This is a genomic window from Marinobacter salinus (genome assembly GCF_001854125.1).
GTDB classification, from domain to species: domain Bacteria; phylum Pseudomonadota; class Gammaproteobacteria; order Pseudomonadales; family Oleiphilaceae; genus Marinobacter; species Marinobacter salinus.
In genome coordinates this window covers 4,017,712-4,074,903 of the sequence record NZ_CP017715.1, presented here as the reverse complement: position 1 = coordinate 4,074,903, position 57,192 = coordinate 4,017,712, and the positions used below count along the sequence as shown (strand labels likewise).

Genomic DNA, 57,192 nt, shown 5'->3' with positions numbered 1-57,192 from the left:
CGCCTTAATCAGAGTGTTGCCATGCTCGTTGCCCGAGACCGACCGCACTGCTGTCACGTTACTGGAGCGCGCCGCCAGCGCTGCCTCGGGAGTGTCACCGAAGACACTGATGGAACACGGATTCAAGGGCAAAGCTCTGGGCGAAGCAATCCACGCAGAGCGCTTGAAACGTATTAACCGTGCGTTGTCACAGACACCATCCTGAGGAAAGATTATGGCTGATACGTCTCCCGTTGTGCTCGTTACCGGCTCTGCCCATCGTCTGGGAGCACGCACAGCCCAAGTGCTTCATGAGCGGGGCTGGAGGCTGGTCATCCATTACCGTAGCCGCGAGAAACAGGCGAGCGCATTGGTGGCGAGCCTGAATGGGATCCGCCCGGATTCGGCGACCGCCATTCAGGCAGACTTGAGCCAAATGGACGAGGTAAGGAAACTGGGCGAGCAAGCGGTCGCCCGCTGGGGAAGACTGGATGGACTGGTGAACAATGCCTCGGTTTTCTACCCCAATCCGACTCCGGAGGCGACCGGGGAAGACTGGGACACAGTGCTCCATACCAACTTGAGAGCTCCCTTTTTCCTGCTTCAGGCCTGCCTGTCGGCGCTTCAGAAAAACGGCGGCTGTGTTGTTAACCTGATCGACATTTACAGTGAAAAACCGCTGGCCGACCATCCGCTTTACTGCGCCAGTAAGTCCGGGCTGGCCGCCCTGACCCGTTCCTGGGCGAAGGATCTGGCGCCGGCGATACGGGTCAACGGGGTTTCCCCGGGCGCAATTCTCTGGCCCGAGGGTGAAGCTGCCATGGATGAGAATCACCAGCGAGCCATTCTTGAGAAAACGCCCCTGGCACAAACAGGTACTCCAGATGATATCGCCAGAACCATTGCCTTCCTGATGTGCGATGCGCCTTTCATAACCGGGCAGATTCTAGCCGTGGACGGTGGCCGAAGCCTCAACATGTAACCATTTTCGGAACCGTCCAACCGTGTCACTTCCGGAGCCTCTTTGGCCGCTCGGGGCTTTCCGGATACAATGCCAGCAGTTTTTCATCCTGCCGGCGCGGATAAAGCAAGGTCCCCGCCCTTTCAAACCGGAGAGAATCCATGCGTGATGTCGTCATTGTTGCTGCCAAGCGGACTGCCATCGGAACTTTTGGCGGCGGCCTGTCCAGCCTGAGTGCAGACCAGCTCGGCACCGCCGTTATAAAGGCCATCCTGGAAGAAACCGGCGTTGCCGGCAATCAGGTAAATGAAGTTGTACTCGGCCAGGTCCTGACGGCCGGCTGTGGCCAGAACCCGGCCCGCCAATCCTCTATCAATGCCGGCCTCCCGGCCTCCGTACCCGCCATGACCATCAACAAGGTTTGCGGGTCAGGCCTCAAAGCCGTTCATATGGCGGTGCAGGCCATCCGCTGCGGCGACGCGGAACTGATGATTGCCGGTGGTCAGGAGAGCATGAGCCAGGCCCCTCACGTACTGCCCAACAGCCGCAACGGCCAGCGCATGGGCAACTGGACCATGATCGACACGATGATCACGGATGGTCTTTGGGATGCCTTCAACGACTACCACATGGGTGTGACTGCCGAGAACATAGTCGAGAAATACGGCATCAGCCGGGAAGAGCAGGATAACTTCGCCGCAGCGTCCCAGCAAAAGGCCGTTGCCGCCCAGAAAGCGGGTTATTTCGACAGCCAGATCGTGCCTGTATCTATCCCCCAGCGTAAAGGCGACGCGGTTGTCGTAGACACCGACGAAGGTCCGCGAGATGGCGTGACCGGAGAAGGGCTGGGCAAGCTGCGGCCGGCATTCAAGAAAGATGGTACGGTCACGGCCGGCAACGCGTCGTCGCTGAACGACGGTGCGGCTGCTGTCATGGTGTGCAGTGCCGAGAAAGCCAAAGAGCTTGGCCTGACTCCTCTTGCCACGCTCAAGGCGCACGCCAATGCCGGCGTCGACCCCACCATCATGGGCACAGGTCCGATTCCCGCCAGTCAGCGTTGCCTTAAACTGGCCGGCTGGAGCGTGGATGACCTCGACCTGATCGAAGCCAACGAAGCATTTGCCGCCCAGTCCATCTCCGTAAACCGGGATCTTGGCTGGGATACCAGCAAGGTCAATGTTAACGGCGGCGCGATCGCCCTGGGCCACCCTATCGGTGCGTCCGGCTGCCGTATTCTGGTTTCCCTGCTGCACGAGATGGTTCGCCGTGACGCACACAAGGGCCTGGCTACCCTGTGTATCGGCGGCGGCATGGGTGTTGCCCTCGCTGTTGAGCGCTGATCTCCATGCTGAACGTGGTGCTGTACGAGCCGGAAATACCGCCGAACACCGGCAATATTATCCGGCTCTGCGCCAATACCGGCTGCCTGTTGCATCTGATTGAGCCCCTGGGTTTCACTCTGGAAGACAAGCAGATGCGACGCGCAGGCCTGGATTACAGTGAATATGCCAGCATACGGGTCCACAAGAGCTACCAGGCATTCCTGGAGAGTGAACAGCCACGGCGGTTATTCGGGCTCACGACCAAGGGCGTCCACCATTACCACGAAGTACGCTACCAGGAAGGCGACTACCTGATGTTTGGCCCCGAGACCCGGGGCCTGCCAGCCGCTGTCAGGGAGTCTCTCCCGACTGACCACTGCCTGCGCGTACCCATGCGACCTGAAAGCCGAAGCCTGAACCTGTCAAATACCGCCGCCCTGGTGGTTTATGAGGCCTGGCGACAGCTGGGGTTCACCGGAGCCAGCTAGATCACCCTGGGCCCGGACACAAAAAAACCGGCAAAAGCCGGTTTTTTTTCTTCTTCGCACCAAGCCCGGATTAATGAGTCTTCTGCTCTTCCTTGGCTTCGCCAGCAGCTTCTTCCTGCTTGCGCTTCAGTGCCTGGGCATAGATCGCATCGAAGTTTACCGGGGCGAGCATAAGCGCAGGGAAACTGCCCTTGCCAACAACACCATCAATGGCTTCGCGCGCATAGGGAAAGAGGATAGTCGGGCAGTAGGCTCCCAGCATCTGACCCAGCTGCGCACCTTCTATGCTTTGCACCAGAAATACGCCTGCCTGCTGGATCTCAACGATGTAAGCAACTTTCTCACCGACCTTTGCGGTGACCGTCAGGGACAGGACCACTTCGTACTGGTTCTCGCTTACTTTGTTGTGCGAGGTGTTCAGATCCAGATTAACCTGTGGCTTCCACTGCTCCTGAAACACCGTTGGGGAATTGGGTGATTCAAAAGACAGGTCCTTCACATAGATCCGCTGAAGGGCAAACTGGGGTTGGTTCTCGTTTTCAGTGCCTGCTGCGGCTTGCTGATTCTCAGCCATTTTCAGTCCTTTCGTTCTCGATCATGGGCTTGGGCCCGTTGTTATGAGGTTTGCTGCCGGAACAGTTTACTTCGCGACACCGCCAGCTTATGTGAAACAGTGCGGCAGATTGCGCTCCAGATCAAGAGCCCTGACCGGCCTTACTTTTTAACCAGCGGCAGATTGCTCGCTTTCCAGTCGCTGATGCCACCGTTAAGACGCACAACGTTGCCGAAGCCTTCGGCATTAAGCTGCTTGACCGCCATGGCGGAATGCTGGCCCATCTTGTCGGCAACGATAATCTGCTTTTCCTTGAACTTGTTCAATTCTGAAACGCGGCTCTTCAAGCTGTTCAGAGGGATGTTAATAGAGCCGGTGATGCGCCCCTCTCCGAATTCCTTCCGATCCCGGATATCCACAACCACTGCTTCGTCCTTGTTGATCAGATTGACCGCACCCTGGGCCGATATCTTGGTACCGCCCCGGCGGGACTCAAGGAACAGGATGGCGAGCAAAAAGGCCACAAACAGCGCGACAAGAATGTAGTGGTTAACAACAAATTCAAACAAGCGGTCCATGAAAGTACCCTGGAAAATAATTTGGCAGGATTATACACACACCGGCGCAGTCACAGAAGGCGGTCAACATGGCTTGTGTAAATGAAAACGGTTAGAATCTGCGCTCCCCTTTATTAACTTTTCCAACCAACCGGACGAAGTGATGACTGCGACGCGCAAGCCGACTGCACTGATTATCCTGGACGGCTGGGGCTATCGTGACCCCGCTGAGGACAACGCCATCAGCAATGCCAGCACCCCGTTCTGGGACAAACTGTGGCAAAACCAGCCAAAGACCCTGATCAATACCTCGGGTATGTTTGTCGGCCTGCCACAGGGCCAGATGGGCAACTCCGAAGTTGGCCATATGAATCTGGGCGCTGGCCGCGTGGTTTATCAAAGCCTCACTCGTATCGACAAAGACCTTGAAGACGGCGATTTCCAGAAAAATGAAGTGCTTTGCTCTGCCATCGACAAGGCCGTAAGCAGCGACCGCGCCGTTCACCTGATGGGGCTTTTGTCCCCGGGTGGCGTCCACAGCCACGAAGACCACATTCTGGCCGCCGCTGAACTGGCAGCCTCCCGCGGCGCCAAAGAAGTCTACATCCACGCTTTCCTGGATGGCCGGGACATGCCTCCTCGCAGCGCCAGACCGTCACTGGAAAAGGCGGCAGCCAAACTCAGTGACCTGGGCGTTGGTCGGGTCGCTTCAATCGTTGGCCGCTACTACGCTATGGACCGGGACAATCGCTGGGATCGCGTGGAAGCAGCTTACAATCTGATGACCCAGGGCACTGCGAAGTATACCGCTGCCGATCCCGTTAACGGATTGGAACAGGCCTACGAGCGGGGAGAGAACGACGAGTTTGTGGCACCAACCCGGATTCACGCAGCCGGCGAACCCGAAGGCACTATCAACGATGGTGACACCGTGCTGTTTATGAATTTCCGCGCCGACCGTGCCCGGGAAATGACGCGCACGTTTGTCGAAAAAGACTTCGAAGGTTTTGACCGCCGCAAGCACCCGGAACTCGCCGATTTTGTGACACTCACGGAGTACGCGGCTGATATCAAGGCAGACTGCGCTTATCCGCCCGAGCAACTGAACAACGGCCTCGGCGAATACATGGCGAAACAGGGAAAGACCCAGCTGCGAATCGCGGAAACAGAGAAGTACGCACACGTCACCTTCTTCTTCAATGGTGGCCTGGAGACGCCGTTCGAAGGAGAAGATCGCATTCTGGTGCCGTCTCCCAAGGTCGCCACTTATGATTTGCAACCGGAAATGAGCGCACCGGAAGTTACCGACAAACTGGTTGAAGCCATCAAGAGCGGAAAGTACGACCTGGTGGTATGCAATTACGCCAACGGCGACATGGTAGGCCACACCGGCAAACTGGACGCCGCCATCAAGGCCGCCGAATGCCTCGACCACTGCGTACAACGCGTGGTGGAAGCGCTTGACGAGGTAGGTGGTGAAGCCCTGATTACAGCGGACCACGGTAACTGCGAGCAGATGACCGACCCGGACTCCGGCCAGGTCCATACCGCCCACACCATTGGCCCGGTCCCCCTCGTCTATACCGGGCACCGCAACATCAGCCTCCTGAATGATGGCAGCCTGAGCGATGTGGCACCGTCTCTACTGGCGCTTATGGGCCTGAAGCAGCCCGGGGAGATGACCGGGCACAGCCTGGTTAAAATCGGTTGACTGCAAGACCAATAACTTTGTTTCAGCTTATTCCGATGCTGGCGTTTGCCCTGCTCGCAGTCGCAACGCCGGCAGTTGCCCAGGAAGAGGTAACGCCAGCCCAGATCGAGAGCCTCAAGGAACGCATTGAGGACATCGACGAGTGGCTGGCGGATGCTGAAGAAGACCGCTCCGCACTGGAGCGCCAGCTGGCTGCGGCCGAGCGCACGATCAGCCGCCTGACCCGTGAACGCCGCTCTCTTCGGGCCAGGGCCCGGGAACAGCAGCAACGTCTGGGCGAACTGGAGCAGGAAGAACAGACGCTCACCCGCACACTCGACCGTCAAAGGGAAAGCCTGAAACGGCAGATCCGGGCGGCATGGATGGAAGGTGATGCCCCCGCCGTCAAGGTTCTTCTGAACGAAATCGATCCGGACAAGGTCGCCCGGACCATGACCTATTACGAATACCTCAGCCGGGATACGGTCGAGCGCCTTGAGGCCTTCAGAAAAAGCCTGCAGGATCTCAAGAAAGCCCGGGCCGAGGTGCAGGCCACGCGAGCCGAACTGGCTCGAACGGAAGTCGATGTGGCCAAGCGACAAGAGCAACTGGCGAACTCCCGGAAGGAGCGTCAGCAGACCCTGGCAGCGCTGAAGTCCGATATTCTAAACAGGCGTGGGGAGCGGGAAGACCTCGAATCCGATCGCAAACGACTTGAGAAACTGCTGAAAGACGTCCAGCAGGCGATCGCCAGCATCCCTTCACCGAACGAATCGAAACCGTTCCGCTCACTGCGTGACAAACTTCCCTGGCCGGCACGGGGCAAAGTCCTGAGCGGATTTGGGGACCGTTATGCGGAAGGCAAGCTTCGTCGTAACGGCCTGCTTATCCGCACAGACGAAGATGCCGAAGTGAAGGCGATACACTATGGGCGGGTTGTGTTTGCCAACTGGCTCAGGGGCTTTGGTCTTATTACCATAATTGATCATGGCGACGGCTACATGACACTCTATGGCCACAGCAGCAGCCTGTTCACAAGCCCGGGAGACTGGGTAACTGCAGGCGAACCCATTGCCCTGGCCGGCCGGACCGGTGGCACGGACGACCCCGCGCTCTATTTCGAAGTGCGTCACAATGGCAAGCCGGACAACCCAAGGAGATGGCTGTCAAACTGAAACTCTCTGAGGGCTGACAAACGCCCGCGCTAACGCCATACTGTCGTGAATCAGGGATATCAGCCCAACTACCGGAATAAAAACAGGATATGTGAATGAAACGGGTAAGAAATAATCTCCAGACCTTTCCTTTGCGCTCCATCGCTCTCGCTACCTGTTTTGTCCTATCCCCCGGTCTCGCTCTCGCGCAGGAAAAAGAACCCGTCGCCCAGCAGCTTCTGGAAGGCGTACAAAGTGGCGAGCGGGTCGAAATCAAGCTTCCCGATCCGGAACAACAGCTGCCCCTGGACGACTTGCGCAAGTTCACCGAAGTCTTCAGCCGCATCAAGGATGCCTACGTTGAAGAGGTAGACGACCGCCAGCTCCTCGAAAGCGCCATCAAGGGCATGCTTTCTGACCTGGACCCCCACTCCACCTATCTCGCGCCCAAGGACTACGAAGAGCTGGAAGAGAGCACTTCCGGTGAGTTCGGAGGCCTTGGCATTGAAGTCGGAATGGAAAACGGTTTCGTGAAAGTCATCTCGCCGATCGATGACACTCCGGCCCAGAAAGCCGGCGTTCAGGCCGGTGACCTGATCATCAAGTTGGATGAGAAACCGGTAAAAGGCATGGGCCTCGAAGAAGCCGTTAAGCTGATGCGCGGCAAGCCTGGCTCGATTCTGACACTGACCATTATGCGAGAGGGCGAGAGCGCCCCGATAGAAATTGAAGTCAAGCGAGACATCATAAAAGTCACCAGCGTTAAATCGCGGATGGTCGACAACGGTTACGGCTACGTTCGCATCACGCAATTCCAGGCGGATACCGGTGATCAATTCCAGAAGGCTCTGAACAAGCTGGAAGCAGAGCGTGGCAGCGACCTTGACGGTCTTGTCATTGATCTGCGCAACAACCCGGGAGGGGTTCTGCAGGCAGCCGTTGCAACCGCCGACGCACTGTTAGACGAAGGCCTGATTGTTTACACAGAAGGCCGTATTCAGAGCTCACGACTCCGCTTCAGCGCCAAGGCCGGCGATGTCATGGCAGGAACACCCATTGTGGTGTTAATTAACGGTGGCTCCGCCTCTGCGTCGGAAATCCTCGCGGGCGCGCTCCAGGATCAAGAACGCGCAGTTATTATGGGCACCCAGTCCTTCGGTAAAGGCAGCGTTCAGACGGTCATTCCGCTCGACGAGACCCATGCTATCAAAATGACGACCGCCCGCTATTACACGCCAAACGGGCGCTCTATCCAGGCAACCGGCATTAAACCGGATATTCTGGTGCGCCCAGCCGAGCTTAAGGAGCTGGATAGCCAGCCGTTCTTCACCGAGGCAGACCTCACCGGCCACCTTGAGGGCCAGAATGAAGGCAAAAAGCCGGCTCAGAGTGAAGAGCAAAGCAATGCGGATACGGTATCGTTGGCCAGCCGCGACTACCAGCTACGCTCAGCCCTGAATCTGCTCAAGGGACTCCAGATTCTTAATCGCAAAAACCAGACAGATACCGATACCAAGGCACAGGGAACCGCTCAGTGAGATTGTTCCCGCTTCTGACCTTGCTAGCGGCAACCCTGGCCGCACCAGTGGCAGCAGCCGAATCGGCTAAACGCCCTGCTGCCACTTCCCTGCCCCCCACCATCGCCATCATCATTGACGACATGGGGCACAACCTGGAAGAGGGTGAACGGCTTGCCAGGATGGACCAGCCCCTCACTCTGGCATTTCTACCCTACCGGCGCCATACAGTGCCTCTCGCGCAGATGGCCTGGCGGCAACACAAGGAAATCATGCTGCACGCCCCTATGGCCAATACCCGCAATTTCGGCCTGGGACCAGGCGGGCTAACGCCCGACATGGATGAACAGAGCATGGTCACCACCCTGCGACGGGCCCTTCAGTCGATTCCTCACGTGCAGGGCGTCAACAACCACATGGGCAGCCTGCTGACCCAACAGCTCCAGCCCATGGATTGGGTGATGAAGGAACTCAACCGCTACCCGGTTTACTTTGTGGACAGTCGGACCATTGCATCCTCGATTGCCAGCGACGTTGCTACGGCTTATAAGATTCCCAATCTGAAGCGCGATGTTTTCCTGGACCACCAGCAAACCGAGGAGTATGTCGACAAGCAGTTCAAGTTACTGATTCAGCGGGCGAAAGAGAATGGCAGTGCGGTGGCTATCGGGCATCCACACAAGGTGACCGTGGACTACCTGGAAAAACACCTGCCCCTGCTGGACCAGCAAGGCGTTGCAATAGCCACCATTAGCGGGCTATGGGCGATGCGCAACAGCAATCATGAGATGTTTGCAGAAGGGGAAAAGCAGGCCATACGACCTGCCTTTGCACAGAAACGCTAATCCCGGACCTCAATACCCTGGGCTTTCATGAAGGCTTTGGCCTCCGGAATTGAGTGCTGGCCGAAGTGAAAGATCGACGCTGCAAGCACCGCATCGGCACCACCTTTGGTGACACCATCGGCCAGGTGCTGAAGCTCGCCAACACCGCCTGAAGCAATCACCGGCACGCTCACTGCGTCGCTGATGGCGCGGGTCAGCCCGAGATCAAAACCGATCTTGGTGCCATCGCGGTCCATACTGGTGAGCAACAACTCGCCAGCCCCCATTTCCACCATCTTGCGGGCCCACTCTACGGCATCCAGACCGGTTGGTTTGCGGCCGCCGTGGGTAAAGATCTCCCATCGAGGCTCCTCACCCTCAGAACTGACCCGCTTGGCATCAATGGCCACCACAATACATTGACTGCCGAAACGCCCGGCAGCTTCACGAACAAATTCCGGATTGAATACCGCCGCCGTATTTATGGAAACCTTGTCTGCCCCTGCATTGAGCAGCTTGCGAATATCATCCACGGTGCGCACACCGCCACCAACCGTAAGCGGTATAAAAACCTCTGCCGCCATGCGCTCCACGGTTTCATAGGTGGTGTCGCGACTCTCGTGGCTTGCCGTGATATCGAGAAAGGTGATTTCATCCGCGCCCTGTTCGTTATAGCGACGGGCAACTTCAACCGGATCGCCAGCGTCCCGTATATCAACGAAGTTAACGCCCTTCACCACGCGACCCTTGTCCACGTCCAGGCAGGGAATAATGCGTTTGGCCAGACCCATGATCGCTCCTCTTACGCTTTCAGGCTATCGCAGAAGGCCTGAGCCTCAGCCACATCCAGCGTGCCCTCGTAGATCGCACGGCCGGTAATCGCGCCCAGGATGCCTTTGTTCGCCACCGTTGCGAGGCGCTTCAGGTCGTCCATGTTGGTCACACCGCCGGAGGCGATCACCGGGATACCCCCCGCTTCCGCCAGCGCAGCTGTCGCCTCAACATTCACACCCTGCATCATACCGTCGCGGCTGATGTCGGTGTATACAATCGAGTCCACACCATCATTGGCGAACCGCCTGGCCAGATCTGTCGCCATGACCTCGGAGACCTCAGCCCAGCCGTCTGTCGCAACGCGGCCGTCTTTTGCGTCCAGCCCGACAATGATATGACCAGGAAAGCGCTTGCACATCTCAGTGACAAAATCGGGCTCTTTCACTGCCTTGGTGCCAATAATGACCCACTGCACGCCCGCTTTAAGATAGGCTTCGATCGTTTCCGCAGAGCGGATACCGCCACCAATCTGAATGGGCAAGTCGGGATATTTCCGGGCAATTGCCTGAACAATTTCGCCATTGACCGGCTCACCGGCAAAAGCACCGTTCAGATCTACCAGGTGCAGGCGACGCGCGCCGGCTTCCACCCAACGGGTGGCCATGTCGACGGGGTCATCCCCGAATACGGTGGAGTCATCCATCCGGCCCTGGCGCAGGCGCACACATTTGCCGTCTTTAAGATCAATGGCAGGGATAATCAGCATAAAGCAATGTCCGTGTTGTTCGTTCAGATGCTCCGGCGTTACTTGCCGGACCAGTCAACAAAGTTTTTCAGAAGCTGCAGGCCGGCCCGGGCACTCTTCTCCGGGTGGAACTGGACAGCAAAGATGTTGTCCCGCGCCACGGCAGCGGCCAGATCCACGCCATAGTGACTGCGACCGGCAATCTCCGTATTGCCCTCGGCTTCTGCGTAGTAGCTGTGCACGAAGTAAAAGCGGTCACCATCGGGGATGTTGTGCCACATTGGATGATCGACGGTCTGATACACCTCGTTCCAGCCCATGTGCGGCACCTTCAGGCGCTCACCCTTCTCCACCAGGTTATCGCCGAAGAAGCGGACCTGGGACGGGAACAGGTTGATACAGTCAACGCCGCCGTTTTCCTCGCTTCGGGACATCAACGCCTGCATGCCTACACAAATACCCAGAAACGGGCGATCCCTGGAGACTTCACGCACCAGGGTATCAACCCCGAGACGACGGATCTCGTGCATGCAGTCACGGATGGCGCCGACACCGGGCAGGATTACATGATCTGCCTCACGGATCTGCTCGGCGTTATCGGTAACCAGCACCCTGACATCCGGCGCTACATGCTCAACGGCTTTGCGAGCGGAATGCAGGTTTCCCATACCGTAGTCGATAATGGCAACGGTCTTCATAGTGAAATGCGGTGTCCTGTTCGGTGACGGATTACAGAGAGCCTTTGGTGGAAGGCGTGATACCCGCCATCCGATCATCCATTTCGATCGCCATGCGAAGTGCACGGCCGAAGGCCTTGAAGACGGTCTCGATCTGATGGTGAGTATTTTTGCCCTTCAGATTGTCGATGTGCAGGGTCACCAGAGAGTGGTTTACAAACCCGTGGAAGAACTCCTCGAACAGGTCCACATCAAAGCCACCGACCGAGCCGCGGGTATAGGGCACATCCATCATCAGGCCGGGACGGCCCGAGAGATCGATCACCACACGGGAAAGCGCTTCGTCCAGGGGAACATAGGCATGGCCGTAACGCCGGATACCTTTCTTGTCTCCCACTGCCTGTTTGAAAGCCTGGCCCAGGGTAATACCGATGTCTTCCACGGTGTGATGATCATCGATATGCAGATCGCCCTTGGCCACAACGGTGAGGTCCACCAGCCCGTGGCGGGCAATCTGGTCCATCATGTGATCAAGGAAGTGTACACCGGTATCAAAACTGGACTGACCGGTGCCATCGAGATTGATCTCGACGGTAATCTGGGTTTCAAGGGTATTTCTTTCTACCCGAGCCTTACGTTCGGCCATGGGGACTCCGTAGCAAATAGGCGGCACAGTGCCGGGAAAAGTCTATCCGCGGATTATACCTTTTCTGCCCGCCGGAGTCCCACAACCGGTTTAATCGACCCGATAGTGATAAGGAACCTCAGAACGCTTTCTTGAGATTGCTCATGTAGGTATCCACGAGGCTGTTGAACTCGTGTTTGATGACCGGACTGATGGCCAGTTTCAGCAGGCTGGGCAGAGGTACTGTCAGCTCCGCACTGGTACGGAATTTTACAGCTGTGGCGTTATCGCCCCTGGACGTCACAATCCAGGAACCGCTCACCACACCGTTGCCTTCACCTTTCACCGGTTCCCAGGTGATCTTGCCCGCGTCCTTATCCGAATAATACTTGCAGGCATAAATGGACTGAATCGCGTGTTTGTCGACGCCCACTTTCTCCATTTCCCAGCGGAACGTGTTGTCACCAAGATCCGTCAGTTTATGGACTTTGGGGAAGTGGCTGGCCGAACGGGGCACATCCGCCAAAAGTTCAAAGACTTCATCGTAGCTACCTGGAATTTCAAGGTCCCGGTTCAGCTCAATCGAAACGGTAATAGCCACAGCCAACTCCTTATTGTGTTTGTATGAATCAATGTAGTCTGAAAAATGAGGACGTGTATTCTGGCCCAACACTACGGCATTGTCATACTCCCGCACTGTTAATTTGTTAACCCTGCGTTATCCTTTAACTAATTAGCGCCCGGATTCGCCCAAAATCCTGAAAGCTCGCCGGAAAAGGAAGCCTGTATCATGAAAGCCGTTCGTTATCTGCTGATCGCTATAGTTGCGCTGATCATACTGGCTGTTGTCACCGTTGCCATCGCCATGGCCGTGATCAACCCCAACGACTACAAACCACAGATTGAGCAGGCTGTTGAAAAGCAGACCAACCTCGACCTTGTTCTGGATGGCGATATTGGCTGGTCCTTTATCCCACTGGGCCTTGAGCTCAACAACGTGGAAGCCAACCTTGAAGGCAGCCGTTTCGTCGCGCTGGAACAGCTCGTGGCCCAGATTGATTTCTGGTCGCTGATTGCCATGTCACCGCAGGTGGATACCTTTGTTCTGAATGGACTTGATGCCCGCCTGGAAGTGAATGAACAGGGGGAAGGCAACTGGACACGGATAATGCCTGAACCCACCGGCGATGCCGGACAACCAGCAGCCACAGAGCAGGCGCCAGCTACCGAGACTGCTGACGCAGGTACGGGTGGTGCGCCGCTGAACTTCAATGTCGACAATGTGCAGATCAGCAACGCCCAGGTGCACTATACCGACAAGAGTACCGGCCAGGACGTCACCCTTGAGAACCTCGCCGTCAATGCCAGCGACATCACACTCGGTTCCGAATTTCCCCTGGACATAAGCTTTCGGGTAGAAACAGCCAAACCGGCCTTTCAGGTGGATGGCAGCATCAGCGCCCGCCTCGCGGCCAACGAAGCCCTCAACGACTTTGCCGTGTCCGGCCTGAAAGCGGTCTTCGACATGAGTGGGGAACCGTTTGGCGGCAAGTCCGCAACCGCAGAGCTGGGCGGCTCTGCAAAGGCCAACCTGGAAAACGAGACCGCCACGCTCAGCGGCTTTAGCGCCAGCCTTGCGAATCTTTCTCTGACCACCGACCTGAACATTACAGGCTTCGGCGACAAACCGGCAGTCAGCGGCAAGATCGACATCGGAGAGTTCTCCCTGAAGAAACTGCTCAGCAACCTGGGCCAGCCTGCGATTGAAACCAGCGACCCTGATGCCCTCAGCGCTCTGGCCTTTTCCACCAGCATCGGCGGCCCGGCGGGCAAGCCTGAGCTGACCGGCCTGACGCTCAAGCTGGATGACACCACGTTTAATGGCTCCGGCAGCTACACCCTCGCCAACAGCGGCATCGTATTCAACCTCCAGGGTGACAAACTCAACGCTGACCGCTATCTGCCACCCAAAGCGGAAGGTACCGAAGCTGAGGCGGCCCCGGCAGGAGACACACAAACTGCACAGGCAACTCAGGAAAGCGACCTACTCCCCCTGGAAACCCTGCGCTCTCTGTTGCTCGATGTTAAATTCGGGCTTGGTCAGCTGATCGTCAGCAACCTGACCATCAACGAGATCAAGGCCAGCACCACTGCCAGGAACGGTGTGCTCAAAGTGGATGAATTCAGCGGCAAACTTTACGAGGGAAGCTTTGGCGCGAACGTCACGCTGGATGCGCGCACGGATAACCCGAAATGGACGGTGGGATCCAACGTAACCAGCGTTCAGACCCTGCCACTTCTCGCCGACCTGGCGGAAGTCGATATGCTCTCCGGTGGCGCCAACCTGAAAGTGAACGCCACCACCACCGGCAATCGCGTTTCCGTGCTGCGGGAAAATGCCGATGGCCAGATCAGCTTTAACCTGGCCGAAGGTCAGTTCCGCAAGATGAACCTGACCCGCATGGCCTGCCAGGGCATTGCCATGGTTAATCAGGAAAGCCTGGGCACTAACGACTGGGGCACATCCACACCGTTCAATGACATGCGCGGCACGCTCAATATCAATGGTAATACACTAAACAACACAGACCTTGTTGCCTCACTGGCTGGCATGAAACTCGAGGGTGACGGCAGTGTCGACCTGCAGCAAACCACACTTGACTATGAAGTGGGCCTACGCATTGTTGGCGAGATCCACCGTGATGAGGCCTGTCGGGTTACCGAGTACGTTCAGAATGTGGTGATCCCGGTGGAGTGCAAAGGCAACTTCTCCGAAGATCCGGCCGGGTTGTGCTCCTTTGACGGCTCACGCTTCCGCGACACTCTGAAAACCATTGCCGCCAACGCTGCAAAAGCCAAGGCAAAGGAAGAGGTAGACAAAGCCAAAACCAAAGCTGAAGAAAAGGTAAAAGAGAAAATCGGCGAAGAACTTGGCGACAAACTGAAAGGTCTGTTCAAGTAATGGCAGACAGCTTCGCCGACAAACTGCTGAACTGGTATGACAAACACGGCAGGCATGACCTGCCGTGGCATTATGACCAGAGTGCCTACCGGGTCTGGGTCTCTGAAATCATGCTTCAGCAGACCCAGGTCGCCACAGTCATCCCCTACTTCAATGCATTCATGGAACGCTTTCCAAGCGTACAGGCACTGGCCGAGGCACCGGTGGACGATGTACTGAGTCACTGGTCCGGCCTCGGCTATTACGCCCGGGCGCGAAACCTGCAAAAAGCCGCTAAAACCGTCGTTGAAGACTTTGGCGGCAGGTTTCCTGAAACACAGGAAGAACTGGAAACGCTGACCGGGATTGGCCGCTCCACGGCTGCAGCTATCATCGCGCAGGCATTTGGCAAACGGGCCGCAATTCTCGACGGCAACGTCAAGCGGGTACTGGCACGCTACCAGGCTGTCCCAGGCTGGCCCGGACAAACCGCGGTTCTGAACCAGTTGTGGCAGCATGCGGAGCAGCATACCCCCGGATCACGGGTGAGAGACTACACCCAGGCCATCATGGACCTGGGTGCCATGGTCTGCACCCGCAGCCGCCCGGCGTGCGATGGCTGCCCTCTGCAGCAAGACTGCACCGCTTATGCCCGCAATGAAACAAGCCTGTACCCGGGTTCCAAGCCGAAAAAGGTCAAGCCTGAGAAAACCACCTGGATGGTGATTCTGGAGGACAACGAGGGGCGCATCTTGCTGGAGCGCCGCCCGCCCAGCGGAATCTGGGGGGGACTCTGGAGTCTGCCGGAGCTGGACCCCGCATTTGGTTCAGATGAACTTCAGGAGGCATGCGAACAGCAACTGGGCCTGAACTGTGGTGAACCCCGTCTGATCAGCGGCTTTCGCCACACCTTCAGTCACTACCACCTGCACATACAGCCCGCCCGGCTCAGTGTCACCCGTCAAGAAGGCATTGCCGATGGTGACCGGCTACGCTGGCTGCACCGGGATGAGGCTCTGACCCTGGGGTTGCCTGCCCCTATTCGCACCCTGCTCACGGAACCTGGGCAGGCCCCCCTTCTCTGAGCCAGTCGGGCGTGCCCGCTGCGCCCTATCTGTTATCATGCCCCCAGACGAAACATTCCAACAGGAGCTACCATGAGCCGTACCGTATTCTGCCGCAAATACCAGAAAGAACTCGACGGGCTCGATTTCCCGCCCATGCCCGGCAAGAAAGGTCAGGAGCTTTTGGAAACCGTTTCCAAACAGGCGTGGGAAGAGTGGCAGGCGCAGCAAACCATGCTGATTAACGAAAAGCACCTGAGCCTGATGGACCCGAACACCCGCAAATATCTGCAGGCGCAGATGGAGCGTTTCTTCGACAACGAGCCCTTCGACAAAGCCGAAGGCTACGTGCCTCCGGAGCAATAATGCCCGGATTGATCAAACGCTGAGCAACCCTGAAAAGATTCAGAAATTTTTACCCCTCAGCCTTGACTCAAAACATCGAAACCGGTTTAATAGCGCCCCGTTGCACAGCAGTAGCGCAACGCGCCCGGATAGCTCAGTTGGTAGAGCAGGGGATTGAAAATCCCCGTGTCGGTGGTTCGATTCCGCCTCCGGGCACCAAGATTCAACGACTTAGCCCGCCTTGTGCGGGCTTTGTTGTTTCTGGGTGTCCACCAATTGTCCACAGAGTTTTCAGAATTACTTAAGATACTTCGGACCTTCCCTATAATGGCCAGTTATCCCACCGAATTGGTCAATGACTCGATGCCCGGCATCTACCCATTCTCCACGATCATCGAAATCACCAGATTCACAATACTTTTCCCACGCATCTGACCTTTTCAACCTCAAGATCCTAGATCGTCTTATCACCACTCATACTCACCTCTTTATTCCATGACTACATATAACTAGGCGATCCAAAACAATGAAAGTTTCAAAGCGGAGCAAACTTTAATATTCCTGACGTGTGATCGTGAGATCAATGGGCATACCTCATTGTGAGCTTGATACCGGAGTGCCCAAGATACTGCAAATGCGCCAAAACAGCGCAACACGATCGATCCTAGTGCACACAGAAGATCAAACTTTTAGGTTCGAGAGTAGAGAACAGCTGCGAGACCCGTGGTTTACAGCTGGATGAGGCTATACTCAGTTTTTTTCAGAGTTGGCATACAATTTTCATTGTAATAGTTAGCAAATCATAGAAGCTGGTCAAAACCCGTAAGCCTTCAAAAATAGCAGCGCTGAATTAGGCGCATAGGTACAGAAGCCTGAACGTTCGCGACTCGCGAATGCTCGGGCTTTTTTTATGGATCAAAAAATGTCTGAACGCATCAACGTTGGATTACTAGTCTCGTCCCATGGCACCTATCAAGATATGGGGCGCAGTACCTTAGCGGGGCTTCGAGATGCAATTGCAGAAATCAACGGAGATCCGGCGTACGAATTCACTATCGTCTCAGCAGAGCATGATCCCCGTGGCGAACTTAACGAGTACGCGGTTGGCCTAAACCGCCTCATGGAAAGCGGAGCCAAACATATATTCGGGACGACAACATCTGCAAGTCGCAAAGAAATAATCCCAGATCTGGAACGTGCCAACCGTCTGCTCTGGTATTCCTGCCCTTACGAGGGCTACGAATGCAGCGAGAGTGTGCTTTACCTTGGCGGCTGCCCCAATCAAAACCTTTTACCTCTGATGCAGTATGCAATTGCTAATTTTGGCTCTATAGCCTGCTTGGTGGGCTCGAATTACGTTTGGGGCTGGGAAAGCAATCGAATAGCCCGCGAGTTAGTAGAAATGGCCGCAGGCGAGGTTATTACAGAAAAATACTACCGTTTTGGTGATACGGATTTCGACGCCCTCATCAAAAACATAATGAGCCAACAGCCTTGCTTTGTTTTGAACAACTTGGTCGGTGAGTCCTCATACCACTTCCTCCGCCAGTTAAGCGCAGCTTGCTTAAAGAAAGGCATTCGCATCCCTGTACTGAGTTGCAACTTTACAGAGTCCGAACTGCCACGCATCCAAGGTGCAGACTCCATTCGGTTGCTATCTTGTGGTGCTTTTTTTGAGAGCGTCGCTCCCTCATTCGTCGCGAAACAGAGCGCAGCACATGGGAGACAGCCCTTCTCGCACTATTACACCGCCGCTTATATCTCAATGCATCTCTTTGCAACGGCTAGGCAGAAAGTCGGGCATGACGATCCTGAAGCCATTGCTGACGTTCTGTATCGACTGAAATACCAGTCTTTATTAGGCGAGATAACGATTGCTGAGCACAACAACCACCTGAGCCTGCCCAGCTACATCGCTGAGGCTAAGGGAAGTCAATTCGAGGTCGTTCATATTGAAAGCGGGTCGATAGCTGCAGATCCGTACCTGGTTCAAAGCAGCTTCGACGTGTTTCGGAACCTTGCAGCTCGGAGTACCCGAGGCAACTTTCTGAGGGTAGTCAAATGACAGAAAGAAATCAGTCTTTTTCCAGCCGCCGAAAGCTATTGCTAATTGATTGTGACGACCGGACTCAACAAATGCTCACCAAAAGCATCCGGCGTCTTGGAATGGAAGCGACCTCCGCAGATCCAGATGCCCAGAATCTCGACGAGAACATCCTCGCTGTGATTGTTGAAATTGATGAGTTACAGAGCCAGAAAATTCTGAACCAGGCCCGTAAGCAAGCTTTACCCATAATCGCCCTTTCGCGTCACGAAACATTGTCACAAATCCAGAGCGCGATTCGGGTAGGCGCTACAGCAATGCTCAATCGGCCGCTCACCCAGAGCTCCGTGTATACCACGCTAATGATGGCTAGCAATTTAAAAGAGCGGATAAATGCCCTAGAAGCTGAAAACTCGCGCCAATCTTTGCAACTACAGGCTCGCCCTCAAATCGCCAAAGCGGTCGCAAGGCTAATGACAGACCTGAAAATTGATGAGCACGATGCCTTCGACCGTATTCGCACTTTGTCTATGGAACTCAACATCAGTATCGAAGCAATCTGCGCTGATATCGAGCAGATGGAACCTACCATTGGGGTCAGGAAATAACCATGTCTGCTTTCCAATTGATCAAAAAACTCTGTCGGCATAAATCAGTCGCTTTTTCGCTTTTTGTCATTGTCTCCGTAGTCCTAGCATCACTCTTTGCATCCTGGATTGCACCTTACGATCCCAACAAGCAGTTCTTCGAGGGGCTGACTATGGAAGGCGCTCCCCTTCCTCCAAACAGTACCTTTTTACTGGGTACAGACCTGCTCGGGCGGGACCTGTTGTCTCGATTGATTTACGGGGCGCAGACCTCTCTTATTATTGGCGTTGTTGCCAATGGCATCGCCATCCTCATAGGAACTTTAGTTGGGGTCACGGCCGGCTTTCTCAGAGGCTGGGTCGGGAACGTCTTGATGCGAATGACCGATCTCATGATGGCATTTCCCGCCCTTCTCCTGGCGATTGCGCTTGCAGCCATCCTTGAACCTAGTCTTTGGATAGTAGCTCTGGTCATAGCAATGGTTAACTGGGTGCAAGTGGCCAGGGTCATCTATTCCGAAACCATTGCCATCTCATCCCGCGAGTTCATAGCAGTGGAGAGGACTCTGGGGGCCAGCACTCGTCGCATCCTCTTCTCTCACTTACTCCCTCACTTGCTCCCCACGATCATGGTCTGGGCCACGTTAGGAATTTCCACCACAGTGTTGTTGGAAGCCACACTCTCGTTTCTTGGTGTTGGTGTTCAGCCGCCCACGCCAAGCTGGGGCAACATCATTTTCGAAAGTCAGACCTATTTCACCTCTGCCGTTTGGCTGGTGCTCTTCCCGGGAACACTGATTGTCCTGCTTTCGCTCAGTTTTAACCTCGTCGGCGATGCCTTGCGTGATGAGCTAGATCCATCTCTGAAGGGGAGAGACTAATGACTATTTATATTCTCCGACGTCTGGCCTACGCCGTTCTGATATTACTGGGGGTATCGTTCATTACTTATCTGCTCCTTTACCTGATCCCGGCGGATCCGGCGCGACAGTTGGCCGGACGAAGCGCCACACCAGAAACGGTAGCCAATATCCGAGCGCAATTAGGTTTGGATCTACCCTTCTATCAACAGTATTTCCAATACCTGATGAACCTGGTTCAGGGGGACCTTGGCAGGTCTTACATTCAACGGACAGAAGTCTCGGCGCTGATCGGATCACGACTCTCTGCCAGTTCGCAGCTTTTGGTCTGGGGTATTGGGTTTGAATTGTTGATTGGTATCAGCCTTGGCGTCTTGGCTGCTTTAAAACGGAATACAGCCATAGATAGAGGCTTAATGGCATTCTCATTCGTGGGAGTTTCATCGCCTCATTTCATCGCATCCATGCTGTTCCTTTACCTGTTTGCCGTCCACCTGGAGTGGTTCCCACTCGGCGGTTATGGCACAACGCACCACATTCTTTTGCCCGCCATCACACTCGGCCTCCTTGGCAGTGGCTGGTACTCACGGATGGTTCGCTCGTCGATGATTGAGGTCTTACAGCAAGACTTCATTAGAACGGCCCACTCCAAGGGTCTGACAAGGATGCGTGTCATTTTCCGCCATGTCCTTCCCAACGCAATTATCCCAGTGATTCCGATGGTCGGTATCGACATTGGCATCTTCATCGGTGGCTTGGTGGTCGTCGAGTCTGTATTCGGCTGGCCCGGACTTGGACAGCTCGCCTGGCAAGCCATTCAACGTGTCGATATTCCCGTCATTGTTGGAGTCACCATGGTGTCTGCCGTCGTCATCGTCCTTGCAAACCTTATTGCCGATCTACTGGTTCCTTTAGTCGATCCTCGGATAAACCTTGAGAAGTCGTAAGAGCACTAACCATAAAGAAGCAAAATGATAATCAACGGAGCACGTACTATGACCTTGAAAACTCGTAAAAGCCTCTTCACGAGTGCTATCGCGTCACTCATGTTTGCCGCCTCTGTTCAGGCAGCTGAACCCAAGAACGGCGGCGATATCATTGTGACCTATCAAAATGACGTCGCCACTCTTGACCCGGCAATTGGTTACGATTGGCAAAACTGGTCCATGATAAAAAGCTTGTTTGACGGCCTGATGGACTACGATCCCGGAACCACCGAACTCAGGTTAGACCTCGCCGAGAGCTACAAGCTGTCCGAAGATGGGAAGACCTATACCTTCAAATTACGCCCAGGGGTTAAATTCCATAATGGCCGCGAAATGAAGGCGGCCGATGTTAAGTATTCTTTGGAACGAACCTCCAACCCAAATACAAAAAGTCCTGGCGCCGGTTTCTTTTCTCCAATCGTTGGCTATGACGCGGTTTCCCAGGGGGAGACCACTGAATTGGAAGGTGTCAAAGTCGTTGACGACTACACCGTATCGATTGAACTGACTGCTCCAAATGCGACCTTCCTGCACGTAATGGGACTGAATTTTGCGTCTATCGTGCCCAAGGAAGAGGTCGAAAAATACGGCGAAGACTTTGGTAAGAATCCAGTAGGCACGGGAGCTTACGAGCTCACAGACTGGACTCTTGGACAAAAGCTCGTATTCGAGAAGAATCCAGAGTATTTCCGCTCGGGCGTTCCTTACATCGACACCATCACCTTCGAAGTCGGCCAAGAACCGTTGGTGGCGTTGCAGCGCCTGGAGCGGGACGAAGTGGACATCGCGGGCGACGGGATTCCCCCAGCGAAATACCTTCAGTTTAAAAATGATCCGCGGTTCCAGGATCTCATGGTCACAGGCGACCAGCTACATACAGGATACCTGACGCTAAATGTCACGATGCCTCCGCTGGACAACCTAAAAGTGCGTAAAGCAATCAATATGGCGATCAACAAAGACCGCATCGTGCGCATCATCAACGGCCGGGCAACACCTGCCAATCAGCCCCTACCGCCAGCGATGCCTGGCTACGACTCGGATTACGAAGGGTATAAATTTGACCCTGAAGGCGCGAAGGCCTTGCTGGCAGAGGCAGGCTTCGCGGACGGTTTCGAAACAGAATTGTTCGTTATGAACACCGATCCTCAGCCACGAATTGCCCAGGCGATGCAGCAGGATCTGGCGAATATCGGCATTACTGCGAATATCAAATCGCTGGCACAAGCCAATGTGATCGCAGCTGGTGGCGTTCAGGATCAGGCTCCAATGGTTTGGTCCGGTGGCATGGCCTGGATTGCTGACTTCCCGGATCCTTCAAACTTCTGGGGACCGATCCTTGGCTGTGACGGCGCAGTTCCTGGAGGCTGGAATTGGGCTTGGTATTGCAACGAAGAACTCGATGCTAAAGGTGCAAAAGCAGATGCCATGGCCGCTGCCGATCAACAAGAGGCAAGATCTGAGCTATGGGGTGAAGTATTTACTCAAGCAATGGCGGATGCTCCCTGGGTCCCTATTTTTAACGAGCAGCGGGTCACCGTGCACTCCAAGCGAATGGGCGGTGAAGATGCGCTCTACGTCGACCCTGTTCACGTCCCTGTCAACTACGACTATATCTGGGTGAAGTGATGTGTGAGAACAGCCTCGTAAAAACCATTCATGGTCATCACCACCACCATGGATGGGATAACAGCATTGCGCCAGTTGCACGAGTAGCGCCTGGAACCACGCTGGAACTTGAGTGCAAAGACTCCGGCAATGGGTACTTCACTTCTGATTCGACTGTGGAATCGGTTCGTGACATGCCCTTCGACAAAATCAATCCTGTCACCGGGCCTGTCTATGTCGAAGGCGCGGAACCTGGTGACATCCTGAAAATTACGATCGACAGCTTTCGGCCCTCGGGATTTGGCTGGACAGCCAATATTCCCGGGTTCGGCTTGCTGACTGACCAGTTCAAAGACCCAGCACTGGCTCTCTGGAATTACGATACATCAAGCATGGCGCCGGCAATGTTCGGCAAATACGCCAGGGTCCCGCTGAAACCATTTGCCGGAACGATTGGCTTGGCGTTGGCAGAACCTGGCTTACATTCCGTCGTCCCACCCCGTCGGGTCGGAGGTAACCTGGATATCCGCGATCTAAACGCCGGTTCTACGCTGTACCTGCCAGTTGAGGTTGCGGGTGCACTGCTATCGATCGGAGATACCCACGCAGCCCAAGGTGACGGAGAAATCTGTGGTACGGCCATTGAAAGCGCTATGGACGTTACCGTCACTTTGGATCTGATCAAAGACACACCGCTTGCTATGCCTCGATTTACAACCGCAGGCCCGGTAACGCGGCACCTCGACCAAGCGGGCTACGAAGTCTTCACAGGCGTCGGACCAGACCTCATGCAAGCAGCCAGGGATGCCGTTAGCGGCGCCGTCGAATGGGTTGCTCGCGAGCACGGCATGCCGGTAGAGCAAGCCTACATGCTTTGCTCCGTGTGCGGAGATCTGCGCATCAGTGAAATCGTCGACATGCCCAATTGTGTCGTTTCGTTCTATGTCCCAAAAGTCGTTTTTAACTAGGAGCTGACTTGAGTATGACTGTCCCTGATTCGGCACAAGCCGGGAAAACGCTTTTATCGGTTGAAAACCTGAGTATTGAGTTTGGTCAGGGTCAGTCATGCAAGCGAGTCGTGAATGACCTTAGCTTCAACCTGAATAAATCTGAAACCCTGTGTATCGCTGGCGAGTCCGGTAGCGGTAAATCTCTATCCGCGCTGGCGATCATGGGGCTTCTGCCCAAAATGGCTCGCACTCCGAGTGGTGCCATCCTATTTCATAATGAAGAATTGCTCAGCAAGTCGGAGCGGGAGATGCAAAAGATCCGCGCCAAGCAAATTGGAATGATTTTTCAAGAGCCAATGACGTCTCTGAATCCAATCATGCGTGTTGGAGACCAGATGATGGAGACCCTCAAACGCCATCGTATCGCATCCGGTGATGCAGCATGGCAGCATATCCGATCCATGCTTGATGCCGTTCGGATACCCAAGGTTTCCGAGCGTCTGCGCCAATACCCTCATGAACTCTCTGGCGGGTTACGTCAAAGAGTCATGATCGCAATGGCGATGCTGTGCAGCCCACAGATTCTAATAGCCGATGAACCTACCACTGCGCTTGATGTCACTATTCAGGCCCAGATACTGGAATTGATTCGGGAGCTACAGAAAGAATACGAAACAGGCGTACTGATGATTACGCACGACATGGGCGTGGTTGCCGAAATGGCTGACAACGTTGTCGTGATGAATCGTGGTGTCGTGGAGGAAACGGCGCCAATCCGAACCCTCTTCTCCAAACCGGCTGCCGCTTATACCCGGCAACTTTTAGCAGCAGTACCTCGCTTGGGGACAGCCCCCCCTTGTCGGAGCGACCTGAGCGCCCTCCAGTACTTGAAGTCGAAAACCTGAGCGTACGTTATCCGATGCGGAAGAAGTCCTTATTTGAGCAACCGAAGGAGGTGCACGCTGTCGATCACGTCAACTTCGCACTTCATGAGGGTGAAACCCTTGGCCTGGTTGGGGAGAGTGGTTGCGGAAAATCGACAACCGGTCGTGCGCTCATGAGCATGCTTAAATTCGAGGGCTCGATTAAAGTTCTGGGTAAAGATATCAAGGGCCTGAAAGGAAGCGCTTTGAAAGAGATTCGACAAGATATTCAAATGGTCTTTCAAGATCCCTTCGCCGCTCTCAATCCCAGAAAGACAATTGCTGAGCTGGTAGGAGAGCCCCTTCTCATCCACAGGCGCGGCAACGCCCAAGAACGCGAGGAGCGCGTAGCAACACTGCTGTCGCAGGTTGGGTTACCAGAAGCAGACGCAATGACACGCTATCCACATCAGTTTTCTGGTGGTCAGCGCCAGCGGATTTGCATAGCTAGAGCTTTGGCACTAAATCCGAAAATCATCGTTGCTGATGAGCCGGTCTCGGCGTTGGATGTGTCTGTGCAGGCACAGGTACTAGACCTTATGGAGGACCTGCAGAGGAAATACAACCTGAGTTACTTGTTCATTTCTCACGATATGGCCGTGATTGAGCGCCTCTGTCATCGAGTCGCAGTAATGTTTGGAGGAAGAATAGTAGAAATTGGCTCCCGGGATCAGGTATTGCACAATCCGCAGCACCCATACACTCAGCGATTACTTTCTGCAGTCCCGATTCCCGCCCTCGATAGCAAACGAGACTTTCGAGCGCTGCTGGAAGATAGTAAAGCCCCAGACCCGATCAAGCCAAAAGGTCACCAGGCTGAACCAAGTCAGTATAACGAAGTTGCTCACGGACACTGGGTTGCAGCAGGGGCCTGAGTCATAAATAAGCAGAACAATAAAACTGATAATCAAAACCCTCGATTTAAACCACTTACAAATAGTAGGTAAAGTTTACGTCGCCGAGGTTCCAGGGCTTCGGATCATCTTCCATACTCTTGAGGGAGGCCTCTAATCGATTGTCCGTTACGGACATCGTTAAATTATACTGGCAAGGGTTCGGGCTGTGAGCGCCGTCCTAGAAATGCAGCTCTGAAAGCCGCTTAAGTGCTTCGCTGGCTGGCGCTCTTCAGCGTGAATAACCAGGGAGAGGCGAGGAAAAGCTCCATATTCCCGCCCCAGTGCGCTGGATTCAATCCGTTGCGGGGCACGCCATCGTTTCGAACCGTTTCACACACATTATAAATCGTGATTCGTATGCGTTCCTTGTTCTGACCCAAGGCGTAAACTTCGTAGCAGCCCTCATCGACCTTTATCCGCTTGATGTCCCTGCCTTTGCCTCCGGGATCTTAATTGAAGCTTAATCGACCAGGGAGTTTCATTAAGGTTTGGAAACGGAATCAGGAGGTTCTTTTCGTACTGCGGGTTTGCGAGGGATGAAGGATTTTCGTAAAACCGCCTCTCAGGCAGCTTTGCGAAAATCCTCCATCCGCACGGTTTTGTCCCGGCTGCGACGGTATTTGCTTTTATCTTCAACCACACGCATGTGGTATTTGGGAGACTTCAGATCCCGTTGAACTGCACTATGCATTGTGGGCTTTGCCCGCTTCTTGGCCATGATATTTTCTCCATTGGCATTTCTGATATTGCTTTCCAATTATACCACTTCTTCCTGAACCAGAGCGTAAGGAATGACACTCACTCCCCGGCTACCTCAGGATGCACTCCCGGCTCAATGCCAGGTTTAACTCACGACGCTGTCGCCGCAGTGTGTTGCCCTTGTCGCTTCCATAGCCCGCTCGCAGCTTAGACTGGATCCTGCCGAGCTTGCCCCGGTATTTATCACAAGCTCTTTCCTGCCGGGCCCTGGCGGCGGCTTTGGTAATGCCTGAGGCTGGCCCGGGCCGATCAGAGGCTGATAGCAGGCCCCGAACCTCGGCACGAATCCCCGAAACCCGCTCACTCTGACGGAGATTTTCCGACATGGGCACCGTGGCGAGAGGCTTTACGTCAACTCGTTTGTGGGGAATTTTTCCGGGCGGATAATCCGAGAAATGTGCAACACCGCTGCTGTCTATCCAGGTGTAGACGTCTGCGCAGGCGCCAGCGCTGCTCAAAAAGAAAAAAACGAAAGCTGCCAATCTCCATGGCATACGATCCACTCCCTGTGGTTCCGTTATATGCCGTGGCAGTATAACGAAGCCAGCAGGGAATGTGGTGACGCTACTCCCGTTTTACTGATCCAGCAGTTCAATCCAATGCTGGACAGGCACGGTTGACTTGGTTTCCAGGTGCATCTGGCAGCCAATGTTGGCGGTGACGATGCGGTCGGGGTTGTCCACGGTCAGTGCCTTGAGCTTATTGCCCAGCAGCTTCTGGCTAAGCTCTGGCTGCAGAACCGAGTAAGTACCGGCAGAGCCACAGCACAGGTGTTTATCCTTAGTTGTGGCCAAATCCACACCGGCCTTGACCAGCACCTGCTCCACCACTCCGTTCTGCTGCATGGCGTGCTGGAGCGTGCACGGGCAGTGGAACGCCACCTTGCCTGGGCTCTGGCTCAGCTTCAGCTTTTCAAGGTCCTGTTTCAGCAGGAAGGCGCCGATATCCGTGCAGAGCTCGCTCACCTTCTGGGCCTTGGCAGCATAAACCGGATCATCTTTCAGTAGATGACCGTAGTCCTGAACCATGGCGCCGCAACCAGATGCGGTCATGATGATCGCCTCCGCGCCGGACTCGATAGCCGGCCACCAGGCATCGATATTCTGGCGCATGCGTTCCAGCCCCTTCTCGTGCTCGGAAAGGTGGTAGTTCACAGCACCACAACACCCGGCCTCAGGAGCCTCAACCATGGTAATACCCAGCTTATCGAGCACCCGCGCCGCCGCCGCGTTGGTATTCGGCGTTGCGGTGGGCTGGACACACCCGGCAAGCGCGAGCACGATCCGGCTGTGACTGGCGGCCGGCCATGGGCTTGCCTGCTTTCTGGGTGGCACTTTGGTGCGCAGTTTTTCCGGGAGCACGGGCCGGAAAATCTGCCCGAGCCGCAGCAATAAACCAAATAGCTGACGATTGGGGAGCACGCGGGCCAGCCCCCATCGCATCCACTTGTCCTTAGGAGCCCGGGGCAGCTCTTTCTCCATCAATCCCCGACTGATGTCGACGAGACGACCATACTGCACACCCGACGGACACGTGGTCTCACAGCTTCGGCAGGTGAGGCAGCGGTCCAGGTGCTCCCGGGTTTTCTCGGTCACTTCTTCGCCTTCCAAAAACATCTTCATGAGGTAAATGCGGCCACGAGGACCATCACGCTCATCATTCAGTTCCTGGTAGGTGGGGCAAGTCGCGGTGCAGAACCCGCAGTGGACACAGGCCCGCAGTATGGATTCCGCCTCCTGCCCTTCCGCAGTATTGGCAAATTGTTGAACCAGATTAGTTTGCATCGTATACCTGCTCTTACAACCAGCTGTATAAACGTCCGGGATTAAAGATGTTATCCGGATCGAAAGCGTTCTTTATGCGGCGCTGAATGGTTTTAAGGGCTTCAGGCTGATGATGCATCACCTCGCCCGAACGATCACCGCCCCGGAACAGACTGACCTGCCCGCCCGCAGCACGCGCCAGCGGCTCCATTTGCTGCAGCTCTCCCGCACCCCGGAACCAGCGCTGGGAACCTGCCCAGTCGATGAACCAGCTACCCTCGAGTTCCGGATTAGAGGCCGTCGAACCGATCGAGAACCGCCACAGTGGTACGTCGTTGCCAGCGAAGAACTCGTGCTGCATGTCTTGTACCTGCTGCCAGAAGTGATCGCCGTTCTCCATCACTTCACCGGACCACTTTTCTGCTGTGGCTTCCACCGCGGAACGAGCGCCAGACAACCTCAGGTAGACTTTGCCGTCCACCCAGCAAGCGCCGGTGATGGGCTTCGATTCAGCGGCGCGGCTGTTCATGTAATGAATCACCTCATCCATTGCCATTTCCTGAACCAGGGTCATGGATGCGGCCGGCTTAGGCATCACTTTCAGGCTGATTTCGGTCATAACACCGAGGGTTCCCATGGCGCCAGCCTGCAGCCTTGAGACGTCGTAGCCCGCCACGTTTTTCATGACCTGGCCACCAAAGCGCAAGTGTTCGCCTTTGCCGTTGAGCAGGCGGACACCCAGCACCTGATCCCGCACCGAACCACTCCAGGGCCGGGCCGGACCTGAAAGGTTACAGGCCAGCGTGCCCCCAATGGTGGACGTCTCGCTGATATGTGGTGGTTCAAAATGCAATGCCTGCCCCTGCTCGGCCAGGGTCGCTTCGATTTCGCTCAGCGGGGTTCCGGCACGAACGGTAAGCACCAGCTCCACCGGATGGTACTCAACGATGCCGGAATGCTCGCCGACATCCAGGGTACCCGCGTCGGCGTCAGCTTCGCGGCCCATAAAGGCCTTGCTTCCGCCACCGACGATGTTGAGTTTGTGCCCGCCATCGCGGGCCTGGAGCACTTGCTCCCTCAGTTGTTGGTAAATATCAGCCATGGGCGGCTTCCGTCTGTTCGTGCTTGTGTTGTTTGTGTTCGAGAGAGCGGTATTCCTGGCAGAACTTCAGGGCTGGCACACCCTTGCCCGGATTGAGGATACCCGAAGGGTCAAATGCGGCCTTCACGTCGTGGAATTGCTGCAATTCCTCGTCATTGAACTGCACCGCCATCTGACGGATCTTCTCCACGCCAACACCGTGCTCACCGGTAATGCATCCGCCCACTTCAACGCACAAATTGAGGATGCTGCTGCCAAACGCTTCGGTACGTTCAAACTCGCCCGGTACGTTGGCATCAAACAGAATCAAAGGGTGCAGATTACCGTCACCGGCATGGAAAACATTGGCCACCCGAAGACCGAAGTCTTCGGACATCTTTTCCATCTCCGTCAGGACATGGGCGAGATGACGCCGGGGAATGGTTCCATCCATACAGTAATAGTCCGGGGAGATTCGCCCTACTGCCGGAAACGCGGACTTCCGCCCTTTCCAGAGCAGCGCACGCTCTTCCTCACTCTGTGAGGTCCGCACTGAGGTGGCGCCGAGCTTGCGGAAAACTTCTTCGGCCTCGGCAATGTGTTCATGCACCTCTTCTTCAGTACCATCCACCTCACACAGCAACAATGCCTTGGCATCACGGGGGTAGCCCGCCTGGGCAAAGTCATCTGCTGCGACAATGGCATGGCCATCCATCATTTCCAGACCACCGGGAATAATGCCATGAGAGATAATGCCCCCCACCGCATCGCCACCCTTCTGAACGCTGTCAAAGCCGGCCATGACCACCTGTGCCACTTCTGGCTTCGGCAACAGCTTCACTTTTACCTCAGTGACCACACCCAGCAGACCTTCAGAACCGGTCATCAACGCCAGCAGGTCCATACCACAACTGTCCAGGGCATCGCTGCCAACGGTCACGACGTCGCCTTCAGCCGTTACCATTTCAACACTGTGCAGGTTATGTACCGTCAAGCCGTATTTCAGACAGTGCACCCCACCGGAGTTTTCCGCCACATTACCGCCAATGGTGCAGGCAATCTGGGACGAGGGGTCCGGACCATAATACAGTCCGAACTGGGCCGCCTCCTCGCTGATGGCGAGGTTGCGAACGCCCGGCTGCAGCCGCGCCGTTCGGGCCAGCGGATCAATCTCAAGGATGCGATTGAACTTGGCCAGTGAGAGCACCACCCCTTCTTTGTTAGGCATGGCGCCGGCACTTAGACCGGTTCCCGCTCCGCGGGCAACAACCGGGACCTGGTTTTCGTTACAGATGCGCATAACACGCTGTACCTGCTCCACGGTCTCCGGCAGCACCACCAGCAAAGGCATCTCGCAATACATCGACATGCCGTCGCATTCATAGGGCTTCATGGTTTCGTCATCAGTAATGACGTAGTTCGGGTCAATAAAGGCCCGGAACTGCTCCGCCAGCTCGGCTTTGCTGACTTTCGGCTTGGTAGTCATAGCGTTCTCTGGGTTCGTATCACGTCAATTACCGCTCTAAAGCGGATATTGCGGACAGCTCCGAAGAGCTGTCCGCCCCGATGTGACATCAATTAACTGCGCTTGGCTTCAAAGTGGTCAAGGCCCGCCTGTGCACAGTCCATGTCCTGTTGTGGCGTACCGGAACTCAGGCCGATACCACCTACCACGTCGCCATCGACAACAACCGGCAGACCACCACCTACGGAACTGATACGACCACCGACTTCTGTGTGGATGCCGAAGGCCAGACTGCCCGGCACATTGACCTTGTTGTAGTCGTGGGTGGCCTTCTTTGCTGCCGCCGCCGTGAAGGCCTTGTCCTGCGCGATGGTGACACTGGTGATCTTGCCACCGTCCATGCGCTCGAAGGCGATCAGGTTACCGGACTCATCAACAATCGCGATGCACATGGGCACACCGATCTCGCGGGCTTTTTCCGCCGCGCCCTCGATAAGAATCCGGGCTTCAGCCAGATCCAGTCTTTTAACTGTCAACATAACAACGTACTCCTTGAATTTATTAACCGTAAACGAGTCCTGGCAGCCAGGTCACGATGCCGGGGATCAGGATACACATGAACAGTCCGAATGCCTGAATAGCCAGGAACACCAGAGACGACTTGAAAATCGTCGCCATGGATATTTCCGGCGGGCATACGCCACGGAGGTAGAACAATGCGTAACCGAATGGCGGGCTGAGGAACGACATCTGCATATTGACCAGATAGAGCACACCAAACCAGAGCACAACATCATCACCTGCCACCGGCGGGAAGCCCAGCAGCCCCGGGAATTCCAGCGCTTTTACGATGGGGATGAAGATGGGAACCGCCAGCAGCAAAATGCCCACCCAGTCCAGGAACATACCCAGAACCACTAGCAGGAACATCAGCAAAAACAGAATGCCGTAAGGCGACATGCCAGTGCCCAGGATGGAATCCGTTACAAATTGCTGTCCGCCCTGAAGGATATAGAAGCCAACAAAGACCGAGGCACCGAACATGATCCACAGAACCATGGCGGATGCCTTGGTCGTGGTTACGGAGGCTTCCCGCAGTCCGGCAATGGAGAATCTGCCGTGCATCATAGCCACCACGATGGCACCAAAGGAGCCGATACCAGCCGCTTCCACGGGCGTTGCGATGCCGCCGAACAGAAGGCCCAGCACCAGGAACACCAGAATCAGTGGAGCAATCAGGTTTTTCGTGAGAAGGAGCTTTTCCTTCAGGGAAATCCGCTCTTCCACCGGTACAGGCGGCCCCAGCTTCGGATTAATCCAGCTGCGAACCAACACATAGGCAATGTACAGGGAAGACAGCATCAGGCCCGGGACCACAGAGCCGAGATACAACTCACCGACCGATTGCTGCGCAACAACCGCGTAGAGAATCGCCAGGATTGAGGGAGGAATCAGTATGCCAAGAGTACCACCAGCCATGATCGAGCCCAGCGCAATCTTCTGATCGTAACCGCGCTTGAGCATCGCAGGCAGAGCGATGATGCCCATCGTGACAACGGCAGCACCGATAACACCCACCATGGCTGCAAGCAGAGTAGATGCCAGAATGGTTGCTGTCGCCAGACCGCCGCTCAGGCCACCCATCCACTTGTAGACCACACTGAACATTTCCTCAATCAGGCCTGCCCGCTCAAGCATGGAGGCCATGAAGATAAACAGCGGTATTGCCGCCAGATCAGAGTTGGTCATCATCGGGAAGATGCGTCCCGGCACGAGGTTCAGCATCAGTGAGTCGCCCACCAGATAGATGAACATCACCCCGAGACCACCAGTCACGAAAGCCAGCGGCAGCCCCATCATCAGGGCCACGGCAAGGGAACCGAACATCAGATAGGTCAAAGGCCCGATCTTGACGTCAGAAAGGCTACCGGAGAGTTTGAACAGGAATTGCTCGTCGCTCCACGGATCGTAGAAAAGAATGTTAATCATTTCGACACAGATGACAAACGCGAGTGCCACTGTGGCGATAATCATCAGCCAGGTACTTAGCTTCCCGACAAGGTTACTACCCGGCGCAGTTGTTGTATTTGTGGTCATGCGTTGCGCTCCCGACCTAGACGGACAAACAGGACAAGATCCTTGATCAACTTGGATGTGCCTGCGAGTAAAAGAAGTAATGAACCCAGCACCATCATGCCTTTGGCCGGCCAATGCTGAATGCCCCAGGTCTCAACCGTGGTTTCATTCATGGCGTAGGAATCCAGGAAGAAGGTCCAGGAGGTAACCAAAAGAATGAGGGCAAAAATGAAGAAGAACATGGACGTAAAGATGTCCAGACCAATTCTTCCCCGCGGCGGCAGCATGTTGTACATCACATCCACACGCACATGGGCACCATGAAGCATGGCAAACGCGCCCGCCAGCATATACTGCATACCAAGCAGCAAGAAGCTGGCCTCATGGACCCAGATGGTGGGCATGTTAAAGATGTAGCGCATGACCACCCCAAAGAAATAGAACACAACGGCATTGATTGTCCAGAACGACACGAATAGACCGGATTTTTCGCAAATCCAGTCCACTACCTTGGTAAACCCGTTCCCTTCGAACTGGAGATAGATAAGTGGATCATCCTCTTCCGCCTGTAATTCCCCCGGTGTCAATTCCGGCTCGGCACTCTCGCCTCCATGACCACTGCTCCACTTATCCCAGGCCATCATGATCAGCGGCATGACCGCAAGCCAGCCCCAGTAGAACCAGTGCGGCATTACGAATCCGAAACCTTCAAGATCAGACATGTTGTTACTTCCTCAGCCACAAAACGGGGAAGGCGGGACTCCTCGTACGGAGTCGTCCCTGACCTTCCCCCTGTTTCTTATTTGTTAATGGAAGGTGTTACCGGCCCGGCACGCCTTCAAGATCAGACTCCGTGATATAGCCGACGGTATCGTTCATCATATACTCGACCTGCATGTCGAAGATCTCACGGGCACTCTCGTCTTTATTCGCCCACTTATACCAGATCGGGATGGCCTTACGGCGCCATTCATTCAGATCTTCCTGGCTCAGGCGAGTCACGGTGTCACCGGCATCCTTGAACTTCTTCATAGCCTCAACGTTGCGCTTCTGAATGGTCAGGTAGTGCTTCTGGGAATAGATGCGCACTTCATCCTCAACCAGTTGCTGGAGCTTCGGATCGAGAGCTTTCCAGGCACGCAGGTTGACGGTCAGATCCATCAGGTCCACCGGTTGGTAGATCGACATTACGCCAGGAGGTCCGAACATGACGTAATCAGTCACCTGAGAAAAGCCCAGTTCCCAGTTCACCGCCGGGCCCACGTAATCCGCTGCGTCGATGGTACCCTTTTCCAGAGCCGGGAAGATGTCAGAACCCGGCAGACTCACGGTAGAAGCACCGAACGCCTGAAACACCTCTGATACCATGCCACCGGGAACCCGGAGCTTCAGGCCTTTAAGGTCGTCAAGACTGTTTATCGGCTTCTTGGAGTGAATGATATTTGCGTCATGCTGGATCGGACCCACGTAGAACAGGCCGAACTTCTCGTAGATTTCCCGGGTCTTCTCCAGCATGCCCAGTGAGTAGAACATGGTGTCCCACTGGTGAGGCTGATCGGGGCCGCCTGGATAGGATGACAGGAAAACCGAAGCGGGAATCTTGCCGGACCAGTACAGGGTGAAAGGGTTCATGCCCTGAAGAACGCCACTGCGAACCGAATCGAACAGTGAGTTGCTATCGGCAGCGACAGCCTTGGCAGGGAAACACTTGAAAATCAGCTCACCCCCGGACTTGTCCTCCATGCCATTACACCAGTCCTCAAACAGGTCGTAGCCGACCGTGCCCGCGTCCCATACGGACTGGATTTTCCAGGTGGTTGCAGCCTGGGCCTGCCCTGCACCCATCAGCATGGCGCCAGCAAAGGCCGCACCCACTGCAGCTGTCTTCAGGAAACTCCGGCGTGGCGGCGTCTCTCCAATTTCACAGTTATTTCGGATGTTTTTGTTCGATTTCATCGACACATCTCCGTTAGCGTTGTTTTTATCAGCGTCAGATCAACGCCGGTCTGGTGTCTTGCACCCACCGACATTACACAGATATTCGTAGGCAATTCGGAATTAGTCCAGTCTATAAACCACTGGTCAGACCACTTTTTCCTGAATTACAAATGGACGAATTGACCGCAATCAGCCATATTTACAGGGCTTGGGAGCACACTGATTGACGGAGCAATCACTTACGATCACAACAGTCACTGGTCAGACCAGCGAGCACATACAGGCAACCGAATGGCTATTTCCCAGGAAATCTCATACCGGCTTGAACGGCTCATACTTGATGGCGGGCTGGCGCCGGAGCAGAAAATCCCTTCAGAAAGGCAGCTGGCGGCGCGCCTCGGTGTTTCCCGTGCCGTGATCCGGGAAGCCCTGCATGAACTTCAGGGGCGCGGCGTCATTGAAACTCGCCACGGAAAAGGCTCGTTCGTGGCCAGTATGGTTCCGGGCTACTCAGACATTGAAGAGCAAAGCCCTTTGATGCACCTCTTCGAGGGCCACCCCCGCACGCTTTATGATTTACTGGAAGTCCGTGAACAACTGGAGGGCCAGGCTGCCTTCCTCGCCGCTCAACGCGCAACGAGCGTGGATAGGCACCGGATTACAAAGGCCTTCCGCGCCTTGGAGCAGACTGACCCTCTCAGCAACGCTCGTTCGGACCACAGCTTTCATCTTGCAATCGTGGAGGCTTCCCACAATCCCATCCTGGTACATGTGCTGAATAGCCTTAAAAACATGATGCTAATGACGGTACAGGCGTCCGTGGCCAATCTGAACCCTCGGGAAGAAATGCGGAAAAAGATTGTCCGCCAGCACAGACAGCTCTATGAAGCAGTAATCTCGGGAAAGCCCGGCGCTGCACAAAAAGCCGCTACAGCACACGTGAAGTTCGTGAGCGAATCGATGCGGGAGATGGAAAAAGACGGCGGCAAAGTCATTCGCATGCCCATCCCATCAGACGCTGCGGCACAACATTTGCGTTCGGAACTTTGAGGCGGGCAGATGCTTGCAAAAACCACACGTTGCTCCACAATGACTTGGGACGATTTGTGGCGAAAAGCTGCGAAAACACCTATTTAAGGTGTTGATTTTCAGAGCTACAGCCCGTAAAACATGCGCCTTTGAAAAACAGCCTCAGGAGTGACCCATGGCGGACCAAGCGCCTTTGATCTGCAGGGATATTCACAAGACCTTCGACAAACTTGAAGTGCTCAAGGGCATTTCACTGGAAACCCGCAAAGGCGACGTCGTTTCGCTCATTGGTAGCTCCGGCTCCGGCAAAAGCACCTTCCTGCGTTGCATTAACCTGCTTGAGACTCCCACATCGGGCGATATTATCGTGCACGGTGACCCAATTCGGTTCACAACCAACCGCAAGGGCGAGCGAATTCCTGCCGATAACAAGCAGGTCGAGCTGATCCGGGCAAAGCTGTCCATGGTGTTCCAGAGTTTCAACCTCTGGTCTCACATGACTGTGTTGGAAAACATCATCGAGGCACCGGTCAACGTCCTGAAGGTGCCGAAAAAAGAAGCCATCGAAAGAGCAGAAGCGTACCTACAGAAAGTCGGCATCTATGAACGCAAGGACTACTATCCGGCCCAGATGTCAGGCGGCCAGCAGCAGCGAGCGGCCATTGCGCGGGCACTGGCCATGGAACCGGAGGTCATGCTGTTTGACGAACCCACATCGGCCCTGGATCCGGAACTGGTTGGTGAGGTTCTGAAGGTCATGCAGGGCCTGGCCGAGGAAGGCCGGACCATGATCGTGGTGACCCACGAGATGGCTTTTGCAAGGGATGTGTCAACTCAGGTCCTGTTTTTGCATCAGGGCGTGATCGAAGAGCAAGGTACACCTGAAAAAGTGTTTGATCACCCGGACTCGGAACGCATGAAACAGTTCCTGGCTCCCAACTTCTGACACACGGTGCTATCTTGAGTCCGTATTGGATGCAAAACGTCCATAAAAAATAAGCCCAAAAGGCAAACCACTGGAGAAGTGACACATGAAAAAACTGATTGTTGCAGCGAGCTGTGCCCTGGCCATGGCGGCCGGTACCGTGCAGGCGAAGGACTGGAAAGAGATCCGCCTGGCCTTTGACGTGCCTTACGAGCCGTTTGAATACAAGGGTGAAAATGGCGAGCTGACCGGCTTTGAAATCGAACTGGCCGAAGCGATGTGTGCAGAAATGAAAGCCGACTGCGAATTCGTTATTCAGGCCTGGGACGGAATGATTCCTGGCCTGGTGGCTCGCAAGTACGACGCCATCATGTCCTCCATGTCCATCACCGAGGAGCGTGCCGAGCGTGTCTTGTTCTCTGAGCCATACTACAACACACCAGGCGGCTGGTTCGCCCGTGAAGGGTTCAGCACTGACGTAACTGATATGGACGCTATGGAAGGCAAAACCGTTGGCGTCCAGCGTGGCACCACTATGGACACCTATGTGACTGAAAACATGGGCGGCATTGTCAGTATCAAGCGTTACACCACGGCTGACGACATGGTTCTGGATCTCGAAGGCCAGCGCCTGGACGTTGTGTTCGTGGATTACCCTGTAGGCGAGCAAACCATCCTGACCAAAGAAGGCTTCGTTGAAGTGGGCGAGCCCGTCAAGCTGGGCCAGGGCGTCGGGGTTGCAATGCGCAAGCGTGACAAAGATCTGGCGGCAAAGGTTAACTCAACGCTTAAGAAGCTGAAAAATGATGGCACGTACGACACCATCATGCAGAAGTACTTCAATTACGACATCAAGATGTAAAACTGCCAGGGGGTGGCTGTAACAGCCACCCCTGACTACCGGACTCTTCCATGCTCGATCTGAAAGGCTATGGCCCGGAATTACTGGACGGAGCAGTGGTCACCATTGAACTGGCCTTCCTCTCCCTTGCGCTGTCCCTCACCCTCGGGTTGATAGGTGCGTCTTCCAAGCTATCCGGCAACCGCCTCGCCAAAGGCATTGCAACGGGTTACACCACGTTGATTCGGGGTGTGCCGGACCTGGTTATGATGCTGCTCTTTTATTACGGCGGGCAAGTCATGGTTAATGCCATTTCAGACTGGATCTGGGAGGCTTATGAGGTCGATTTCTTCTTTCAGTTTGACCCCTTTATTTCCGGCGTAGTAACCATAGGGCTGATTTTTGGTGCCTACATGACGGAAACCTTCAGGGGCGCATTCCTTGCCGTGGAAAAGGGCCAGATTGAGGCCGCAAGGGCCTACGGTTTTACCCGCTGGCATACTTTCCGCCGCATTATTTTTCCGCAGATGCTGCGCCATGCGCTTCCAGGCATTGGGAACAACTGGCAGGTGTTGCTGAAAACCACAGCCCTGGTTTCCATTATCGGGCTGACGGATATGGTGCGTGTAGCCGAGGAGGCGGCCAAGGCCGAACGAATGCCATTTCACTTTTTCATTCCGGTCGCGTTTGTGTATCTGTCGCTGACCGCCGGTTCAGAGCTGTTTATCAAGTGGCTCGACAAGCGCGCCAATGTTGGCGTGGTCCAGGGGGGATGAGACATGCCTGACTTTATCGCCCAGTTGCTGGACCAGAATGAAATCTTTACCGCCATGACCATCATGGAATACTGGGACGGTCTGGTGCATACCGTTCAACTGGTGTTTTTATCGCTGGTTATCGGGCTGATCTTTGCCGTACCGCTGGCCATTCTGCGGACAGTAAAGAATCCGTTTATATCCGGGCCAGTCTGGCTTTACACCTATCTGTTCCGTGGCACGCCGCTGCTGATCCAGCTTTACATCATTTACTATGGAATTGCTCAGGTCCCTGGCATTCAGGAAACCTTCTGGTGGGAAATTTTCCGGGAACCGTTTTACCCCGCCCTGCTGGCGTTCGCCCTGAATACCTGTGCCTACACCACGGAAATCATTCGGGGTGCGATTATTTCTACACCCCATGGCGAGATTGAGGCTGCCAAGGCCTACGGCATGAACTGGCTTATGCGGATGCGCAGAATTGTTTTGCCAAGTGCTTCTCGCCGGGCAGTTCAGGCGTACTCCAATGAGGTTATTTTCATGCTGCACTCCAGTGCCATTGCCAGCGTGGTAACCATTGTGGATCTGACCGGTGCAGCCCGTAACATTTACTCGCGGTTTTATGCGCCATTCGATGCCTTTATCTTTGTCGCCCTGATCTATTTGACGCTGACCTTTATTCTCGTGTTCGCGTTCCGCAAACTTGAGAACCATCTTTTGCGACACCAGAGGCCTGTCGGCTCCTGACGCTTACTTTCCAGGATCTTTGTGCCCGGACTGGGATTCAGATGACAGCACACCAGAACCTCTTTGATAACTCTTCAGACTGGCTCGATCACACCCTGACCAACGCTTCCTCGAGCCTACCCGCGTCCGCCACAAGATTAACTGACGGCGCCAGTATTACCCGAAGCACTGTTGGGGTCCTGGAGCTGCACCCTTCTCCGGGTCGGCCGAACCCAAACAACGAAGCACTCATCGTTTCTGCCGGCGTACACGGTAATGAAACCGCCCCGATTGAGGTACTGAACGGCCTCGTAAACGAACTGTTGAATGGCGACTGGGAACTGGCCTGCCCACTGTTGCTGATAATGGGCAACCCACCCGCGATGGTCGCAGGTGAGCGGTTTCTCGAGGCAAATATGAACAGGCTGTTCCACGGTGCCCACAACAAACCAGAGTATCGGGAGCTACCAGAGGCGGCGAGGGCCCGGCAGATTGAGGCACTCTGCCGGGAATTTTCCGCGACACATTCGGGAAAGCTCTCGCACTATGATTTGCACACGGCAATCCGCCCTTCCCGGCGGGAAAAATTTGCGCTGTATCCGTTTGTAGCAGGCCGACAGGTCGAGGCTTCCCAATGTGACTTCCTGCTGGAAGCCCAGGTGGATACGCTGCTGCTTCAACACAAGGCCGGAACGACCTTTTCATCGTTTACTTCGTCTGTGCTGGGCGCTGAGAGTTTTACAGTGGAGCTGGGCAAGGTCCAGCCGTTTGGACAGAACGACCTGACCCGCTTTACCGGCATCCGGGATGCTTTACGTCGACGCTTCCGAGGTGCCGCAGCGCCCATGCCAAAGGCGCCATTTGCGGATATGACGGTGTTTGAAGTAGTCCATGAAATTCTGAATACCGGGAAAAGCTTTCAGTTCCATGTTCCCGATGATGTTGCAAACTTTACCGAGTACGCGCCCGGCACCGTCATCTGGGAAGACGGCGCCACGTGCTACAGAGTTGGCGACATACCGGAAGCCATCGTGTTCCCGAACCGGGATGTGCCGGTTGGCCAGCGGGTTGGCTTAATGATCAGAGCCCGGAAAGCCGTCTCCGGGGCCTGATCATTACACCGGTCAGGCTGGCGCGTTTTCAGGCTCAGCCACACAAACCCTGATCAACTGCGTACACACGGCCGGGATGATCAGCAGGGTCAGGACCGTCGAGGCCAGCAAGCCCGATATGATGGCCCATGCCATGGGCGGCCAAAGGGTGGAACTGGAGAACGCCAGCGGCAGCAGCCCGGCTACGGTGGTCGCGGTGGTCAGCAGTATTGGCCGGGTTCGTTGCTCTACGGCTTTGCGCACAGCACTGCGGATACCCTCACCGTTCTCCAGCTCCCGGTCCATAACGTCCAGCAGAACAATGGCGTTATTCACCACAATGCCAACCAGGGCAATCACCCCCAGCAACGACTGAAAGCCAAATGGCGATCCGGACAACACCAGGCCGGGGAAAATGCCAACGGTCGCCAGTGGCACGGTCAGCAGGATAATTCCGACCCGGCGAAACGAATTAAACTGCAACAACAGAAAAAACAGCAGTAGAAGTATGCCTATGGGCGCTGCAGTCAACAGTGCTCCGTTGGCTTCGCCCGAACCTTCCGCATCGCCTCCCATTTCGAGCCGGGTTCCTGTCGGCAGCGGGTTATCTTCAAGCGTCTGATACAGGCCCTCCAGTGCCTGACTGAACCCGTAACCGGTTTGCAGGTTGGCCGTCACCGTATTCATTCTCACGCCATCGCGAAGATAACGTGCGGCCGGCTCCCAACTGGTTTGAACGCTCGCCACCGCAGCCAGTGGTATGGCATCACCCCGGTCGTTATAAATGTTCACAGACAGCAAACGCGAAAGCGACAGCGCCGTTCCTTCCCGGGAGCGCAGGACCAGAGGGATGGGGTCATCCTCCTGGCGATAGCGCTCGGCGACAATACCAAAGCTCTGGCCGTAAAGGCTCCGGGCCACGTCGGCACGGGTCAGCCCATACCTGGCCGCCGTTGCATCGTCCACATTGATAGCAATGCTTGGCACCCCAATGTCGAGGTCGTGACGGACGTCCACAGTTCCCTCTACGCCCCGAAGACTGGCAAAAACCCGTTCTACAGCTTCCGCACGCATCTCATCACTGGCGTGGTATACACGCAGCTCGATCGGCGCAGCGCGGGGCGGCCCCTGGCCGAGAATGCCGACAGTCACATCCAGCTCCGGCATTTCCTCTTTCACATGGGTGCGAACCCAACGGATCATTTCCGTAGTATCGGCCAACGTGGGCGTCCGGATAACAAGGCGGGCCCGGTTTGGCGCCTGAGGTGCGCGTTGGAGGTTGTAGTAAAAGGTCGGTCCGGTGAAGCCAACAAACCGGTGAACTTCAAGGGCATCAGGCCGTGTCCTGACCATGCCCTCAAGCATCGCCGCGGCTTCCGCCGTCCGGCTCTGATCCGTACCCTCGGGCATGTAAAGTTCGACAATGACCCTTGGCCGATCGGCGTTCGGGAAAAACTGCTGGGCCATGAAGGGCGTCAGTGCAACACTGGCCGCTACCAGTATCGCGCCTCCGGCGATCAATGCACGAGGGTAACGGGAAACCAGGCCGCCAAGAAAACGGGCCAGCCCCATCAGGCGGTTGCTTCCGGCATTGTGGCGGGGTTTCAGGAAGCGGGCCGCGAGTAGAGGCACGGCCGAAATTGCAAGCAGGTAGCTGACGGAAAGAGTCAGCATGATCATCACCGGCACGCCTCGGGTAAAGTCTGCGGCCCCGCCTTTTGACAGCAACAGGGGCGCAAATGCCGCCAGCGTGGTGCCGGTCGAGGCGCCCAGGGGCCCGGCAAGCTCACTGACGGCCTGGCGCAAGGCATCCAGTCGACGCATACCATGATCAAGATAACCCTGGATACTCTCAACGATCACGATAGCGTTGTCGATCAGGATACCCAGGGAAATAACCATTCCGATGACCGCTATCTGGTGCAACACGCCACCGCCGAGATCATAAAGGCCGATACTGATCAGCGCCACCATGGGGAGAATAGAGGCAACCAGAAGCCCCATACGGATGCCCATGCCGGTAAACACCACTGCAACGATGATGAGCACTGACAGGACAAGGCTCCAGGCAAGGTTGTCGAGGCGCTCCTCTACCTTGTCAGGCTGGAAGAACATTTCCCGGATTTCGTAAGGGTCAAACTCGGCGCGTACCTGTTCAACCCGCTCCCGCACACGCTTGCCAAAACGAATGGCATCCGTGGTGCCCTCTTCCATAATAACGGAAAGCAGAACGACTCTTTCTCCGTCATACCAGGTTTCCGGCTGCAGAGGTTCAGAAGGGCCGCGCCAGACATCAGCGGCAGCGGCCAGAGGAACCTGGGAGCCGTCCGGAAGCTCTATCGGCGTGGCCCTGATTGCATCAATGTCGGCGAACTCGCTGTTTGGCAATACAGACAGGCGCCGACCATCCACCACCACAAAACCGCCTGGAATAGTCTGGTTACGGCGCGCGAGAGTCTCCATCACGCGGGCTGGTGAAATCCCCAGCCGATAGAGAGCCGCGTCATCCAGAGCTAGGGTAATCTGCTCATCGGCATCGCCCTCCAGCCCGATACGCGACACTCCGTTAATGTCAGAAAGGTTCTGCTTCAGGCGTTCAGCCACCCCGGTGAGCTCAGTGACGGAAGGCGATCCGCCCACTGCCAGCACGATGGCAGGAATGTCGATCAACCGGTCATCCAGTGCCATCTGGCCCACGTCATCGGGGAAATCGCTCCTGGCTCGCTCCATGGCCAGCCGCACGCGGTCCCACGCCGGATCCGTGTCGTAAATGGTGTCGTTGAGGCGCAGCTTCATCAGGGCAACCCCGGTTCGCGCCGTGCCCTGGGTGTAATCCACTTCTTCTACCTGGCGCAATTCATCAGCAAGAGGCTGCAAGACCAGTCGCTCAACGGCGTCGGCATTGGCACCCGGGTAATTCACCGTAATCATCCCTGCCCGGTACGGAAAAGAAGGATCCTCCTGGCGGGGCATCGTGCTGTAGGCGGCAATACCCAGCAGGCACAACATGGTAACAACCATGCCCAGCAGACGCTGATAGCCAAGCAGTCTGCGAGTCATCAGCGCACCTCCACAGTGTCGCCATCGGTCAGGCGGGCCATGCCGGCATAGACCACCTGATCCCCCGGGGAGAGATCGTCAGCCTGCACTACGACCCGCTCGCCAACCACCCGCTCAACCTTGACGGGAATGCGGCTCGCTACCCGATTCCGTACCCGAAAAACGCCCGTCCCTTTGGCCGTGCGAATGACCGACAACAACGGAACGGTCGTCGCAGACAGCCGCGTCGGTGTGATGCCCACTTCCACAGGCTCGCCCGGTTCCAGTGTATTGACGGGCACACTGACCAGCACCGGATGCAGCTCTCCCCGGATGGCACCGGCCTGGGCAATCTCCACGACAGAACCGGTATGCGGAGGCTGAGACCTGTCCTGGACTGACCAGACTGGCAGTGCCTCCCCCAATACCACGTGTTGAAGCAAATAGGCTGGTACCCTGACTTCCACCTCCCGCCCTTTCGGCGAAGAAATTCGCATCACCGGCTGCCCAGCCGCCACAAATTCGTCAGGTTCAACCAGCAAAGCCTCAACGCGACCGGCAAAAGGCGCACGCAGGGAACTCTCATCCAGCAACTGGGTTGCCTCAGCCAGTGCCGCCTCAGCCGTTGCGACACTGGCCTTCAGGGCATCCCTTCGAGCGGCGATCTGCTCCAGGCTCTGCTCGGACACAACACCCCGCTCATGCAACCGGCTGGAACGCTCCCACTCACGTTTGGCCTGGTCATATTGGGTCACCAGTTCGTCCAGTTTTGCACGGGCCGAATCCCGGGCCGGGGCAAGGGCCGGGTTGTAAACGCGTGCCAACATATCTCCCGCCTCCACTCGGCGCCCCAGCTCCACGGAACGCTCTTTTAACGTTCCGCTGACCTGGAATGTCAGGGTTGCCCGCTGTGTTGCACGCACGATCCCTGAGAAGCGAAGGGGAATCTCCTGTGTCTGGCCTCCAGTCACTTCCGACACGCGCACAGATACCGATTGGGATTTGGCTTCTGAAGACACATCACCAGCTTTACAGCCGACAAACAGAACCGGGAAAACGACCAGGAACGCGATGGCAAGGGGACGGGGAAACGGCTTCATGAGTTGTCCTTTCGTTCATGCTCTTGCTGGTTGTGGGTATCCGCTCCCTCAAATACCCAATTGACGTATGGACATAATGTCATTCTTTGACACATTGTCAATAATCGGATTTTATAGGGTTTCAGGTATGATGCATCTGCAGTTGCACACAAACGGATGACTTGATGAGCGAACCACTGAAAACACGCCGCGAACGGGAGAAACAGGCCCGCTACGATGCGATTCTCGACGCCGCCGAACTGGTGTTTTCCGAGAAGGGCTACGAGCGTACCTCGATGGACGATATCGCACGCACGGCCAGCCTCAGCAGAGCGTTGCTGTATGTGTATTTCAAGGATAAAGCCGCCATTCAGCGGGGGATTATGCTTCGCGCAGGCCAGAGCCTGGCCGCCCGCTTCGAGGAAGCAAGGCAAACCGCAGATACTGGCCTGGCACAGATTTCAGCCATGGGCGAGGCCTACTACCGGTTTTATCTGGACGAACCGGATTATTTCTCAGCACTGACCAAGGCTTCGACCGCCATGGCCGAGGCGGACGAAAGCCAGGCAGAGGAAATGATGTGCTCTAAATCGGAATTGATGGAGCTCATGGTCGGAGCCATCAGGAAAGGCCTTGAAGACGGCACCATGAGCCGGGAGCGGATCACCGATCCCACGCAAACGGCACTCTATCTCCGTGGAGCGCTCCACGGGGTGATTCTGTTGTGCCAGTCGGAGATGGGGACCGCCAGCGGGGACGCCGGCCAGCCGTTCTCGGCGGACAATCTGATCCGTCACACCATGGATATGCTGACAACGTCCATCGCGTCCTAAAGCTGGAAGTCGTAGATCGACCCCAGTCCGAGAATGCCGGTCAGTTCGTCCAGGGCCTTGCGTACTTCTTCCAGCAGCATGGGGTCGCCCAAATCCTCCTGGGAGAGCTGGTCCCGGTAATGGGCCTCTACCCAGGTCGTCAGCCGGTCATACAACGGGTCCGTGAGCAGCACGCCCCGGTGCATGGCCTTGAGCTCGTCATCGTCCAGAACGACGCGTAAACGCAGGCAGGCCGGGCCACCGCCATTGCGCATGGATTGTTTGACGTCGAACACTTCTACCGCAGTTATCGGCCCACCGGCTTTCACCAGCTCGTCGAGGTATCGGCTCACTGAAGCCACTTCCCGGCACTCTCCGGGCACCGCCAGCAACATGCCGTCCGGCGTGTTCAGTAGCTGACTGTTAAAAAGATAAGAGGCCACTGCGTCCTCAAGCGGGACCTCATCAGCGCTGACACGCACGGCTTCAAGCTCTGCCCCCGTCAGTCTGGAGCGGATATCCGCAAGCACCTTTTCTTCGTCGAGAAACGCCATATCGTGATAAAACAGGGTACTCCCGTTGCCTACGGCGATGACGTCATTGTGAAATACGCCCGAATCAATGGCTGCAGGATTCTGCTGCGCAAAAACAACGTTCTCCGATTTCAGGCCATGCAGGCGGGCTATCGCTTCTGACGCCTCTAATGTCTGCCGCGCGGGATACTTTTTGGGGGCCGGAGCCTGCTCATTGAAGGCCACCTGCCCGAAGACAAACAGCTCTACCCCGGGCTCTCCGTATCGACCACATAGCCGGGTGTGGTTTGCCGCACCTTCATCGCCAAAGTGGCTCACCGACGGCAATGCAGGGTGATGGGTGAAATACCCCTCATCCGCAAAAATCGCCTTCAGTGCGCGACCGGTCACCGTATGCTCAATCGACCGGTGGAATTTCGCACTCAGGTTAGCCGGCGTGAAGTGCACCCTGTGATCGCTGGTATCGGCACTGGGCGACACCGTGGCAGCATTGGCCGTCCACATGGACGACGCGGACGAAACGGCCGCCAGAATGGATGGGCTTGTTTTCGCCGCTCGCTCAAGAACCTGGGTGTCAGTACCGCTAAACCCGAGTGACCGGAGGGTAGGGATATGAGGGCGCTCATGGGGCGGCAGAATACCTTGCACATACCCCCGGTCCGCCAGCAGCTTCATCTTTGCCAGGCCTTGCAGCGCAGCCTCTCTTGGGTTGGACACCGAGTGCACATTCGATTTCGAGGCCACATTGCCCCAGGACAGTCCAGCGTAGTTGTGGGTTGGCCCCACCAAACCGTCAAAGTTTGCTTCTACTGCGTGCTTTCCCATGGCTGTCTGTTCCGTATTGATCAATCGAAATTCAGGCCGGGCGCCAGACTGCCTGGCACTTCACTTTTCCGCGCCTCCAGTGATGCCATTGGCCAGGCGCAATAATCGGCGGCGTAATAGGCACTGGGACGGTGATTACCACTGGCACCGACGCCGCCAAAGGGTGCGGCACTGCTCGCGCCGGTGAGCGGCCGGTTCCAGTTCACAATGCCGGCCCGGACTTCTTCCGCCAGACGGTTATAGAGCTTGCGGTCGTCCGTGAGAATACCGGCAGACAGCCCGTAACGCGTGTCGTTAGCCAACTCCAGCGCCTCGTCGAAACTCTTGTAGCGATACACGGTAAGCAATGGCCCGAAGAACTCCTCGTCGGTCAGGTCCAGGCCCGTGGCATCAACAATGCCGGGCGACAACAACCCGGTATCCGGCTTCAGCTGTCTCATCTCCAGCAGCGACTTGGCGCCTTTTTCCAGCATACGTGCCTGGGCGGCCAGCAACTTTTCGGCGGCGCCCGCAGAAATGACAGACCCCATGAATGGCTGAGGCTCGGCGTCAAACTCGCCAACCTGGATACGGGAAGTCACCTCAGACAGCCGGCCCAGGAACTCATCCCCTTTCCTGCCTTTGGGAACCAGAAGGCGCCGGGCACAGGTGCAACGCTGGCCGGCAGACAGAAAGGCCGACTGAAGAGCGTGGTGGACGGCGCCATCGATATCAGCCACGTCCTGAACGATCAGAGGGTTATTCCCTCCCATTTCCAGCGCCAGGATTTTTTCTGGCTGGCCCCCAAACTGCTCATGCAGGAGGTGACCAACGGTGGAGCTCCCGGTAAAGAAAATGCCATCAATCATCGGGTGCCCGGCAAGGGACTTACCCGTATCGGACGCACCCTGCGTCAGATTCAGTACGCCATCGGGCAGCCCCGCCTTTTCCCACAGCTTGACGGTCATCTCGGCCACTCCGGGAGTCAGCTCACTAGGCTTGAAAACCACCGTGTTGCCAGCCAGAAGAGCAGGAACGATATGGCCATTAGGCAAATGCCCTGGGAAATTGTAGGGGCCGAATACCGCCACCACACCATGGGGCCGGTGCCTCAAAACCGCATGACCACCCGCCACGTCGGACTCCGAATGGCCGGTACGGTCGTTGTATGCCTTCACCGAAATCGCTATCTTGCCAATCATTGCCGCCACTTCGGTACGCGATTCCCACAAAGGCTTGCCAGTTTCCAGACCTATCTGGTGTGCCAGCTCTTCCTTGTGTGATTCGAGCTGCTGCCCGAAGGCCTCTACTACCGCCTGCCGCTCAGCAAAGCTTTTCCGGCGCCAGGAGAGGAAGGCGTTACGGGCTTCACGCACTGCAGCGTCCACATCCTCAAGGTTCGCGCCATTGCCGTCCCATACGGTTTCCCCGGTCACGGGTTGCACGGACTCAAACGGCAAGCCGTGGCCCTGAAGCCACAAGCCATCAATGAAAAGTTCGCCTGTCAGGTTTGCCATATCAATGCACCTCCCGGTACTGAAATTCTGTATTTTGGACAGCGGCGCCAACCAGATGTTTACTCCCGGGTCGAGCGACTATGGTATTCCCGCATCCGGTCCAGTACCCGTTCATCCGCGTTTTCATGCCCCCTTAAAGGATGAGTGGGCCACGGACCCGTGTCTTTCAAGGGAGCCAGCCGCACCGAGTCCCCGGACTCGATCTGCAATGCCTCTGCAACCGACGGGGGCAGCTTGACCGTATCCGGGCCAACGCAGGTGACCGGCAGCGTCGTGACACGGAAATCACGAAAAGACCGGTTGGACACCATGACTTTCTCGCCAGCGGGAACATCCAGATTGACCGGTTTCCGGGTTACCATGGCGTGCCGGTTCACCGACTCACGAACGGTCCGTATATTGTGAACAAACGCATCAACAACGGGCCCTCCGTCAAAAATATCGACAAGCCCGTTAAAATTGAACCCCTCAGCCTGAAGCATACTGAGTGCAGGCGCAGTGTTCTCGTGTACCCGCCCGATAACCGATCTGGCCGAATCCGGCAGCATCGGCAAATAGATGGGGTATTTGGGCATTAACTCGGCGATGAAGGACTTGTTGCCCAATCCGGACAACAGATCCGCCTTACTGAATTCCATGTCGAAAAACTTGCTGCCAAGGGCATCCCACAAAGGACTCCGACCCTCCTGGTCCGATACCCCGCGCATTTCCGCAAACACTTTCTCCGAGAAGTGCTTGCGAAACTCGTCCAGATACATGAACCGGCAGCGTGACAACAGCAAACCGTTGCCACCACCTTTGTACTCATCCGACAGCAGCAGCGAGCAGATCTCGCTGGTATCCGTCATATCGTTCGACAGGTGTAGTGTCGGTGTCCGCACGTGAACACCCAGCTCCTTTGAGGCGTTCACTGTCACACTGAGCCGATAGTTGTAAAAGACCTCATCCAGGCCGACGCGAGCCTGTATGCCACTGATCCCTACTGCCTTTTTCTTTTCAACGTCTTCCAGCGCAAACAGATACAGGGCCGCCTCCGGGGCGCAGCGCTGATTGAACGTTTCCCGGGCATGCTCAATCTTCTTTTCGAGCAGTTCACGGTCGGCCGGCAGGGTAGTCAGCCCCTTGCCCGCGCTCTGCGCCATGGCGTAGAGGTCGTCAAGATCATGTTCCTGAAGTGGACGAATCATCAGCATGTTACGTCTGCCTTCTCCGACGTGCGATTCATAGCGGCGCAACCCTCACCAGATCTCCGGCACTCTTTCCCAGCGCAGTCCAGGTTTTCACTGGCACCTTCAACTGGTCATCCAGGGACTCAGAAACAACCGTCAGCATGCACCGGAAGCTGCTCCCTTCCCCGGCAGCAATCAGGCAGGTTTCCCCTGTTTCCTCATGGGAACCGTGAAGGGCCTTGCGCCGGCTGGTGACCAACGTGAGCAAGCTGTCTGTGCGGGCTTCAAGGACCGGGCCTGCGTCAAAGATATCGAGGTAACACCCGGCCTGAAAACCCTCCCGCTGAAGCAGGTCAAAGTTGGGCACCGTCAGCGTATGGGGCTGGCCCAGCGCTTCCTGGGCCTGCACAGAAAGCAGGGTGACGTAGATGGGGTTGGGCGGCATGAGCTCGGCAATAAAGGTTTTGCTGAGCGTCCCGGAGTACTGGTCTGCCGTTTCAAAGTCCATATCAAAAAAGTGTCGGCCCAGGCTATCCCAGAAGGGAACGGCACCATCCTCTGTCTGGACACCCTGAATCTCGACCACCACCCGGGAAGCGAACCACTCCCGATGCTCGGCAATAAACAGGATTCTTGCCCGGGACAACAGCTCAAACGCTTCGGTCCCGCGCAGTTCCGGTTTGATGGAAAAAGAACAGAGCAAGGTCTGATCGGTCAGCGAGTGAGAGGGATAAAGCACTTCAACCCGGCGCGAGACGCCCAGCTCATGGGACGCATGAATCAGGGCGTCACGGCGGTAATTATAGAAGGGCTGCCCATTCCCCGCACAGGCATCTATCCCGGCGGTACCGTCAATGGAACCGGTCTCGGTGTTTTCAAGCACAAACAGGAATCTCGGCGGTCGATCGTCCGGTGCCTTGTTGGTGAAACAGGCCAGAGAGTGGTCTATTTTGTTCGCAAGGGCTTCCGCCTGCTTTGGAAGTGTCGAAGACAGGCGGGCACCCTGGGTGCCCGCAATCTCGAGAATCTGGTCCAGATCATCCGGTTGCGCCGGACGTACCTGCCACATAAAGACTCCTTAGGAGGTCAGTTTTTTCACGGCTGCATCGAAGCGCTCCAGCGCATCGTCAATGTCTGATTCCGGGATGATCAGAGAGGGTGCCAGGCGCACCACATTGGCACCCGCAACCAGTACCATAACACCTTCATCAAGACCGGCATTGAGGAAGTCCTTGGCTTTGCCCTGCCACTTTTCCGTGAGCACGCACCCGAGCAAAAGGCCTGCACCACGGACTTCGCTGAACACACCATAGCGCTCGCCGATATCCATCATCCCCTTACGCAGGCGTTCAGAGCGGGCCTTCACCCCCTTAAGAATATCCGGCTGACTCACGGTATCCACAACTTTCTGGGCGACGGCACACGCCAATGCGTTGCCACCATAGGTGCTACCGTGAGTACCGACACCCAAGCTCGCAGCCACCTTGGCAGTCGTCAACATAGCCGCCACCGGGAAGCCCCCGCCCAGGCCTTTGGCGCTGGAGAGAATGTCCGGCACCACGCCATACATCTGATACGCGTAAAAGTGCCCCGTACGACCCACGCCGGACTGGACCTCGTCAAATACCAGCAGCGCATCGTTCTCATCACAAAGCTGACGCAGGCCTTTCAAAAATTCGGGATCACCCGGCATAACGCCGCCTTCCCCCTGAATCGGCTCGACCACGATGGCACAGGTTTTCTCTTTCGAGATGAGCTTTTTTACCGACTCAAGATCATTAAAATCGGCATGATGGATGCCACCGGGAGCCGGCTCAAAGCCTTCCAGGTATTTCGGCTGACCACCAACGCTCACCGTAAACAGGGTCCGGCCGTGGAAAGCGTTCTTGAAGGAGATGATCTCGTTCTTTTCCGGGCCAAAGTGCTCCCACGCGTAACGACGAGCCAGCTTGAACGCCGCCTCATTCGCTTCACCACCTGAGTTGGCAAAGAACACCCGCTCCGCAAACGTATGATCACAAAGCGTTTTGGCCAAACGAAGCGCCGGCTCATTGGTCATGACATTCGACAGGTGCCAGATCTTCTCGGCCTGGTCCTGCAAAGCACCTACCAGCCCAGGATGGGAATGGCCCAGGCAGGTCACCGCGATCCCACCCTGCAAATCGACAAACTCTCGTCCTTCCTGATCCCAGATCCGGGATCCTTCGCCTCTTACCGGGATGATTGAACCGGGGGCGTAGTTGGGAACCATGACTTCATCAAACAGTTCGCGGCTGACGGGCTCTTTGTTCATATTTCTCTCTCGGGTAAAGCGACTGAACGTATAAAAGTAGTTGAGTCGACGCACGGGGCAAGTACGTAGCTGTGCGGACTCTCAACTCATGATACGCCACTCAAGGCATAAGAACATCCGGTTCACCGATCGCCGGCAACTCAATGACCGTAAACCCCTTTCCGTCCCGTCCCGACAGCGATTTCATCAAAAGCCTGCAGGAATCCAGATCAAACGACACGTCCTGACCACGTAGCGACAGCTCAGACAGCTCGCCTTCATCGTGCAGGGTCGCAACGTGTACCCAATTGTAGACCACAAGGATATCCATCCGGCCGGCAGGCTCGTTGCGCTCAATCACGCCGACCGGCCCCTTCCAGGGCCAGGTTTTCAGGCGCAACCCGTGAAACGCAATTTGCATACGGAGGTTAAAACGGGCCACATCCTCAAGGTCCTCGCAAGCGCCCCTGCATCGGCCCAATGCGCGCTGAAAGCAGGCCCCCCCCTCCCCGGACTCCAGCCCGAGCAGGCGATTGCACAGTTGGTTCTTCGCAGCAATGCCGCTTAGTGCGCGCTCGGCATCCCGCTTGCTGCGGAAAAGTCCGAAATAATCTCCAAGCCTGTGCGGTTCAATTTCCCGGACCAATTGCGCCTGCAAATAGCCAGAAGCTGTTTCACACAGCTCAATACTGACAAGATTCTTGGCGGCCCGGGAGCGCCGGTTGAACATCGGCTTGAGCGCCTTGATCTGTTTCAACTCAAGCAGCAGCGCGCCCAGCTCACCTGCTGTTTCCGTATATTCTACTCGCCTCAGGCTCTCGGACATCCGGACACCGCGGCCGGAGTTATGGTCCCCGGAAAAATGCGAGGCCACACGCTGCGCTATGTTGGTACTTTTGCCCACGTACAGCAGCACATCGTTCTCACCATAAAAACGGTATACACCGGGCCGCTCAGGTAACTCCCTGAGGGTATCAAAAGGCAAATGGGAAGGAGTGCTCGGGCGCTGCAACAAGTCGCCGATCGCTTTCTCCAACGCATCGTCCCCTTTTTCAGAACGGACATGCAGAAAGAAGGAGAGCATCGCAGCGACATCACCCATAGCACGGTGACGTTGAACGGCACCGAGACCATGGCGCTCAATCAGCGCATCCATGTTGTGCCGCCGGAATTCGGGGTAGAGCCGGCGAGACAGCTTCACCGTACACAGGACTTTCGCCGAAAACAGCCGGCCAAGCCTGCGAAACTCGGACTTGATAAAGCCGTAATCGAAACGCGCGTTGTGCGCGACAAAAACCGTGCCGTTCAGCTGTGCCTCAAGGGCATCCGCGATCTCCGAGAATAACGGCGCATCCGCAACCATGGCATTGGAAATGCCCGTAAAGCCTTCAATGAACCCGGAAATCCGGGTTTCCGGATTCAGCAGGGTTTGCCATTCCCCGACCACCTCGCCTCCTCGCCAAAACCGGATGCCAATCTCGGTAATGCGGTCGCTTGAAGAGTTTCCACCGGTCGTTTCGATATCAAGAAACGCAAACGTGGTATGCTGAAGATAGGTACTTTGGGAGGTCATTAATCGATTGTACGCCTCTAAAGCATCCGCAGATGTTTGTATAGCAACGAAAAGCTGCTATAGACATTCGTCTAATTAATACAAGAATTCATTTGAATTGTCACAGATTCGTAACTACCTTGTTTTCGGGTCCAACAACAAAAATGTGTGGAGACAACAACGATGCAAAGCAACAAACTAAGATTGGCAATTCGTGCGACGGCAGCGGCGGCGATTCTGGGCACGGCTGCTCAGGCACAGGCCTACAGCTTCAGCGCTGGCGACGTAGACGCAAGTGTTTACGGTTACGCTCGCCTGAACATGAGCTATGACCTTGATGAAAATGTCGCGAATTCAGGTCACCGAGGCGGCTCTTTCCCAACTGTCGACGATAGCCAAGACATAGACGGCCATTTTGGTGCCGCTGCTTCTCAGAGCAGGCTTGGTGTAAAAGCTACTCACGCTAACGGCGTCATGGTTAACGTCGAAGGCGACTTCATGTGTGACACTTATGCAGGGGGCTGCCTTCGCCTTCGTCATGCCTATGGTTCCTACAACGGCATTCTTGCTGGCCAGACCTGGTCCAACTACAACAGCTTTGTCGGCTCAACCTCAACTCTGGACTTTGACGGTGTCGCAGGCGTAGCAGGCTATGGATCACGTACTGCCCAGCTTCGTTACACAACCGGACCGCTTTCGGTCTCTATCGAGGATCCTAAAGTCCGCGGTATCGCCGACAATAGAAATGGCATGCCCGCTCTGACGGCTCGCCTTGAAGATAAGGCGGGCGGCTTGTCTTACTCAGCAGCTGCGCTGGTCAAACAAAACTCCTATGAGACAGTCACAGCTGATGACTCTGCCATGGCATTTGCAGTGTTCGGCGCAGCTAGTATGGCAGTATCCGACATGATTACTGTCCGCGGCGCAATCAACTACACTGACGGCGCTAACTCTTACCTGTACCGTTCTGGTGGCGCGGATGCCTACATTGACGTCAACGGCGACCTGGAAAATCTTTCCGGAATGGGCGGTACCATTGGCGCGTCCATGAGCCTGGGCGGTGGCCGCACCATTAACGCCACCTATGGTATGACCAAGCTGGATGTGGACGATTTGGCTCCAACAACCAATGAAACTAACGAAAACGCGTTTGTAAACTACCAGTGGACGCCGGTTAAGAACGTCATGATGGGCGTTGAATACGGCTACTACAGCACTGAAACTCGGGGCGGCGAAAGCGACGACGCTAACCGTCTGATGTTCGCAGCGCAGTACAACTTCTAAACCTTCCTTTTAGAAGTTAACTCGGAAAAACCCCGGCATCTGCCGGGGTTTTTTCGTTCCATTCCGGTGCATTCGGCACCATTACCTACCATCGCCAGACACCCGCCTTCACCGAAGCGCAGCCGCACTGCCGACAATTCAACACGTTACAGCCTCAACGTCTTTTGGCACGCCTGATGCTATTTATCTGTTGCATGGAATGCGACGGAGGCACCCCGCCTTGTTCAGCTTCTTAACCAATGAGGTGACACGATGAAAAAGGCCAAAGACCAGAACCTGTTGTTCGAACTGACCCAGCCCTACGAGGCTGAAATGATGCAGGACCTGCACAACTACTTTGACTGGATGTTCTTCGCCAACTAAACGCGAGCCAGACACAGAAAAGCCGGGAAGCATAACGCTGTCCCGGCTTTTTTCTAACCCTCAGAAAATGTCAGCCAATGCTTACAGAAGCAGCGACCGAATATCTCCGAGTAACTGGCTAAGCAACGTTGTGAAACGCGCCGCATCGGCCCCATTTACCGCCCGGTGATCGTAAGACAGCGACAACGGCAGCATTAACCTGGGCTGGAAGGCCTTGCCATCCCAGACCGGCTTCATGGCCGCCTTGGAAACCCCGAGAATCGCCACCTCCGGGGTATTCACGATCGGCGTGAATGCGGTGCCGCCAATACCACCCAAGCTGGTGATGGTAAAACAGGCACCCTGCATCTCTGCAGGCTTCAGCTGCTTGTCCCGGGCCTTCTGGGCCAGTTCGGCGCTTTCCGCCGCCAGCTCCCACAGGCCTTTCTTGTCCACATCCCGGATGACCGGAACCATCAGCCCGTGAGGCGTATCCACGGCAATGCCGATGTGGATGTACTGTTTACGGACAACTTCTTTCTTGTCCATATCCAGCGAGACATTGAACTGGGGAAGTTCGGCAAGAGCCGTCGCGCACGCTTTCAGCATGAACGGCAGCGGCGTCATCTTCACACCTTTCTTCTCGCCGGCAGCCTTTTGCGCCTTGCGGAATTCCTCCATATCGGTGATATCCGCATCCTCAAACTGGGTCACATGAGGCACGTTCAGCCAGCTGCGCTGCATGTTGTTGGCCGTTGCGAACATCATCCGCGACATGGCCTCACGCTTCACCTCACCAAACTGGCTGAAGTCCGGCAGTTTGACTCCGGGGATACCGGAGCCCGTGGCCACGCCAGTGCCCTGCTGGGCCTGCTTGAGCTGGCTCTTCACATAGGCATGGACATCGTCCTTGATAATCCGGCTCTTAGGACCAGAACCCTTGATGCGGGCCAGATCGGCACCCAGCTCGCGGGCAAGCTTGCGAACGGCAGGGCCTGCATGAACCTTGGCGCCTGGCGTCGGCGGCTCATAGGTAGCACCCTGTGGCTCAGGAGCAGACTCAGCAGCCTGCCTGGGCTTTTCTTCAGCTTTCTGCTCGGGCTTTTCTTCTCCAGCGGTCGCTTCAGAGGCCTCTTCAGTGGGTGCCTCCTCTTCACCACCGCCTTCCTGAACGGTCATTTCCAGCAATTCACTGCCTTCCGAGAGCTTGTCACCCTCGGATACCAGAATCTTGCCCACCTTGCCCGCATAGGGCGAGGGAATCTCCATGGTTGCCTTGTCGGATTCAACCGTTACCAGAGGATCGTCGGCTTCAATGGTATCGCCTTCAGCGACGTTGATTTCGATAACCGGGACATTGTCGAAGCCATCCAGCGCGGGAACCTTCACAGTTTCCTTGCGGGAGCCACCGGAAGCCTTCTTCGGCGCCGGCTTGCTTTCTTCGGACTTCTCTTCCTGCTTGGCTTCGCTCTTTTCCTCGGCTGTTTCCTCCGGCTTTCCTTCGGAGTCATCACTGCCGGCATCGTCAGAGCCGCCATCGGCGCTGGCTTCCATCATCCCGACAACATCGCCTTCCTTGACCTTGTCACCCACCTTGACGGTGATCTTGGTGATTTTGCCGGCACCGGGAGACGGCAATTCAACAGACGCTTTGTCTGACTCTACGGTCAGGATCGGATCTTCTGCTTCAACCGAATCCCCTGCACTGACGGTGATTTCGATAACCTCGACCTCATCCGCACCGCCGAGATCCGGAACCTTGATTTCCTGCTCACTCATTGCGGTCTCCTTAGCTCAGCACCGGGTTCGTTTTATTGCGATCGATTCCGTACTTGCGCATGGCTTCGAGAACCACATCGTTCTTCACCTCACCGTCCTGGGCCAGGGCTGACAGCGCCGAAACAGTTACGTAGTAACGGTCCACTTCAAAGAAGCTGCGCAGCTTTTCCCGGGTGTCACTGCGGCCGAAGCCGTCGGTACCCAGAGTCAGGTAGGTTTTGGGGATGAACGCCCTGAGCTGCTCGGAGTGCAGCTTGATGTAATCGGTAGAAGACACTACCGGCCCGGCATGCTTCTCCAGGCACTGGGTAACATAAGCTTTCTTCGGCTTGTCATCCGGGTGCAGGCGATTCCAGCGCTCTACGTGCTGGCCTTCACGGGCCAGCTCGTTGAAGCTGGTCACGCTCCAGACATCAGAGGCCACACCCCAATCGTCCTTCAGCATCTGGGCCGCCGCACGCACCTCATTCAGGATGGCGCCAGCACCAAGCAGCTGGACCCGGGACGCTTTCTTGTTGCCCTTGGTCTCAACAGACTCGTACAGATACATGCCCTTGATGATGCCGTCTTCACAACCTTTGGGCATTGCCGGCTGCTCGTAGTTTTCGTTCTCGATCGTCAGGTAGTAGAAGACATTCTGGTTGTCCTCGAACATCTCTTTCATACCATGACGAAGCACCACGGCCATTTCATAGCCGTATGCCGGATCGTAGGCCTTGCAGTTTGGAATGGTGTTGGCGAGAACATGGCTGTGCCCGTCCTGGTGCTGCAGGCCTTCACCGTTGAGGGTAGTCCGCCCGGCAGTGCCGCCAATCAGGAAACCACGGGCCTGAATATCACCGGACGCCCATGCCAGATCGCCAACCCGCTGGAAGCCGAACATGGAATAGAAGATATAGAACGGAATCAGCGGAAAGTTGTTGGTGCTGTATGAGGTTGCAGCCGCCATCCAGGCCGACATGGAACCAGCTTCGTTGATACCTTCCTCAAGAATCTGGCCCTTTTTGTCTTCCCGGTAGTACATGATCTGATCACGGTCTTCCGGAACGTACTTCTGACCCTCAGCCGTATAAATACCCAGCTGACGGAACATACCCTCCATACCAAAGGTGCGGGCTTCGTCCGGCACGATCGGCACTACCCTCTTGCCAATACGCTTGTCTTTGGTCAGGGCTGTCAGTATCCGGACAAAGGCCATGGTGGTGGAAATCTTCCGATCGCCGGAGCCCTCAAGCACCGCCTTGAAGATATCGAGATCGGGAATCTGCAGCGGCTGGCAATCCTTGCGACGCTTGGGATAGAAGCCACCCAGTTCCTGACGGCGCTTTTTCATATAGACGATTTCCGGACTATCCGGCGCTGGCCGGTAATAAGGAACGTCTTTGAGCTCTTCGTCCTTCAGCGGCACAGCAAACCGGTCCCGGAACGACTTCAACTGCTCGATATCCAGTTTCTTCAGGGAATGAGCTGTGTTCTGCGCCTCACCGGCCT

The 57,192-nt window shown here is 55.9% G+C and carries 54 protein-coding genes and 1 tRNA gene (2 of these 55 cut by a window edge); 28 read left to right on the top strand and 27 right to left on the bottom strand.

All coding sequences use genetic code 11. The features are described from left to right. The 4 genes from BKP64_RS18770 to trmL form a co-directional block, all read left to right on the top strand. Window positions 1-205, top strand: partial view of a tRNA nucleotidyltransferase/poly(A) polymerase-related protein gene (locus tag BKP64_RS18770; RefSeq protein ID WP_070973383.1) — the final stretch only. 917 nt of this gene lie to the left of the window's left edge; the window shows 205 of its 1,122 coding nt (coding positions 918-1,122); its start codon lies off the left edge, out of view; its stop codon occupies window positions 203-205. 9 nt (window positions 206-214) lie between these two features. Next, complete coding sequence (locus tag BKP64_RS18765; protein ID WP_070973381.1) at window positions 215-961, top strand: pteridine reductase; 747 nt, start codon at window positions 215-217, stop codon at window positions 959-961. A gap of 140 nt (window positions 962-1,101) precedes the next feature. Continuing rightward, window positions 1,102-2,280, top strand: coding sequence for an acetyl-CoA C-acetyltransferase (locus tag BKP64_RS18760; protein ID WP_070973379.1), 1,179 nt, complete (start codon window positions 1,102-1,104; stop codon window positions 2,278-2,280). A 5-nt stretch (window positions 2,281-2,285) separates the two neighbouring features. Then, complete coding sequence (trmL, locus tag BKP64_RS18755) at window positions 2,286-2,750, top strand: tRNA (uridine(34)/cytosine(34)/5-carboxymethylaminomethyluridine(34)-2'-O)-methyltransferase TrmL (protein ID WP_070973377.1); 465 nt, start codon at window positions 2,286-2,288, stop codon at window positions 2,748-2,750. Window positions 2,751-2,820: 70 nt separating this feature from the next. Here the strand turns inward: trmL and secB are convergent, their stop codons facing one another. Continuing rightward, on the bottom strand, window positions 2,821-3,324 hold the full coding sequence (gene secB, locus BKP64_RS18750; protein WP_070973374.1) for a protein-export chaperone SecB: 504 nt from the start codon (window positions 3,322-3,324) through the stop codon (window positions 2,821-2,823). Between the two features lie 140 nt (window positions 3,325-3,464). Continuing rightward, window positions 3,465-3,881, bottom strand: coding sequence for a rhodanese-like domain-containing protein (locus tag BKP64_RS18745; protein WP_070973372.1), 417 nt, complete (start codon window positions 3,879-3,881; stop codon window positions 3,465-3,467). 142 nt (window positions 3,882-4,023) lie between these two features. Between BKP64_RS18745 and gpmM the strand changes: the two genes are divergently transcribed. From gpmM to BKP64_RS18725, 4 genes are all read left to right on the top strand, one after another. Continuing rightward, window positions 4,024-5,571, top strand: coding sequence for a 2,3-bisphosphoglycerate-independent phosphoglycerate mutase (gpmM, locus tag BKP64_RS18740; protein WP_070973370.1), 1,548 nt, complete (start codon window positions 4,024-4,026; stop codon window positions 5,569-5,571). A gap of 35 nt (window positions 5,572-5,606) precedes the next feature. Then, window positions 5,607-6,725, top strand: coding sequence for a murein hydrolase activator EnvC family protein (locus BKP64_RS18735; protein ID WP_070973785.1), 1,119 nt, complete (start codon window positions 5,607-5,609; stop codon window positions 6,723-6,725). A gap of 95 nt (window positions 6,726-6,820) precedes the next feature. Continuing rightward, complete coding sequence (locus tag BKP64_RS18730) at window positions 6,821-8,242, top strand: S41 family peptidase (protein WP_070973368.1); 1,422 nt, start codon at window positions 6,821-6,823, stop codon at window positions 8,240-8,242. Next, on the top strand, window positions 8,239-9,066 hold the full coding sequence (locus tag BKP64_RS18725; RefSeq protein ID WP_083329267.1) for a divergent polysaccharide deacetylase family protein: 828 nt from the start codon (window positions 8,239-8,241) through the stop codon (window positions 9,064-9,066). The genes BKP64_RS18730 and BKP64_RS18725 overlap by 4 nt, the downstream gene beginning before the upstream one ends. On the opposite strand, the gene hisF is transcribed toward BKP64_RS18725, so the two are convergent. The 5 genes from hisF to BKP64_RS18700 form a co-directional block, all read right to left on the bottom strand. Further along, on the bottom strand, window positions 9,063-9,836 hold the full coding sequence (gene hisF / locus BKP64_RS18720) for an imidazole glycerol phosphate synthase subunit HisF (protein WP_070973367.1): 774 nt from the start codon (window positions 9,834-9,836) through the stop codon (window positions 9,063-9,065). The two genes, BKP64_RS18725 and hisF, sit on opposite strands and share 4 nt — an antisense overlap. 11 nt (window positions 9,837-9,847) lie before the next feature. After that, a complete protein-coding gene (hisA, locus tag BKP64_RS18715; protein WP_070973364.1) occupies window positions 9,848-10,585 on the bottom strand; it encodes a 1-(5-phosphoribosyl)-5-[(5-phosphoribosylamino)methylideneamino]imidazole-4-carboxamide isomerase in 738 nt (245 codons plus the stop codon). A 38-nt stretch (window positions 10,586-10,623) separates the two neighbouring features. Next, window positions 10,624-11,262 (bottom strand): imidazole glycerol phosphate synthase subunit HisH, encoded by a 639-nt coding sequence (gene hisH / locus BKP64_RS18710; RefSeq protein ID WP_070973363.1) that lies wholly within the window; start codon window positions 11,260-11,262, stop codon window positions 10,624-10,626. A 31-nt stretch (window positions 11,263-11,293) separates the two neighbouring features. Further along, window positions 11,294-11,887: an imidazoleglycerol-phosphate dehydratase HisB gene (hisB, locus tag BKP64_RS18705; protein ID WP_070973360.1), complete on the bottom strand. Its 594-nt coding sequence runs from the start codon at window positions 11,885-11,887 to the stop codon at window positions 11,294-11,296. Between the two features lie 118 nt (window positions 11,888-12,005). Continuing rightward, window positions 12,006-12,467 carry an SRPBCC family protein gene (locus BKP64_RS18700; RefSeq protein ID WP_070973783.1) on the bottom strand — a complete coding sequence of 154 codons (462 nt, stop codon included), beginning with the start codon at window positions 12,465-12,467 and terminating at the stop codon, window positions 12,006-12,008. Between the two features lie 189 nt (window positions 12,468-12,656). Between BKP64_RS18700 and BKP64_RS18695 the strand changes: the two genes are divergently transcribed. The 12 genes from BKP64_RS18695 to BKP64_RS19600 all read left to right on the top strand — a co-directional run bounded on the left by BKP64_RS18695 (window position 12,657) and on the right by BKP64_RS19600 (window position 25,049). Continuing rightward, on the top strand, window positions 12,657-14,828 hold the full coding sequence (locus tag BKP64_RS18695) for an AsmA family protein (protein WP_070973359.1): 2,172 nt from the start codon (window positions 12,657-12,659) through the stop codon (window positions 14,826-14,828). Beyond that, a complete protein-coding gene (gene mutY / locus BKP64_RS18690; RefSeq protein WP_070973356.1) occupies window positions 14,828-15,892 on the top strand; it encodes an A/G-specific adenine glycosylase in 1,065 nt (354 codons plus the stop codon). Before BKP64_RS18695 ends, mutY begins: the two co-directional genes overlap by 1 nt. Before the next feature lie 72 nt (window positions 15,893-15,964). Beyond that, window positions 15,965-16,237, top strand: a complete 273-nt coding sequence (locus tag BKP64_RS18685) for an oxidative damage protection protein (protein WP_070973354.1) — start codon at window positions 15,965-15,967, stop codon at window positions 16,235-16,237. 122 nt (window positions 16,238-16,359) lie between these two features. Continuing rightward, a tRNA-Phe gene (locus tag BKP64_RS18680) sits at window positions 16,360-16,435 on the top strand. Between the two features lie 703 nt (window positions 16,436-17,138). Further along, entirely contained in the window at window positions 17,139-18,281 is a 1,143-nt protein-coding gene (locus BKP64_RS18675) for a transporter substrate-binding protein (RefSeq protein ID WP_070973352.1), read from the top strand. Continuing rightward, window positions 18,278-18,868 (top strand): ANTAR domain-containing response regulator, encoded by a 591-nt coding sequence (locus BKP64_RS18670; RefSeq protein ID WP_070973350.1) that lies wholly within the window; start codon window positions 18,278-18,280, stop codon window positions 18,866-18,868. Before BKP64_RS18675 ends, BKP64_RS18670 begins: the two co-directional genes overlap by 4 nt. 2 nt (window positions 18,869-18,870) lie before the next feature. Continuing rightward, entirely contained in the window at window positions 18,871-19,728 is an 858-nt protein-coding gene (locus BKP64_RS18665) for an ABC transporter permease (RefSeq protein ID WP_070973348.1), read from the top strand. After that, window positions 19,728-20,654, top strand: a complete 927-nt coding sequence (locus BKP64_RS18660) for an ABC transporter permease (protein ID WP_070973346.1) — start codon at window positions 19,728-19,730, stop codon at window positions 20,652-20,654. The genes BKP64_RS18665 and BKP64_RS18660 overlap by 1 nt, the downstream gene beginning before the upstream one ends. A 48-nt stretch (window positions 20,655-20,702) precedes the next feature. Then, on the top strand, window positions 20,703-22,322 hold the full coding sequence (locus BKP64_RS18655; protein WP_070973344.1) for an ABC transporter substrate-binding protein: 1,620 nt from the start codon (window positions 20,703-20,705) through the stop codon (window positions 22,320-22,322). Further along, window positions 22,322-23,269, top strand: a complete 948-nt coding sequence (locus BKP64_RS18650) for an acetamidase/formamidase family protein (protein WP_070973342.1) — start codon at window positions 22,322-22,324, stop codon at window positions 23,267-23,269. Before BKP64_RS18655 ends, BKP64_RS18650 begins: the two co-directional genes overlap by 1 nt. A gap of 14 nt (window positions 23,270-23,283) precedes the next feature. Next, window positions 23,284-24,156 carry an ATP-binding cassette domain-containing protein gene (locus BKP64_RS19605; protein ID WP_227515462.1) on the top strand — a complete coding sequence of 291 codons (873 nt, stop codon included), beginning with the start codon at window positions 23,284-23,286 and terminating at the stop codon, window positions 24,154-24,156. Between the two features lie 14 nt (window positions 24,157-24,170). Continuing rightward, entirely contained in the window at window positions 24,171-25,049 is an 879-nt protein-coding gene (locus tag BKP64_RS19600) for an ATP-binding cassette domain-containing protein (protein WP_227515615.1), read from the top strand. Window positions 25,050-25,273: 224 nt separating this feature from the next. Here the strand turns inward: BKP64_RS19600 and BKP64_RS19780 are convergent, their stop codons facing one another. The 10 genes from BKP64_RS19780 to dctP all read right to left on the bottom strand — a co-directional run bounded on the left by BKP64_RS19780 (window position 25,274) and on the right by dctP (window position 34,170). After that, entirely contained in the window at window positions 25,274-25,495 is a 222-nt protein-coding gene (locus BKP64_RS19780) for a hypothetical protein (RefSeq protein WP_157755446.1), read from the bottom strand. A gap of 137 nt (window positions 25,496-25,632) precedes the next feature. Continuing rightward, window positions 25,633-25,788 carry a hypothetical protein gene (locus BKP64_RS19435; protein WP_198402631.1) on the bottom strand — a complete coding sequence of 52 codons (156 nt, stop codon included), beginning with the start codon at window positions 25,786-25,788 and terminating at the stop codon, window positions 25,633-25,635. 91 nt (window positions 25,789-25,879) lie between these two features. Then, window positions 25,880-26,323 carry a DUF4124 domain-containing protein gene (locus BKP64_RS18635; protein ID WP_070973339.1) on the bottom strand — a complete coding sequence of 148 codons (444 nt, stop codon included), beginning with the start codon at window positions 26,321-26,323 and terminating at the stop codon, window positions 25,880-25,882. Window positions 26,324-26,404: 81 nt separating this feature from the next. Beyond that, window positions 26,405-27,613 carry a glycolate oxidase subunit GlcF gene (glcF, locus tag BKP64_RS18630; protein WP_070973337.1) on the bottom strand — a complete coding sequence of 403 codons (1,209 nt, stop codon included), beginning with the start codon at window positions 27,611-27,613 and terminating at the stop codon, window positions 26,405-26,407. A gap of 13 nt (window positions 27,614-27,626) precedes the next feature. Continuing rightward, the gene (glcE, locus tag BKP64_RS18625) at window positions 27,627-28,694 is read right to left on the bottom strand and encodes a glycolate oxidase subunit GlcE (RefSeq protein WP_070973335.1); all 1,068 of its coding nucleotides are present in this window, start codon (window positions 28,692-28,694) and stop codon (window positions 27,627-27,629) included. Next, the gene (locus BKP64_RS18620) at window positions 28,687-30,159 is read right to left on the bottom strand and encodes an FAD-linked oxidase C-terminal domain-containing protein (RefSeq protein ID WP_070973333.1); all 1,473 of its coding nucleotides are present in this window, start codon (window positions 30,157-30,159) and stop codon (window positions 28,687-28,689) included. Before BKP64_RS18620 ends, glcE begins: the two co-directional genes overlap by 8 nt. A 92-nt stretch (window positions 30,160-30,251) precedes the next feature. Beyond that, entirely contained in the window at window positions 30,252-30,677 is a 426-nt protein-coding gene (locus tag BKP64_RS18615) for a GlcG/HbpS family heme-binding protein (RefSeq protein ID WP_070973332.1), read from the bottom strand. A gap of 22 nt (window positions 30,678-30,699) precedes the next feature. Beyond that, entirely contained in the window at window positions 30,700-32,235 is a 1,536-nt protein-coding gene (locus tag BKP64_RS18610; RefSeq protein ID WP_070973330.1) for a TRAP transporter large permease, read from the bottom strand. Further along, window positions 32,232-32,936, bottom strand: a complete 705-nt coding sequence (locus BKP64_RS18605) for a TRAP transporter small permease subunit (RefSeq protein ID WP_070973328.1) — start codon at window positions 32,934-32,936, stop codon at window positions 32,232-32,234. The genes BKP64_RS18610 and BKP64_RS18605 overlap by 4 nt, the downstream gene beginning before the upstream one ends. A 97-nt stretch (window positions 32,937-33,033) precedes the next feature. Then, a complete protein-coding gene (gene dctP / locus BKP64_RS18600) occupies window positions 33,034-34,170 on the bottom strand; it encodes a TRAP transporter substrate-binding protein DctP (protein ID WP_070973326.1) in 1,137 nt (378 codons plus the stop codon). A 273-nt stretch (window positions 34,171-34,443) separates the two neighbouring features. On the opposite strand from dctP, the gene BKP64_RS18595 reads away from it, so the two are divergent. From BKP64_RS18595 to astE, 6 genes are all read left to right on the top strand, one after another. Beyond that, window positions 34,444-35,202 carry an FCD domain-containing protein gene (locus tag BKP64_RS18595; protein ID WP_070973324.1) on the top strand — a complete coding sequence of 253 codons (759 nt, stop codon included), beginning with the start codon at window positions 34,444-34,446 and terminating at the stop codon, window positions 35,200-35,202. A 154-nt stretch (window positions 35,203-35,356) separates the two neighbouring features. Continuing rightward, window positions 35,357-36,127, top strand: a complete 771-nt coding sequence (locus tag BKP64_RS18590) for an ABC transporter ATP-binding protein (protein ID WP_070973323.1) — start codon at window positions 35,357-35,359, stop codon at window positions 36,125-36,127. An 85-nt stretch (window positions 36,128-36,212) separates the two neighbouring features. Then, window positions 36,213-36,968 carry a transporter substrate-binding domain-containing protein gene (locus BKP64_RS18585; protein ID WP_070973321.1) on the top strand — a complete coding sequence of 252 codons (756 nt, stop codon included), beginning with the start codon at window positions 36,213-36,215 and terminating at the stop codon, window positions 36,966-36,968. Window positions 36,969-37,018: 50 nt separating this feature from the next. Then, window positions 37,019-37,723, top strand: coding sequence for an ABC transporter permease (locus BKP64_RS18580; RefSeq protein WP_070973318.1), 705 nt, complete (start codon window positions 37,019-37,021; stop codon window positions 37,721-37,723). A 3-nt stretch (window positions 37,724-37,726) separates the two neighbouring features. Further along, the gene (locus tag BKP64_RS18575) at window positions 37,727-38,449 is read left to right on the top strand and encodes an ABC transporter permease (RefSeq protein WP_070973316.1); all 723 of its coding nucleotides are present in this window, start codon (window positions 37,727-37,729) and stop codon (window positions 38,447-38,449) included. 41 nt (window positions 38,450-38,490) lie between these two features. Further along, on the top strand, window positions 38,491-39,540 hold the full coding sequence (gene astE / locus BKP64_RS18570; protein ID WP_070973314.1) for a succinylglutamate desuccinylase: 1,050 nt from the start codon (window positions 38,491-38,493) through the stop codon (window positions 39,538-39,540). Window positions 39,541-39,552: 12 nt separating this feature from the next. Here astE and BKP64_RS18565 read toward each other — a convergent pair whose 3' ends face one another. Together BKP64_RS18565 and BKP64_RS18560 are read right to left on the bottom strand one after the other, a co-directional pair. Beyond that, the gene (locus BKP64_RS18565) at window positions 39,553-42,579 is read right to left on the bottom strand and encodes an efflux RND transporter permease subunit (protein ID WP_070973312.1); all 3,027 of its coding nucleotides are present in this window, start codon (window positions 42,577-42,579) and stop codon (window positions 39,553-39,555) included. After that, window positions 42,579-43,658, bottom strand: a complete 1,080-nt coding sequence (locus tag BKP64_RS18560; RefSeq protein WP_083329266.1) for an efflux RND transporter periplasmic adaptor subunit — start codon at window positions 43,656-43,658, stop codon at window positions 42,579-42,581. The genes BKP64_RS18565 and BKP64_RS18560 overlap by 1 nt, the downstream gene beginning before the upstream one ends. A gap of 164 nt (window positions 43,659-43,822) precedes the next feature. Between BKP64_RS18560 and BKP64_RS18555 the strand changes: the two genes are divergently transcribed. Beyond that, window positions 43,823-44,470, top strand: a complete 648-nt coding sequence (locus tag BKP64_RS18555; RefSeq protein WP_070973310.1) for a TetR/AcrR family transcriptional regulator — start codon at window positions 43,823-43,825, stop codon at window positions 44,468-44,470. Here the strand turns inward: BKP64_RS18555 and astB are convergent. The 6 genes from astB to BKP64_RS18525 form a co-directional block, all read right to left on the bottom strand. Continuing rightward, window positions 44,467-45,807, bottom strand: a complete 1,341-nt coding sequence (gene astB / locus BKP64_RS18550) for an N-succinylarginine dihydrolase (RefSeq protein ID WP_070973308.1) — start codon at window positions 45,805-45,807, stop codon at window positions 44,467-44,469. The genes BKP64_RS18555 and astB overlap by 4 nt on opposite strands. 20 nt (window positions 45,808-45,827) lie before the next feature. Then, a complete protein-coding gene (gene astD / locus BKP64_RS18545) occupies window positions 45,828-47,303 on the bottom strand; it encodes a succinylglutamate-semialdehyde dehydrogenase (RefSeq protein ID WP_070973306.1) in 1,476 nt (491 codons plus the stop codon). Between the two features lie 59 nt (window positions 47,304-47,362). Further along, the gene (gene astA, locus BKP64_RS18540) at window positions 47,363-48,496 is read right to left on the bottom strand and encodes an arginine N-succinyltransferase (RefSeq protein ID WP_083329265.1); all 1,134 of its coding nucleotides are present in this window, start codon (window positions 48,494-48,496) and stop codon (window positions 47,363-47,365) included. Window positions 48,497-48,524: 28 nt separating this feature from the next. Continuing rightward, entirely contained in the window at window positions 48,525-49,541 is a 1,017-nt protein-coding gene (locus tag BKP64_RS18535) for an arginine N-succinyltransferase (protein WP_070973304.1), read from the bottom strand. A gap of 9 nt (window positions 49,542-49,550) precedes the next feature. Beyond that, window positions 49,551-50,765, bottom strand: a complete 1,215-nt coding sequence (locus BKP64_RS18530; RefSeq protein WP_070973302.1) for an aspartate aminotransferase family protein — start codon at window positions 50,763-50,765, stop codon at window positions 49,551-49,553. A 100-nt stretch (window positions 50,766-50,865) separates the two neighbouring features. Continuing rightward, the gene (locus BKP64_RS18525; protein ID WP_070973300.1) at window positions 50,866-52,317 is read right to left on the bottom strand and encodes an exonuclease domain-containing protein; all 1,452 of its coding nucleotides are present in this window, start codon (window positions 52,315-52,317) and stop codon (window positions 50,866-50,868) included. Between the two features lie 162 nt (window positions 52,318-52,479). Between BKP64_RS18525 and BKP64_RS18520 the strand changes: the two genes are divergently transcribed. Further along, window positions 52,480-53,580 carry a DcaP family trimeric outer membrane transporter gene (locus BKP64_RS18520; protein WP_070973298.1) on the top strand — a complete coding sequence of 367 codons (1,101 nt, stop codon included), beginning with the start codon at window positions 52,480-52,482 and terminating at the stop codon, window positions 53,578-53,580. Between the two features lie 444 nt (window positions 53,581-54,024). Here the strand turns inward: BKP64_RS18520 and aceF are convergent, their stop codons facing one another. Then, entirely contained in the window at window positions 54,025-55,701 is a 1,677-nt protein-coding gene (gene aceF / locus BKP64_RS18515; protein WP_070973296.1) for a dihydrolipoyllysine-residue acetyltransferase, read from the bottom strand. 10 nt (window positions 55,702-55,711) lie between these two features. Further along, window positions 55,712-57,192 carry the 3' portion of a pyruvate dehydrogenase (acetyl-transferring), homodimeric type gene (gene aceE / locus BKP64_RS18510; RefSeq protein ID WP_070973294.1) on the bottom strand. 1,183 nt of this gene lie beyond the right edge of the window, so 1,481 of the gene's 2,664 nt are visible here — the last part of the coding sequence; its start codon lies off the right edge, out of view; it ends in the stop codon at window positions 55,712-55,714.

Excerpts from the sequence above, each read along its gene's own strand:
- BKP64_RS18765 (WP_070973381.1), top strand. The coding sequence starts at position 215 with ATGGCTGATACGTCTCCCGTTGTGCTCGTTACCGGCTCTGCCCATCGT.
- BKP64_RS18760 (WP_070973379.1), top strand. The coding sequence starts at position 1,102 with ATGCGTGATGTCGTCATTGTTGCTGCCAAGCGGACTGCCATCGGAACT.
- trmL (WP_070973377.1), top strand. The coding sequence starts at position 2,286 with ATGCTGAACGTGGTGCTGTACGAGCCGGAAATACCGCCGAACACCGGC.
- secB (WP_070973374.1), bottom strand. The coding sequence starts at position 3,324 with ATGGCTGAGAATCAGCAAGCCGCAGCAGGCACTGAAAACGAGAACCAA.
- BKP64_RS18745 (WP_070973372.1), bottom strand. The coding sequence starts at position 3,881 with ATGGACCGCTTGTTTGAATTTGTTGTTAACCACTACATTCTTGTCGCG.
- gpmM (WP_070973370.1), top strand. The coding sequence starts at position 4,024 with ATGACTGCGACGCGCAAGCCGACTGCACTGATTATCCTGGACGGCTGG.
- BKP64_RS18735 (WP_070973785.1), top strand. The coding sequence starts at position 5,607 with ATGCTGGCGTTTGCCCTGCTCGCAGTCGCAACGCCGGCAGTTGCCCAG.
- BKP64_RS18730 (WP_070973368.1), top strand. The coding sequence starts at position 6,821 with ATGAAACGGGTAAGAAATAATCTCCAGACCTTTCCTTTGCGCTCCATC.
- hisF (WP_070973367.1), bottom strand. The coding sequence starts at position 9,836 with ATGGGTCTGGCCAAACGCATTATTCCCTGCCTGGACGTGGACAAGGGT.
- hisA (WP_070973364.1), bottom strand. The coding sequence starts at position 10,585 with ATGCTGATTATCCCTGCCATTGATCTTAAAGACGGCAAATGTGTGCGC.
- hisH (WP_070973363.1), bottom strand. The coding sequence starts at position 11,262 with ATGAAGACCGTTGCCATTATCGACTACGGTATGGGAAACCTGCATTCC.
- hisB (WP_070973360.1), bottom strand. The coding sequence starts at position 11,887 with ATGGCCGAACGTAAGGCTCGGGTAGAAAGAAATACCCTTGAAACCCAG.
- BKP64_RS18695 (WP_070973359.1), top strand. The coding sequence starts at position 12,657 with ATGAAAGCCGTTCGTTATCTGCTGATCGCTATAGTTGCGCTGATCATA.
- mutY (WP_070973356.1), top strand. The coding sequence starts at position 14,828 with ATGGCAGACAGCTTCGCCGACAAACTGCTGAACTGGTATGACAAACAC.
- BKP64_RS18685 (WP_070973354.1), top strand. The coding sequence starts at position 15,965 with ATGAGCCGTACCGTATTCTGCCGCAAATACCAGAAAGAACTCGACGGG.
- BKP64_RS18675 (WP_070973352.1), top strand. The coding sequence starts at position 17,139 with ATGTCTGAACGCATCAACGTTGGATTACTAGTCTCGTCCCATGGCACC.
- BKP64_RS18670 (WP_070973350.1), top strand. The coding sequence starts at position 18,278 with ATGACAGAAAGAAATCAGTCTTTTTCCAGCCGCCGAAAGCTATTGCTA.
- BKP64_RS18665 (WP_070973348.1), top strand. The coding sequence starts at position 18,871 with ATGTCTGCTTTCCAATTGATCAAAAAACTCTGTCGGCATAAATCAGTC.
- BKP64_RS18660 (WP_070973346.1), top strand. The coding sequence starts at position 19,728 with ATGACTATTTATATTCTCCGACGTCTGGCCTACGCCGTTCTGATATTA.
- BKP64_RS18655 (WP_070973344.1), top strand. The coding sequence starts at position 20,703 with ATGACCTTGAAAACTCGTAAAAGCCTCTTCACGAGTGCTATCGCGTCA.
- BKP64_RS18650 (WP_070973342.1), top strand. The coding sequence starts at position 22,322 with ATGTGTGAGAACAGCCTCGTAAAAACCATTCATGGTCATCACCACCAC.
- BKP64_RS19605 (WP_227515462.1), top strand. The coding sequence starts at position 23,284 with ATGACTGTCCCTGATTCGGCACAAGCCGGGAAAACGCTTTTATCGGTT.
- BKP64_RS19600 (WP_227515615.1), top strand. The coding sequence starts at position 24,171 with ATGCGGAAGAAGTCCTTATTTGAGCAACCGAAGGAGGTGCACGCTGTC.
- BKP64_RS19435 (WP_198402631.1), bottom strand. The coding sequence starts at position 25,788 with ATGGCCAAGAAGCGGGCAAAGCCCACAATGCATAGTGCAGTTCAACGG.
- BKP64_RS18635 (WP_070973339.1), bottom strand. The coding sequence starts at position 26,323 with ATGCCATGGAGATTGGCAGCTTTCGTTTTTTTCTTTTTGAGCAGCGCT.
- glcF (WP_070973337.1), bottom strand. The coding sequence starts at position 27,613 with ATGCAAACTAATCTGGTTCAACAATTTGCCAATACTGCGGAAGGGCAG.
- glcE (WP_070973335.1), bottom strand. The coding sequence starts at position 28,694 with ATGGCTGATATTTACCAACAACTGAGGGAGCAAGTGCTCCAGGCCCGC.
- BKP64_RS18620 (WP_070973333.1), bottom strand. The coding sequence starts at position 30,159 with ATGACTACCAAGCCGAAAGTCAGCAAAGCCGAGCTGGCGGAGCAGTTC.
- BKP64_RS18615 (WP_070973332.1), bottom strand. The coding sequence starts at position 30,677 with ATGTTGACAGTTAAAAGACTGGATCTGGCTGAAGCCCGGATTCTTATC.
- BKP64_RS18610 (WP_070973330.1), bottom strand. The coding sequence starts at position 32,235 with ATGACCACAAATACAACAACTGCGCCGGGTAGTAACCTTGTCGGGAAG.
- BKP64_RS18605 (WP_070973328.1), bottom strand. The coding sequence starts at position 32,936 with ATGTCTGATCTTGAAGGTTTCGGATTCGTAATGCCGCACTGGTTCTAC.
- dctP (WP_070973326.1), bottom strand. The coding sequence starts at position 34,170 with ATGAAATCGAACAAAAACATCCGAAATAACTGTGAAATTGGAGAGACG.
- BKP64_RS18595 (WP_070973324.1), top strand. The coding sequence starts at position 34,444 with ATGGCTATTTCCCAGGAAATCTCATACCGGCTTGAACGGCTCATACTT.
- BKP64_RS18590 (WP_070973323.1), top strand. The coding sequence starts at position 35,357 with ATGGCGGACCAAGCGCCTTTGATCTGCAGGGATATTCACAAGACCTTC.
- BKP64_RS18585 (WP_070973321.1), top strand. The coding sequence starts at position 36,213 with ATGAAAAAACTGATTGTTGCAGCGAGCTGTGCCCTGGCCATGGCGGCC.
- BKP64_RS18580 (WP_070973318.1), top strand. The coding sequence starts at position 37,019 with ATGCTCGATCTGAAAGGCTATGGCCCGGAATTACTGGACGGAGCAGTG.
- BKP64_RS18575 (WP_070973316.1), top strand. The coding sequence starts at position 37,727 with ATGCCTGACTTTATCGCCCAGTTGCTGGACCAGAATGAAATCTTTACC.
- astE (WP_070973314.1), top strand. The coding sequence starts at position 38,491 with ATGACAGCACACCAGAACCTCTTTGATAACTCTTCAGACTGGCTCGAT.
- BKP64_RS18565 (WP_070973312.1), bottom strand. The coding sequence starts at position 42,579 with ATGACTCGCAGACTGCTTGGCTATCAGCGTCTGCTGGGCATGGTTGTT.
- BKP64_RS18560 (WP_083329266.1), bottom strand. The coding sequence starts at position 43,658 with ATGAAGCCGTTTCCCCGTCCCCTTGCCATCGCGTTCCTGGTCGTTTTC.
- BKP64_RS18555 (WP_070973310.1), top strand. The coding sequence starts at position 43,823 with ATGAGCGAACCACTGAAAACACGCCGCGAACGGGAGAAACAGGCCCGC.
- astB (WP_070973308.1), bottom strand. The coding sequence starts at position 45,807 with ATGGGAAAGCACGCAGTAGAAGCAAACTTTGACGGTTTGGTGGGGCCA.
- astD (WP_070973306.1), bottom strand. The coding sequence starts at position 47,303 with ATGGCAAACCTGACAGGCGAACTTTTCATTGATGGCTTGTGGCTTCAG.
- astA (WP_083329265.1), bottom strand. The coding sequence starts at position 48,496 with ATGCTGATGATTCGTCCACTTCAGGAACATGATCTTGACGACCTCTAC.
- BKP64_RS18535 (WP_070973304.1), bottom strand. The coding sequence starts at position 49,541 with ATGTGGCAGGTACGTCCGGCGCAACCGGATGATCTGGACCAGATTCTC.
- BKP64_RS18530 (WP_070973302.1), bottom strand. The coding sequence starts at position 50,765 with ATGAACAAAGAGCCCGTCAGCCGCGAACTGTTTGATGAAGTCATGGTT.
- BKP64_RS18525 (WP_070973300.1), bottom strand. The coding sequence starts at position 52,317 with ATGACCTCCCAAAGTACCTATCTTCAGCATACCACGTTTGCGTTTCTT.
- BKP64_RS18520 (WP_070973298.1), top strand. The coding sequence starts at position 52,480 with ATGCAAAGCAACAAACTAAGATTGGCAATTCGTGCGACGGCAGCGGCG.
- aceF (WP_070973296.1), bottom strand. The coding sequence starts at position 55,701 with ATGAGTGAGCAGGAAATCAAGGTTCCGGATCTCGGCGGTGCGGATGAG.